This window comes from Streptomyces sp. JNUCC 63, from assembly GCF_054366325.1.
Genome location: NZ_CM135963.1, coordinates 3,647,166 through 3,704,836 on the forward strand (window position 1 = coordinate 3,647,166; position 57,671 = coordinate 3,704,836).

Below are 57,671 nucleotides of genomic sequence, written 5' to 3' on the forward strand. Positions count from 1 at the left end.
CTTCGAGCAGGGGGACCCCGGCTGTGTTGCCGAAACACCCCCGTGGCTCCTCCCCCAAGCTCTCGGCTCCGCTCGAGCAGGGGGACCCCCATGCCGCCGGACCCGCCCTTCGGGCGGACGACGGGAGTCCGACGACAGGTTCCGAAAAACGCGGGCCCGCCCCCGGGAGCCGGGGGCGGGCCCTTCTGCGTCCTCGCGGTGGCACCGCCATGCAGCACCGCGAGGCGTGTGGGGATCAGCCGAAGCGGCCCGAGATGTAGTCCTCGGTCGCCTGCACGGACGGGTTGGAGAAGATCCGCTCGGTGTCGTCGATCTCGACCAGCCGGCCCGGCTGGCCCACCCCGGCCAGGTTGAAGAACGCCGTACGGTCCGAGACGCGCGCCGCCTGCTGCATGTTGTGCGTCACGATGACGATCGTGAACTGTTCCTTCAGCTTGCCCATCAGGTCCTCGATGGCGAGGGTCGAGATCGGGTCCAGGGCGGAGCAGGGCTCGTCCATGAGCAGCACCTTCGGCTCGACCGCGATGGCGCGGGCGATGCACAACCGCTGCTGCTGACCGCCGGACAGGCCGGCGCCCGGCTTGTTCAGCCGGTCCTTGACCTCGGTCCAGAGGTTGGCGCCCCTGAGCGACTTCTCGACGATGTCGGCGAGCTCGCTCTTCCTGTAGTTGCCGTTCAGCCGCAGGCCCGCCGCCACGTTGTCGAAGATCGACATGGTGGGGAACGGGTTCGGCCGCTGGAAGACCATCCCCACCTCGCGGCGCACGGCCACCGGGTCCACCCCGACGCCGTACAGGTCCTCGGAGTCCAGCAGCACCTTGCCCTCGACCCGGCCGCCCGGGGTGACCTCGTGCATACGGTTGAGCGTGCGCAGGAATGTCGACTTGCCGCAGCCGGAGGGGCCGATGAACGCGGTCACCGAGCGCGGCTCGACCGTCATCGAGATGTCCTCGATCGCCTTGTGGGCGCCGTAGTAGGCGGTGAGCCCGCTCACGTCGATTCGCTTGGCCATGACTACTTCACTTCCAGTCTTCGGTCGCTGTTGGCCGCGGTCAGCGACCGGTCTTCGGGGCCTTCCAGCGGGCGATGCCGCGGGCTCCCAGGTTGAGGATCATCACGAAGGCGATCAGGGTGAGCGAGGCCGCCCACGCACGGTCGTACGCCGCACCGGAACCCACGCTGTTCGCGTACTGCTGGTAGATGTACAGCGGCAGCGAGGACTGCGCCCCCTCGAAGGGGTTCGTGTTGATGAAGGGGTTGCCGAACACCAGCAGCAGCACGGGGGCGGTCTCACCGGCGATACGGGCGACGGCCAGCACGATGCCGGTGGTGATGCCGCCGATCGAGGTCGGCAGGACCACCTTCAGGATCGTCCGCCACTTCGGCACGCCCAGGGCGAGGGACGCCTCCCGCAGCTCGTTCGGCACGAGCTTGAGCATCTCCTCCGTGGAGCGGACCACGACCGGCATCATCAGGATGGCCAGGGCCAGCGAACCGGCGAAGCCGAAGGGCTGCATCTTGAAGATCAGCATCAGGCTGAGGATGAACAGGCCCGCGACGATCGACGGGATACCGGTCATCACGTCGACGAAGAAGGTGACGGCCCGGGCCAGCTTGCCGCGCCCGTACTCCACCAGGTAGATCGCGGTGAGCACACCGATCGGCGCGCCGATCAGGGTGGCGAGGCCGACCTGCTCCAGGCTGCCGATGATGGCGTGGTAGATACCGCCGCCCGGCTCGGTGTCGGAGACCAAGCCCATCGAGTGGGTCAGGAAGTAGACGTCCAGGACCTTCACGCCGCGCTGGACGGTCGTCCAGACCAGGGAGACCAGCGGCACCAGGGCGAGCAGGAAGGCGACCCAGACGAGGCTGGTGGCGACCCGGTCCTTGGCCTGACGGCGGCCCTCCACGCGCGCGGAGACGCCGTACGTGCCGAGGATGAAGAGGACCGCCGCGATCAGCCCCCACTGGACGCGGCTGTGGAGACCGCCGAGCGTGCCGATGAGGATCGCCAGGACGAGCGCCCCGAGGGCGATGGCGTAGGGGGACCACTTGGGCAGGCTGGCGCCGCGCAGGCTGCTCGAGCGCTTTTCGGCGATGGCTGCGTGGCTCATGCGTTGGCCCCCGAGTACTCCTTGCGGCGGGCGATGATCATGCGAGCCGCGCCGTTGACCAGCAGGGTGATGACGAACAGGACCAGACCGGAGGCGATCAGCGCGTCACGGCCGAACTCCGACGCCTCGCTGAACTTGCTGGCGATGTTCTGGGCGAAGGTGCCGCCGCCCGGGTCGAGCAGACTGGCCTTGATGAGGAAGGTCGGGGAGAGCACGGTGGCGACGGCCATCGTCTCGCCGAGCGCGCGGCCGAGACCGAGCATCGAGGCGGAGATCACGCCGGAGCGGCCGAAGGGCAGCACCGACATGCGGATGACCTCCCAGCGCGTGGCGCCGAGGGCCAGGGCCGCCTCCTCGTGCATGCGCGGGACCTGACGGAAGACCTCGCGGCTGACGTTGGTGATGATCGGCAGGATCATCACCGCCAGCAGGATGCCGACGGTGAGCATCGAGCGGGCGGGGCCGCCCTCCCAGGAGAAGACGCCGGTCCAGCCGAGGTAGTCGTTGAGCCAGCCGAACAGGCCGTTCATGTGCGGAACGAGGATCAGCGCGCCCCACAGGCCGTACACGATGGACGGCACGGCGGCGAGCAGGTCGATCACATAGGCGATGGGACCGCTCAGCCGGCGCGGCGCGTAGTGCGTGAGGAAGAGCGCGATGGCGACCGCGACGGGGACCGCGATGACCATGGCGATGATCGAGGAGACCACCGTGCCGAAGGCCAGCACGGCGATGCCGAAGACCGGCGGCTGCTGGTTGGTGTTCCACTCGAAGGCGGTCAGGAAGTTGCCGTGGTCCTTGCTGATGGCCAGGGACGCGCGGTAGGTGAGGAAGACCGCGATCGCGGCCATGATCGCCAACAGCAGGATGCCCGACCCACGGGACAGACCGAGAAAGATCCGGTCTCCGGGGCGGGTGGCGCCGCGGGCCTCGCGCTTCTGCTGGGCCACGGTCGGCTGGGGGGTGTGAGGAGGCGCGTCTGCGCCTGTCTTATGTGTGGATATGTCCATCGGGATCTCCGGTCTGCGGAGACGCACTCGGCGTACGGCTCCTGGCGGCGGTGCACCGGACGGTGCGGCCCGGACCCCGGGTGGGGGCCGGGCCGCACTCGGATCAGCTCAGGTCGTCAATGGTGGTGCGGACCTTGCCGATGATCGCGTCGGGGATCGGCGCGTAGTCGTTCTCGGCGAGGATCTTCTGCCCCTCCTCGCTGGCGATGTAGCGCAGGAACGCCTTGGTGGCGGGCAGGGTGTCGGCCTTGTTGCCCTTGTCGCAGACGATCTCGTACGTGACCAGGACCATCGGGTAGGCGCCCTCGGCCTTGGTGTTGTAGTTCAGCTTCAGCGCCAGGTCCTTGCCGGTGCCGACGATCTTGGCGTCCGCGATGGCCTTGCTGGCGTTCTCGACGGTGGCCTTGACCGGGGCGGAGGCGCCCGTGTCGATGGCGACCGTGGACAGGTCCTTGGCGTACGACAGCTCGAAGTAGCCGATGGCGCCGTTGGTCTGCTTCACCTGCTGGGCCACACCGGAGGACTGCGGAGCGGCCTGGCCGCCCTGGGCCTGCCAGGCCTTGCCGCCCTCGTACTTCCAGTTGCTCGGCGCGGCGGCCTTCAGGTACTTGGTGAAGTTGTCCGTGGTGCCGGACTCGTCCGAGCGGTGGAAGGCCTGGATCTTGAGGTTGGGCAGCTTGGCGTCGGGGTTGAGCTTCTTGATCGCCGCGTCGTCCCAGTTCTTGATCTTGCTGTCGAAGATCTTGGCCAGGGTCGGGGCGTCCAGGACCAGGTCGTCGACTCCGGGGAGGTTGTAGCCGACCGCGATCGGGCCGCCGACCATCGGCAGGTCGATGCCCTGACCGCCGTCGGTGCAGATCTTCTTGGAAGCGTCGATCTCCTCGGGCTTCAGCGCGGAGTCGGAACCGGCGAAGGCGACCTGCCCCTGGGTGAACGCCGTGATACCGGCGCCGGAGCCGCCGCCCTTGTAGTTGATCTGCACGCCACAGGCCTGGCTGAACTGCTTCACCCAGGCGTCGATCGCGTTCTTCTGCGCCGAGGAGCCGTCCGCCAGCAGCTGGCCCTTGGCGTCATCGCACTTGACGGAGCTGTTGGAGGCGGTGGTGCTGCCGCCGCCGGCGTTGTTCTTGCCGCCGGTTTCGTCAGAACCGCACGCCGTGAGGGCCAGGGCGCCGGAGACGGCGAGAGCGCCGAGAGCGAGTGCCCGCCGGTTCTTGCGCTGAAGCTTCACTTGAGTTCCTTCCAGGAGCCGCCGTCCTGATCGGCGGCGTGCGAAGTGTGGGCGACGCCGATGCGTCGAGATGCGCATCAGCACCGGGTAAGGCCGAAATTAGGCAGAACAGGTGAAGCCGCTGATGGCCGTAAGTGAACGAGGGGTGAACCCCTGTCGAAAGTGCGGTGAGGTCACGGAATGCTCACGGGGAGAGCACGTGGAGGTTCCGGCAGCCGACTTTACGCCGCCGGGATCCCGGTTCCGCGCGGGACACCTGACCCCGTGGAACCCGGTCCCGTGGAACCCTCCGGGCCGGGTCGCCGTCTCGCTCCTCGGGAGACGACGGGAGAGGCCGGGAGGGGCGGGCATGGAACGGCGGACGTTCATCGGGGGCGGCGCGGCGGCGGTCGCGGCGGTCGCCACGGCCGGGTGCGTCGGCGGCAAGGACGGGGCCCCGGGCGGCACGGCCCGCACCACTGCCGCCGGGACCTCCGCGTCCTCCGCCCCGTCCGGTACGGCACTGAGAACCACCGGCGCCGCGGCCGCCGCCAACTGGGCAGCGCTCGCCCGGGCGTTGGACGGCACCCTGCTCCGCCCCGGCGACGCCTCCTGGACGACGGCCCGTCAGCTCTACAACACCCGCTTCGACGGCCTCAGACCCGCGGCGGTCGCGTACGTGGCCCACGCCGACGACATCCGTACGACCCTGTCCTACGCCCGCGCCCACCACCTCCGCGTCGCCATCCGCAACGGCGGCCACTCCTACGCCGGCTGGTCGTCCGGCGACGGCCGGCTCATCCTCGACGTCTCCGGACTCGACCGGGTACGGGCGAGCGGCACTTCGGCCGTGGTGGGCGCCGGGGCCAAGCTCATCGACGTCTACCGCGCGCTCACCGCGAAGGGCGTGACGATCCCCGCCGGCTCCTGCCCGACCGTCGGCGTCTCCGGCCTGGTGCTGGGCGGCGGTCACGGAGTCGTCTCCCGCGCCTACGGCCTGACCTGCGACAGCCTGACCCAGGCGACCCTCGTCACGGCGGACGGCAAGCAGCTGACCGCCAACGCCACCGAGAACAAGGACCTCTTCTGGGCCCTGCGCGGCGCCGGCAACGGCAACTTCGGCGTGGTGACCGAGCTCCGGTTCAGGACCCACCCCGCGCCCCAGGCCGTGTCGGCCTACCTGACCTGGCCGTGGGCGAGGGCGGCGGCGGTGGTGAGGGCCTGGCAGGAGTGGGGCCCCGGCCAGCCGGACGAGATCTGGTCCTCCCTGCACCTGTCGAACGCGGCGGGCGGCACACCGACCGTGTCCGTGGCCGCCTTCTCGCTGGGCACGTACGGCGAACTGCAGAACGCGGTGGACCGGCTGGCCGGAAAGACCGGCGCGCCGGCGTCCGGCGTGTCGCTCAAGCGCCACTCCTACGAGGGGGCCATGGAGGCCTACGCCGGCTGCTCGTCCTTCCCGGTGGACGCCCAGTGCCACCTCCCGGGCCCGACGCCCGGCCGCTCCCCGCGGGGCAGGCTCGGCCGCGAGACCTACGCGGCCCGCTCGGACTTCTTCGACCGCTCCCTCGGCGCGGCCGGCATCCAGACACTGCTGGCTCACATACGGTCGGTCCGGGGCGGCGCAGGCAGCGTCGCGCTCACCGCGCTCGGCGGGGCGGTCAACCGGGTCTCCCCGACGGCGACGGCCTTCGTCCACCGCCGCTCACGGATGCTGGCGCAGTACATCGTCTCCTGGCGCCCCGGCACGACAGGCTCGCCGGCCCAGTCCTGGCTGGCCTCGACCCACAGCGCGATGCGGCCGTACGCCTCCGGCGCGGCGTACCAGAACTACACCGACCCCACGCTCACGAACTGGCGCACGGCGTACTACGGCGACGCGGCGACACGCCTGACGAAGCTGAAGCAGCAGTACGATCCGGCGCGGTTCTTCACGTACCCACAGGGTCTGTAGACCCGCCGTGGCGTGGCTGCGGGCAGTCGTGCCTCCCCCGAGCTCTTCGAGCAGGGGGGACCCCCAGGGCGGCACGGGTGGGCACAGCGGCGCCCCGCCAAGCGCGGGCAAGCAGAGCCACGTGCCTCAGCCGCAGCCCACGGTCACCTGTCAAGCCGCCAGGTCCCGCTCCTCCGCCGCCGCCGACTCCTCGGCACCCTGGCGGCCGGACCCCGCCTCGTCCCGCCCCGCCCGGGAACCCCGCGCAGCCACCAGCCACCCACCCCACGCCGACCCCTCAACAGCCCTCAGCAGCGGCGTGAGCAGCGCCATGGCCAACGGAGACAGCAGCAGCGCGACAGCCGTACCCAGCGCGAACCCGCCCACGACGTCCGTCGGATAGTGCACGCCCATGTACACCCGGCAGAACCCCTCGAGCAGCGCCAGCCCAATGCCCACCAGCCCGAACCGCCGGTTGGCGACGAACAGCGCGACCCCCATCGCCATGGTGATCGTCGCGTGATCGCTCACGAACGAGTAGTCGGTCTTCCCGGACACCAGGACCTCCAGCCCCTGATGGTCCAGGAACGGCCGGGGCCGCTGCACAAACCCCCGTATCGGCACGTTCACCAGCACCGCGAGACCCGCCGCGAGCGGCACCCACACCAGCGCGGCGACGGCCGACGCCGCCTCGGCACCGCCCCGGCGCCGCACGGACCACCAGCACCACACCACGAGCAGCACCATGGCGAGCAGCAGCCCGTACTCACCGACGTACTCCATGACCTGGTCGAACCAGCGCGGCGCGTCCTTGGCCAGCCCGTTGATGTCATAGAGCAGGTTGACGTCGGGGTTCGACCCGGATTCGGCGAGTCCAGCCATGGCGCTGCGGCCCCTTCGTCGTGTCGTTCCGGACGCACCCGGTGTGCGCCGCCCCTGCCCACCCCCGTGGTCGTAGATCCGCTACCCCAACAGGAACGCACGACCCCGGCCGATACGTTCCGCACTCCACCGAATGATCACGCAGAAGTTATCGAAGAGAGATTCATCACCGCAGCTCAGGGGGCAGGTTCACAGGCGGTTCACACGGAGGTGGGGAGCGCTTTCGCGCCATCTTCGGTGACTCTGGTGGCTCCGAAGTAGTCCGGCGTGTCGATGGGGTCGAACCGGATCACCGCGCCCGGTTTCGGCGCGTCGATCATGTAACCGCCGCCGACGTAGATGCCCACGTGCCGGATGGCCCGCGAATTGGTCGGATCGTCGGAGAAGAACACCAGATCGCCCGGCAGCAACTCGTCCCGCTCGGGGTGCGGGCCGGCGTTGTACTGGTCGTTGGCGACCCGCGGCAGGGTGATCCCCACACTCTCGTACGCGGCCTTGGTCAGCCCCGAGCAGTCGAACCGTCCGCCCTGGTCGGCGGTGCCGTTCCCGCCCCACAGATAGGGCGTGCCGAGCTTGCTCTGCGCATAGGAGATGGCCGCGGCGGCCTGCTTGGAGGGATCGACGCGCCTGACGGGCGCGGCGAAGCTCTTCTCCAGGGTCGTGATGGTCTTCACGTAGTTCCGGGTCTCCGCGTACGGCGGCACACCCCCGTACTTGATGACGGCGTCCGGGCCCGCGTTGTAGGCCGCGAGCATGTTGTGGGTCGGGTTCCCCGGCGCGCTCTTGACGTACCGCGCGAGCTCGCAGTCGTAGGACGCGGCCGATGGAATCGCGTCATCCGGGTCCCAGACGTCGCGCTTGCCGTCGCCGTTGCCGTCGATGCCGTGCGTGGCCCAGGTGCCCGGGATGAACTGCGCTATGCCCTGCGCCGCGGCGGGGCTCTTGGCGTTCGGGTCGAACCCGCTCTCCTGGTACAGCTGGGCGGCCAGCAGCGCGGGGTTGATGGCGGAGCAGAGATTGCCCCACTTCTGCACGAGGGAGTGGTACGCGGCCGGCACCGAGCCCTTGGCGAGCCCCACGGATCCGCCGCCCACCCCGCCCGCGAGGTTCCCGGCGACGACGTACACGCCGACGACGAGCAGCACGACGAAGCCGAACGCGGTGCCGACGGCGGTGATCGCAACGATCCATGCCTTACGCACCGTCAACCGCCCCTCGCCGCCCGGGAGTCCGCCGTCGACAGTCTAGAGGCGCCCTCTGCGCTTTTGGAGTGATCACACACAGGGCGCAGGACAGCACGGCGGCCGTCCGCCGTGCGACCCCGACCCGGGCCGGGCGGGATCAGGGATCGGCGGCCGCGTCCTTGTACAGCTTCGCCGCCGCGGCCCCGAAGACCACGCTGTACGACGTGTCCGCCGTCGAGCCCCCCTGCTCGTACCCGCCGAGCACCCCGACGACCTGCCGGCCGCCGTTGATCCAGGGGCTGCCGCTGGTGCCGCCGGTGAACTCCGGGCAGTCGATGCGCTGCTGGCCGCTGCTGTGGGCGTGCGGCTTGTTGGTGCAGCTGACGGGCACCTCGCGCGTGTCCGGGTAGCCGGTGACGGTGACCGCGGCCGCCCCGGTCGCCGCCCCCGTGACGAAGCGGTTGGCGCCGACGACGTCCTCGATGCCCTTGCCGCTTCGCGGGGCGAGCACGGCGAAGGCCATGTCGCTGTCCTCGTCCTGGCCCTTGGACCAGCCGTCGGGCAGGAAACGCCTCTTGACCGTCCACACGCCGTACGGCGCCTGCCCGTCCCGGTAGCCCGGCACGAAGACCAGGGCGCCGCCGCTCAGACAGTGGGCGGCGGTCAGGATCAGGTTGCGGTTCGGGCTGTGCACCACGGAGGCCGTGCAGAAGTGGTTGCCCGTGAGATCGCCGGCCTTGTCCGCACCGGCCAGCACTCCGACCCGGGCGTTCTGCGGGGTCTTCGAGGTGACGGCCGTCACCCCGAGCGGGCCGGGCCCGTCGTCGGCGGCCGCGACGGAGGCCGAGGTGGCGGCCAGCAGCGCCAGGGCGGTGAACAAGGTGCGTTTCATCGGGCCCACCGTACTGGGCGCCACCGCCCCACGCCTGCCCACGCCGAGCAGACACCGGGACCGCGGCCTGCCGACGTGAGACCATCGGAACGGCCACACACCCGACTGGCCGTCAAAAACCATGGCGGGCAGCGAAAAACGTCAACGACGGGACCACACGACAGGTTCCGCTCGGACTTCATTGCCCGGCGTGACCTGCCGTGATACACAGAGTGACGATATATGCCAAACCCATAAGGCAATAGCGCCAAGTCGACATCGTCAGCGTGATTGTCGGCGAGAATGAGCCTGACCTCTGCGCGAGGACAGGGGACGTGGAACTACCCAACAGGGGCGGTGACTTACATGCTCTTTGCGGCCGACAAGGGAGACATCAACACCATCATCGGCGGGATCGCTCCGAACTGGGGCCCCTTCGGCAGCCTGGGCAACGAGGCCAAGGTGATGATCGAGGTGGTGATGGCCGTCGCCATCCTGCTCTGCCTCGGCATCGCCGTCTGGGGCGCCGCCAAGCAGCGCATCGGCGCCACGGCCCTGCGCGACACGTTCAGCGCCGAACAGGGCAAGGGACTGATCATCGCCGGCCTGACAGGGGTGTTCATCATCGGCTCGCTCGGCACGCTCTTCACCATCGTGTACGGCATGGCCGTGTAACCGGCGCACACCCGCGCATGCCGCGCACGGTGCTCCGTCCGCGCCGTGAGCCAGACCCCCCGGGCGCGCCCGGTGCCCCCGCTACCCCCACCCACCCACCGTGCCCACCGGCTGAGGTTGCGTTTCCCTGATGTCGAGTCACCACACCGCGTCCACACGGGAGCCAGCACGGCTACCGTCGTACTTCTACGCGTTCCGGTACGAGGTCGAGGGGGCGTACGGGGCATGAGTCACGGAGACGAGCACGGGTACGGCGACCTGGCGCGCGCCGACGACGGGCCGTACCGGGGCGGACAGACCCGCACCCGGCTCCCGGACCGGGCCGGCGACCCCTACGGCGGCGCTCGGCGCGGCAGCCGCTCGTCCTCGCGCAGCCTGATCACGGTGGTCGCCGTGGTCGTCCTCCTCGTCGCCGCGATCGCCTTCGCGAACCGCTCGGGCGGCGACGGGCCGCCCTCGGCGGACAGCGACGGCAACAAGCCGAAGGCGGCGGCGACCGCGGCGAGCGGCAAGCGGCCGGTGGAGACGAAGACGGGCGGCATCCCGTCGGGGTTCGCACACGACGAGCAGGGGGCGCAGAGCGCTGCCGCGAACTACGCCGTGACGCTCGGCTCCACCGGCATGCTCAAGAAGGACAGCCGGCGCGCCATCCTGGACCTCCTCTACACCCCCGACGCGGCAGCCGGACTCCAGGGGCCCATGGACCAGGCCTACTCGGCCGACTTCCTCGAGAAAATGGGCCTGGACGCCAACGGCAACCCGCCCGCCGGCAGCACGTTCGTCTCACGCGTGGTGCCCATCGGCACCACCGTGCAGCAGTACAGCGGCAGCAGCGCCAAGGTCGCGGTCTGGTACGTGGGACTCATCGGCATGTCCGCTCACACCTCGGCCGACCCGGTCACCTCGTCCTGGAAGACGTGGACGTTCGATCTCCAGTGGTCGGGAGACGACTGGAAGATCGTCTCCGACTCGCAGAAGAACGGCCCCACCCCGGTCCCCGGTGACGACAAGGCCGCCACCTCCGACGAGATCCGCAAGGCCACCGAAGAGTACGGAGGGTTCACGTATGCCCGGTAGCAAGCAGCGCCTGCTGGGGCTCACCGGAGTCGTGGCAGCCGTCCAGACGTCGGTCGTACTGCTGGCCACCCGCGCCGCCGCCGCGCCCACGCCCAGCCCGACGCCCACGCCGACGGAGAGCAAGAACAACTGCGACCTCATCCCCGGCGCCGCCAAGAAGTACTGCGAGCGCGGCAACGGCACCAGCAGCGGCGGCGGTTCCACGGCTCCCGACCCCACCTCCACCCTCGACCCCCTCTCCTCCCTCGCCAAAGGCTGTGCCGACGCCGCCTCCTGGACCGTCACCAAGCTCAGCAAGGCCGTGCAGGAGACGGCGAACGTCGACTTCACCAACCAGAAGTTCCTCCAGCAGTACGCCGTCGTGTTCGCCGCGTCGACGGTCCTCACGCTCCTGCTCTGGCTGCTGGCCGTGGCCAAGCGGGCCGTGCGCGGCGTACCGCTGACCACCGCGATCTCGGAGGCGGTCGGCTTCCTCTGGCTGACCGTGCTGGCCTCCGCCTTCACCCCGCTGATCCTCTACACGGTCGTATCGGCCACCGACGGCGTCTCCGACGTACTCGCGAAGGCGACCGGCAACCAGGCGGACACGTTCTTCGGCACGTTCTCCGCCGCACTCGGCAAGGGCGAGAACATCGGCGGCGGCCCGATCATGCTGATCGTCGTCTCCCTCGTCACCATCCTCGCCGCCGGCGTGCTCTGGCTGGAGCTGGTCATACGCGCCGCCCTGCTCTACGTCGGCGCGCTGCTCGGCACCGTCGTCTACGCCGGACTGGTCGACAAGAACCTGTGGGGACACGTACGCCGCTGGGCCGGAATCATGATCGCCGTGATCCTGGTCAAACCGGTCATCGTGATCGTGCTCGGACTCGCCGGCGCCCTGTCCTCCGGCGACGGCCCGGGCGCCTTCTCCGCCGTCGTCTCCGGCCTCGCCATCATCCTGCTCGCCATCTTCGCCAGCGCGATGATCTACCGCTTCGTCCCCGGCTTCGGCGACGAGATCGCGGCCGGCCGCAACAACCGCATCATGCGGAGCGCCGAGGGCAAGGCCGCGGCCGTCATCAGCTCCCCGGCCACCCTGGTCGCGCAGGGCATCAAGACCCACAGCACCCGGGCCGACAGCAACGGCGGCGGCCACTCCTCCGCCCCCCGCCCGGCCAACCCCGCCTCCGGCGGCGTCGCCGCACACAGCGCACGCGTCCCGGACAGCGGCGGCGGATCCGTCCCCTCCGCCGCACCCGCTCCCCGCGCACCCAGCCCGGTGACCACCCCACACGCAGGCAGGACCCGCAACAGCAGTACCAACCGCACGGGAGGTGAAGGGCGTTGACGACCGATTCCCACGTGTCCCACACGGTCACGCCCCGCCGTACGTATCTGATCGGCCGCGCCCGGCCGAACGCGATCGTCGGCCGCAACCGCGAGTCCGGCGAGATCGCCCTGATCATCGCCGGCGCGTTCCTCGGCATGATGTGCGGGCTCGTCGTCCCCGTGCTGTCCCTGCGCATCGTGCTGCTGACCGGCTTCCCGCTGCTGGCGCTCGCCGCGGTCTACGTGCCGTACCGGCACCGCACGTTCTACAAGTGGTTCGAGATCAACCGCTCCTACAAGCGCACGGTCAAGAACGGCGCCGCCTACCGCTCGGGCGCGATGGAGGCCGGCACGCGCCTGGACGGACGGGAGATCGAGATCGGGCCGCCGCCCGGCATCGGCCGCATCACCTGGCTCGCCGCGCCGTTCGGACCGGACGAGATCGCCGTACTGCTGCACGCCGACCGCAAGACGGTGACCGCCGCCATCGAGATCGAGGGCCCCGGCGTCGGCCTGCGCGACTCCGAGGACCAGGAAGCCCTCGTCGACCGCTTCGGCACCCTGCTCAAGCACGTGGCCAACGGCGACGGCTTCGTCACCCGCCTGCAGATGCTCGCCCGCACCCTGCCCGCCGACCCCGACGCCCACGCCAAGGACGTCGCCGTGCGCGGGAACGACCGGGCACCGGCCTGGCTGCAGCAGTCGTACGACCAACTGCAGTCCATGGTCTCCACCAGCAGCGAGCAGCACCGCGCCTACCTCGTCGCCTGCATGCACTACACCCGCGAACTCGCCGCCGAGGCCCAGGCCATGGCACGGGCCGCCCGGCCCCAGGCGGGCCGCAAGCTGGACCGGGACGCCGGACTCGCGGTCGTCATGGCCCGCGAGCTGACCGACATCTGCTCCCGCCTCCAGGAGGCCGACATCCGGGTGCGGCAGCCGCTCGGCCAGGGACGGCTGGCCTCGCTGATCCACTCCATGTACGACCCGGACCACCCGATCGACCACATCCAGGCGATGACCAGGCGCAACGCCTGGCCGGCCGAGCTGGACGCCAGGGAGCCGACGTACCTCCAGGCCAAGACCCGCGAGTCCGCAACCCGCGAGCCCTGGTGCCACGCCACCGCCTGGGTCAAGGAGTGGCCCATGACCCCGGTCGGCGTCAACTTCCTCGCGCCCCTGCTCGTCCACACCCCCGACGTCATCCGCACGGTCGCCGTCACGATGGACCTCGAACCCACCGAGGTCGCCATCGAGCGCATGCTGACCGAGAAGACCAACGACGCCGCCGAGGCCAGCCGCGCCGCCAAGATGAACCGCACCGTGGACCCGCGGGACGTACAGGCCCACCACCGCCTCGACCAGCGCGGCGAGGACCTCGCCAGCGGCGCCGCCGGCGTCAACCTCGTCGGCTGGATCACCGTCTCCTCCCGCTCCCCGGAGGCCCTGGCCCGCGACAAGCGGACCATCAGGGCCTCGGCCGGAAAGTCCTACCTGAAGCTGGAGTGGTGCGACCGCGAGCACCACCGCGCCTTCGTGAACACGCTCCCGTTCGCCACCGGAATCCGACGGTAGGGGCTGATGCTCTGATGCGGGACCCGCTGACCGCCCTCACGGACGCCTTCACTTCCTTCCTGTTCGGGAAGGTCGAGACGACCCGGCTGCCGGTGAGAACGTCCACGGGCCAGGCCCAGGCGGTCTACCTGCCCACCGCCGCACCCGGCCTCGGCGACTCGGGCGTCATCATCGGCCGCGAGGTGTACTCCGGGAAGGGCTACATCTACGACCCCTTCCAGCTGTACGGCCAGCAGCTCCCCGCCCCGCACTGGCTCGTCCTCGGCGAGTCCGGCAACGGCAAGTCGGCCCTGGAGAAGACCTACGTCCTGCGCCAGCTCCGCTTCCGCGACCGCCAGGTCGTCGTCCTGGACGCCCAGGGCGAGGACGGGGTCGGCGAGTGGAACCTGATCGCGGAGGAGCTGGGGATAACTCCCATCCGGCTCGACCCGATGGCGGCCCTGGACCACGGCATCCGCCTCAACCCCCTGGACCCGGCGATCACGACGACCGGGCAGCTCGCCCTGCTGAGGACCATCATCGAGGTCGCGATGGGCCACGGCCTGGACGAGCGCTCCGGCTTCGCCCTGAAGGTCGCGCACGCCTACGTCAACGAGACGATCGTCGAACGCCAGCCGGTGCTCTCCGACATCGTCGAGCAGCTACGGCACCCGGAGCCGGAGTCGGCCGAGGCGATGAACGTCGCCATAGACGACGTACGCGCCTGGGGCCTGGACGTGGCCCTGGTCCTGGACCGCCTGGTCGACGGCGACCTGCGCGGCATGTTCGACGGGCCGACGACCGTCGGCATCGACCTGGACGCCCCACTGATCGTCTTCGACCTGTCCCACATCGACCGCAACTCCATCGCCATGCCGATCCTCATGGCGATCGTCGGCGTATGGCTGGAGCACACCTGGATCCGCCCCGACCGGAAGAAGCGCATCTTCCTGGTCGAGGAGGCCTGGCACATCATCAACAGCCCGTTCGTGGCCCAGCTGTTCCAGCGGCTGCTGAAGTTCGGGCGCCGGCTGGGTCTGTCCTTCGTGGCGGTGGTGCACCACCTGTCGGACGTCGTCGACGGGGCGGCGGCCAAGGAGGCGGCCGCGATCCTGAAGATGGCGTCGACCAGGACGATCTACGCCCAGAAGGCCGACGAGGCACGGGCGACCGGCCGGGTGCTCGGCCTGCCCAGGTGGGCGGTCGAGATCATCCCGACCCTGACCCCCGGCATCGCGGTGTGGGACGTCAACGGCAATGTCCAGGTGGTCAAACACCTGGTCACCGAGACCGAACGCCCGCTGGTCTTCACCGACCGCGCCATGACCGAGTCCTCCAGCGACCTCGTCCCCGACGACGCCCTGCGCGCCGCCGAACGGGAGGCGGAGGAGCGGGCGGCGGCCTTCATGGAACAGCACATCGCCGACCTGGACGGCTCCTCCGAGTCGACGGTCGCCTAGGGAGACGTACGCGTGAGACCGGACGACCGCGACCACGGACAGGGCCGCCGGGACGGCCAGGGCGGCATTCCCGACGGCCTGCTGGTGGGCATCCTCGCCTTCCTGCTCGGCATGACCCTGCTGGTGTGGACGGCCACCGGACTCGCCGGCCTGTTCGCCCACGGCTCCTGGCCGTCCGGCGTCGCCTTCACCCGTACGCCGCTGGCGATGCGCCACCTCATGGGCGAGCCGCACGACATGCCCGGCGCCTGGCCGGACACGCCTGCGGGGCAGCTGTCGGGATACGGACTGTTCTGGGGGCTGTTCATCGGCCAGCTGATGGTGCTGTTCGTGCTGACCGTGTTCGTGATGGGCACGGCGGCCCGGTGGAGAGCCGTGCGGCTGCGCAGACGGGCGGAGGCAGCGGCGGTCCGGGAACGGGCGGCGGCACCGGAGCCGGAACCGGCACCTCGGGAGACACCGGCGCCAGTGCGGCATGAGGTCCCCGGCCAGCGGACGGCCACGGAACCCGAACAGCCGCTCGTGGACACGCGGCCGGTGGAGACGCCGTTGGCAGAGGCGCCTCTGGCAGTGGCGCCTCTGGTGAAGACCCAGGGCCCGGCGGAGCCCGAACAAACCGGCGGACAGGAGAAGATCCTCTTCGCCCCGAGGGAGAGCCGCCAGGCGACAGCCGCCCAGGTCATCCGGGACGCGGCAGGCCCGGCCCTCGTCATCACGTCCAACCCCGCCCTCTGGCAGGACACGAAGGACCCCCGGGCCAAACTGGGCCCGGTCCTCCTCTACGACCCCGCCCACCTGTGCGACACCCCGGCCCGCCTCCACTGGTCTCCCACCGCGGGCTGCGAGGACAAGGCAACGGCGGCGGCGAGAGCCACGGCGCTCCTCGCCCCGGTCCGCCCCACCGCCAAGATCGACCAGGCGACAGCCGACACCGCGGAAACCCTCCTGCGCAGCTTCCTCCACGCCGCCGCCGTGGACGGCCGCACCGTCCGCCACGTCCACCGCTGGTCCCAGGGGGCACAGGTCCAGGAGGCGGTGCGAGCCCTGCGCACGAACCCCAAGGCCGCCTCCGGATCGGCCGGCGAACTCGAGGCGGCACTCACCTCGCACCCCGAGCGCCGTGACATCGCCCAGGAGCTGACCAGCCGCGCACTGGCCTCACTGTTCACTGTGAACGTCCGCGACGCCTGCACTCCAAACCGAACTGATGCGCTCGCCTTGGATTCCTTTGCCGGCGAAGGGGGAACGCTTTACGTGGTGGGGGAATCCATCGAGGATCCCCGCACCAACCCGGGCGCGATGCCCCTTCTGACGGCACTCGCCTCAAGCGTGGTCGAGCGCGGCCGGCGCATGGCCGAACGGTCATCCTCCGGTCGGCTCGACCCACCACTCACACTCGTCCTGGACGACGTGGCCGCCGTCGCCCCGCTCCCCCAGCTCCCCGAGCTGCTGGCCGCGGGAGCCGACCGCGGGCTGCCGACACTGGCCCTGCTCCGATCCCGCGAACAGGCCCGCGCCCGCTGGCCGCACGACGAACTCCCCGCCTGATGTCCGCTGACGCTCAGGGACGCTCGAGCACGTACTCCAGCTCGGACTCCTCCGAGCCGGCCGACAGCGGCACAGTGACCCCGCTCGGCACGAAGCCGACCCTGCTGTAGAAGCGCAGGGCACGCCCGTTGGCCTCGTGCACGATCAGCCGCACCCGCTCCACACCGATCTCCCAGGCCCACTGGAGGGCCTCGTCGAACAGCACCTCGGTCAGCCCGCACCCACGGTGCTCGGGCCGGACGTACACGCCTACGACGTGCCCCTGCCGCCGCTCGACCGGAAAGCCGGCCCAGTCCGTGCTACCGGCCTCCTCCACGAGCACGGTGAGAGTCCCGACCCACTCCCCGCCCGGAGCCTCGACGATGAACTGCCGCCCGCCGGTCGCGCCCACCACAACGCCGGCCGTCCGCTCCTGCCAGAACGAATCCGGCTTGGCCATGGCGTCGTCGTACGTCTCCAGGAAGGCGAGGTGTGCCACGGGATCCTGGAGCGCGAGAAGCCGCAGCGCCTTCGCGCTCGGCCACTCCTCGGCACGTGGGGAACGGATGACGTACTGCTCGGTGCTGGGGCCAGTCATGGGGTCACCGTAATACGGCCAAAGAAAAAGGCCCACACCTTTTCGGTGTGGGCCTTTTACTCAATGTTTGTTCGGCGGTGTCCTACTCTCCCACAGGGTCCCCCCTGCAGTACCATCGGCGCTGTGAGGCTTAGCTTCCGGGTTCGGAATGTGACCGGGCGTTTCCCTCACGCTATGACCACCGAAACACTATGAAACCGTCAGCCGACCATGTGTGGCCACATGGGACCGTTCGTGGTTTCAGAACCGACACAGTGGACGCGAGCAACTGGGGACAAGCCCTCGGCCTATTAGTACCGGTCACCTCCACGCCTTGCGGCGCTTCCAGATCCGGCCTATCAACCCAGTCGTCTACTGGGAGCCTTACCCCATCAAGTGGGTGGGAGTCCTCATCTCGAAGCAGGCTTCCCGCTTAGATGCTTTCAGCGGTTATCCCTCCCGAACGTAGCCAACCAGCCATGCCCTTGGCAGAACAACTGGCACACCAGAGGTTCGTCCGTCCCGGTCCTCTCGTACTAGGGACAGCCCTTCTCAAGACTCCTGCGCGCACAGCGGATAGGGACCGAACTGTCTCACGACGTTCTAAACCCAGCTCGCGTACCGCTTTAATGGGCGAACAGCCCAACCCTTGGGACCGACTCCAGCCCCAGGATGCGACGAGCCGACATCGAGGTGCCAAACCATCCCGTCGATATGGACTCTTGGGGAAGATCAGCCTGTTATCCCCGGGGTACCTTTTATCCGTTGAGCGACGGCGCTTCCACAAGCCACCGCCGGATCACTAGTCCCGACTTTCGTCCCTGCTCGACCCGTCGGTCTCACAGTCAAGCTCCCTTGTGCACTTACACTCACCACCTGATTGCCAACCAGGCTGAGGGAACCTTTGGGCGCCTCCGTTACCCTTTAGGAGGCAACCGCCCCAGTTAAACTACCCATCAGACACTGTCCCTGATCCGGATCACGGACCCAGGTTAGACATCCAGCACGACCAGACTGGTATTTCAACGACGACTCCCACCGCACTGGCGTGCGGCTTTCACAGTCTCCCAGCTATCCTACACAAGCCGAACCGAACACCAATATCAAACTGTAGTAAAGGTCCCGGGGTCTTTCCGTCCTGCTGCGCGAAACGAGCATCTTTACTCGTAGTGCAATTTCACCGGGCCTATGGTTGAGACAGTCGAGAAGTCGTTACGCCATTCGTGCAGGTCGGAACTTACCCGACAAGGAATTTCGCTACCTTAGGATGGTTATAGTTACCACCGCCGTTTACTGGCGCTTAAGTTCTCAGCCTCGCCCACCCGAAGGTGAGCTAACCGGTCCCCTTAACGTTCCAGCACCGGGCAGGCGTCAGTCCGTATACCTCGCCTTACGGCTTCGCACGGACCTGTGTTTTTAGTAAACAGTCGCTTCTCGCTGGTCTCTGCGGCCACCCCCAGCTCGGAGTGCAAGACTCGTCACCGGGCGCGGCCCCCCTTCTCCCGAAGTTACGGGGGCATTTTGCCGAGTTCCTTAACCATAGTTCACCCGAACGCCTCGGTATTCTCTACCTGACCACCTGAGTCGGTTTAGGGTACGGGCCGCCATGAAACTCGCTAGAGGCTTTTCTCGACAGCATAGGATCATCCACTTCGCCGCAATCGGCTCGGCATCGGGTCTCACCCTGGTGAGTGGCGGATTTGCCTACCACTCGGGCTACACCCTTACCCCGGGACAACCACCGCCCGGGCTGGACTACCTTCCTGCGTCACCCCATCACTCACCTACTGACCGCTTGGTCCGGCGGCTCCACCACTCCCCTCAACTCCGAAGAGATCAGGGCGGCTTCACGGCCTTAGCATCACGATGCTCGATGTTTGACGCTTCACAGCGGGTACCGGAATATCAACCGGTTGTCCATCGACTACGCCTGTCGGCCTCGCCTTAGGTCCCGACTTACCCTGGGCAGATCAGCTTGACCCAGGAACCCTTGGTCAATCGGCGCACACGTTTCCCACGTGTGTATCGCTACTCATGCCTGCATTCTCACTCGTCAACCGTCCACGACTACCTTCCGGTGCCGCTTCACCCGGCAGACGACGCTCCCCTACCCAACCCAGCACCCGTTGGGGCTTGCCGCTGGATTGACACGACTTCGGCGGTACGCTTGAGCCCCGCTACATTGTCGGCGCGGAATCACTAGACCAGTGAGCTATTACGCACTCTTTCAAGGGTGGCTGCTTCTAAGCCAACCTCCTGGTTGTCTGAGCGACTCCACATCCTTTCCCACTTAGCGTACGCTTGGGGGCCTTAGTCGATGCTCTGGGCTGTTTCCCTCTCGACCATGGAGCTTATCCCCCACGGTCTCACTGCCGCGCTCTCACTTGCCGGCATTCGGAGTTTGGCTAAGGTCAGTAACCCGGTAGGGCCCATCGCCTATCCAGTGCTCTACCTCCGGCAAGAAACACACGACGCTGCACCTAAATGCATTTCGGGGAGAACCAGCTATCACGGAGTTTGATTGGCCTTTCACCCCTAACCACAGGTCATCCCCCAGGTTTTCAACCCTGGTGGGTTCGGTCCTCCACGAAGTCTTACCTCCGCTTCAACCTGCCCATGGCTAGATCACTCCGCTTCGGGTCTTGAGCGTGCTACTCAACCGCCCTGTTCGGACTCGCTTTCGCTACGGCTACCCCACCCGGGTTAACCTCGCAACACACCGCAAACTCGCAGGCTCATTCTTCAAAAGGCACGCAGTCACGAGAACGAGGCAAGCCCCGTTCCGACGCTCCCACGGCTTGTAGGCACACGGTTTCAGGTACTATTTCACTCCCCTCCCGGGGTACTTTTCACCATTCCCTCACGGTACTATCCGCTATCGGTCACCAGGGAATATTTAGGCTTGGCGGGTGGTCCCGCCGGATTCACACGGGATTTCTCGGGCCCCGTGCTACTTGGGTGTCTCTTCGACGAGCCGCTGACGTTTCGGCTACGGGGGTCTTACCCTCTGCGCCGGACCTTTCGCATGTCCTTCGCCTACGCCAACGGTTTCTGACTCGTCCTGTTGCCGGCAGACAACAGCAAAGAGATCCCACAACCCCGCATGCGCAACCCCTGCCGGGTCTCACACGCATACGGTTTGGCCTCATCCGGTTTCGCTCGCCACTACTCCCGGAATCACGGTTGTTTTCTCTTCCTGCGGGTACTGAGATGTTTCACTTCCCCGCGTTCCCTCCGCACTGCCTATGTGTTCAGCAGCGGGTGACAGCCCATGACGACTGCCGGGTTTCCCCATTCGGAAACCCCCGGATCACAGCCTGGTTGACGGCTCCCCGGGGACTATCGCGGCCTCCCGCGTCCTTCATCGGTTCCTGGTGCCAAGGCATCCACCGTGCGCCCTTAAAAACTTGGCCACAGATGCTCGCGTCCACTGTGCAGTTCTCAAACAACGACCAGCCACCCATCACCCCCGGACAACATCCGGAGTTCACTGGGGCCGGCGGCCGAGGAAAGGTCATTCCCTCAGACACCCAACAGCGTGCCCGGCCGGAACCCGTCCGGAGATCATGCGTTCCACGCTCCTGCGAGCAGTACTGGCAGCCTCCGGCCCGTGCATCCGGCCGAATAATCAACGTTCCACCCATGAGCAACCAGCACCGGGCACTCGCCGGTGTACTGGCCCCTGACCGGGCAAGCCCGGCAAGAAGTGCTCCTTAGAAAGGAGGTGATCCAGCCGCACCTTCCGGTACGGCTACCTTGTTACGACTTCGTCCCAATCGCCAGTCCCACCTTCGACGGCTCCCTCCCGCAAGGGGTTGGGCCACCGGCTTCGGGTGTTACCGACTTTCGTGACGTGACGGGCGGTGTGTACAAGGCCCGGGAACGTATTCACCGCAGCACTGCTGATCTGCGATTACTAGCAACTCCGACTTCATGGGGTCGAGTTGCAGACCCCAATCCGAACTGAGACAGGCTTTTTGAGATTCGCTCCGCCTCGCGGCATCGCAGCTCATTGTACCTGCCATTGTAGCACGTGTGCAGCCCAAGACATAAGGGGCATGATGACTTGACGTCGTCCCCACCTTCCTCCGAGTTGACCCCGGCGGTCTCCTGTGAGTCCCCAGCACCCCGAGGGGCCTGCTGGCAACACAGGACAAGGGTTGCGCTCGTTGCGGGACTTAACCCAACATCTCACGACACGAGCTGACGACAGCCATGCACCACCTGTACACCGACCACAAGGGGGACCCTGTCTCCAGGGTTTTCCGGCGTATGTCAAGCCTTGGTAAGGTTCTTCGCGTTGCGTCGAATTAAGCCACATGCTCCGCTGCTTGTGCGGGCCCCCGTCAATTCCTTTGAGTTTTAGCCTTGCGGCCGTACTCCCCAGGCGGGGAACTTAATGCGTTAGCTGCGGCACCGACGACGTGGAATGTCGCCAACACCTAGTTCCCACCGTTTACGGCGTGGACTACCAGGGTATCTAATCCTGTTCGCTCCCCACGCTTTCGCTCCTCAGCGTCAGTAATGGCCCAGAGATCCGCCTTCGCCACCGGTGTTCCTCCTGATATCTGCGCATTTCACCGCTACACCAGGAATTCCGATCTCCCCTACCACACTCTAGCCAGCCCGTATCGAATGCAGACCCGGGGTTAAGCCCCGGGCTTTCACACCCGACGTGACAAGCCGCCTACGAGCTCTTTACGCCCAATAATTCCGGACAACGCTCGCGCCCTACGTATTACCGCGGCTGCTGGCACGTAGTTAGCCGGCGCTTCTTCTGCAGGTACCGTCACTTGCGCTTCTTCCCTGCTGAAAGAGGTTTACAACCCGAAGGCCGTCATCCCTCACGCGGCGTCGCTGCATCAGGCTTGCGCCCATTGTGCAATATTCCCCACTGCTGCCTCCCGTAGGAGTCTGGGCCGTGTCTCAGTCCCAGTGTGGCCGGTCGCCCTCTCAGGCCGGCTACCCGTCGTCGCCTTGGTGAGCCGTTACCTCACCAACCAGCTGATAGGCCGCGGGCTCATCCTTCACCGCCGGAGCTTTCGACCCCCGCAGATGCCTGCGGGAGTGATATCCGGTATTAGACCCCGTTTCCAGGGCTTGTCCCGAAGTGAAGGGCAGATTGCCCACGTGTTACTCACCCGTTCGCCACTAATCCCCACCGAAGTGGTTCATCGTTCGACTTGCATGTGTTAAGCACGCCGCCAGCGTTCGTCCTGAGCCAGGATCAAACTCTCCGTGAATGTTTACCGGTAATCCGGTCGACACCACGAGAGCGGTGCGAGAGGAGGAATGATCCCCTCGCACACAGCGTCCTCGCTGTGTTTCTTCAAAGGAACCACGACCATCGGAGTGTTCCGACGGACGGGGTATCAACATATCTGGCGTTGATTTTTGGCACGCTGTTGAGTTCTCAAGGAACGGTCGCTTCCTTCGTACTCACCCTCGCGGGCTTTCCTCCGGGCGCTTCCCTTCGGTGTTTCCGACTCTATCAGACCTTTCCGATCCGATTTCCTCGGTGCTTTCCAGGTTCACGCTCTCGCGCTTTCCTTTCCGGCGGCCCCGACTCTATCAGATCCCTTTCGGCCTGATCCCCAGTCAGCGGGGTTCGCCATCACGGCCGTTGGGCCGTTCCGACGTCTCAAACCTTAGCGGATCCTCTCGGCGATTCCCAATCAGACCCTCGGGGTTCCGGTTCGGGATCGACGAGTCCCATGCGTGAATTGAATTTCGGGCGCGCCGAAAACAACCCGGCTGGGAGATCGTGCTTGTGGTTTGGGTGCCGCTTGTGCGGCGGGAGTGCTGCCGTAGGAACGTTACGTCTCTGTGGCAACCCGGAGAACGTTACGGATCCGGCGAGGGGCTGTCAAGCGTCCCGGCCAAGATTTTTTAGTCGAGGTCGCTGAGCCGTCCGCCGGCGTCCGGCTGGGCGTGCTCCACACGGCGGAGCAGCCTGATCAGGACCTCGCCGAGGGCCGTGCGCTCCGACGGGGAGAGGTCCTGCAGGAGGTCGCCCTCGAAGACCGTGGCCAGGCGCATGGCCTCGAGCCACTTCTCGCGGCCGGCGGGAGTCAGCTCCACGATGACACGGACGCGGTTGGACTCGTCGCGCTCCCGGGTGACCAGGCCCTCGGCGACCATCCGGTCGATGCGGTGGGTCATCGCGGCCGGGGTCAGGCCGAGGCGCTTGGCCAGGTCGCTCGGGCCCATGCGGTAGGGGGCTCCGGACAGGACAAGGGCCTTGAGGACCTCCCAGTCGGCGTTGGTGATGCCGAGCTCGGCGGTCTGCCGGCCGTAGGCGACGTTCATCCGGCGGTTGAGCCGGGACAGCGCGGAGACGATCTGCTCGACCTGGGGGTCGAGGTCCTGGAACTCGCGCTGGTAGGCGGCGATCTGCTCTTCGAGTGTCGGTTCAGTGCCGGTGGTGTCGCCCATGGGCGCAGTATGGCACGCCTCGGCTTGGTGTTGAAGTCCTTCGAGGTGTACTCTTCAGCGTCGAAATTTAGCTTCTAAGTCTTCAGTTCTAACTGCTGAGCACTTCAACCATCCGCCAAGAGAGACAAAGAGAGCAAGAGAGAGGTGAACGTGACCAGGGCGATGGGCGCAGCGATGCGCCGGATCCACGTGGGCAACGCACTCAGCGCGTTCGGGCTCGGCTTCACCGTCCCCTACCTGTACGTCTATGTGGCGCAGGTGCGGGGGCTGGGAGCCGTGACGGCGGGGCTCGTCCTCGCAGTCTTCGCCGTGGCCGCGCTGATCGTGCTGCCGTTCGCCGGCCGGGCGATCGTGCGGCGCGGCCCGCTGCCGGTCCTGCTCGCCGCCCTGGTCACGGCCGCGCTGGGCGCGCTGAGTCTGGGGCTGGTGGCGGGCGCCGGAGCCGTACTGCTGTCGGCGGCGGCGCTCGGCGCCGGACAGGCCGTGATGCAGCCGGCGCTGGCGACGATGATCGTGGACTGCTCGACAACGGAGACGCGGTCGCGGGCGTTCGCGATGCAGTTCTTCCTGCAGAACCTGGGGCTGGGTGTGGGTGGCCTCATCGGGGGTCATCTCGTCGACACCACTCGGGCCTTTTCCTTCACGCTGCTGTTCGCGATCGAGGCGGCGGTGTTCCTGCTGTTGGTCGTGCTGATGTCGACGGTGCGGATGCCGCACTCGCCGCGGATCGGGGACACGTCGGTGGGGGCCGGGCCGTCGGCGAAAGGCAGCTGGAAGCAGCTGCTCGGGAACCGTGCCATGGTGCAGCTGTGCGTGCTGGGCTTTGTGCTGTTCTTCGCCTGCTACGGGCAGTTCGAGTCGGGGCTGAGCGCATACGGCGTGGAGGCCGCCGGTATCTCGACGTCGACGCTGGGGACCGCGCTGGCCGCGAACACGTTGGTGATCGTGGTGGCGCAGTTCGCCGTGCTGAAGTTCGTCGAGCGGCGGAGGCGGTCGCGGGTGATCGCGGCGGTGGGGCTGATCTGGGCGCTCGCGTGGGCCGCGGCGGCGTACGCGGGGCTCGGGCACGGCAGCCATGTGATGGCCACGGCCGCGTTCGTGTCGACGTACGCGCTGTTCGGGCTCGGTGAGGCGATGCTGTCGCCGACGGTCGCGCCGCTGGTGGCGGATCTGGCGCCGGACGGGATGGCGGGGCAGTACAACTCGGCTTTCGCCCTGGTGAAGCAGTTGGCGTTGGCGCTGGGGCCGGCGGTGGGCGGGCCGCTGGGGGCCTCGCTGCCTGGGCCGTATGTGGTGACGTTTCTGCTGTTCTCGCTGTTGATCAGCGTGCTCGCGCTGCGGTTGGGGCGGGGGCTGACTCTGGTCCAGGACCATCCTTGGGCCGCGCGGAGCCGGGTGGTTGCGCGGGGCGGGGCGGTGACGGGGGTGGTGGCTGCGGAGGCGTGACCTCTGCCGTGCTTTGCCCACCTGCCCGCCCGTCTCGGTGGGGAGAGAGGTCCCCGGCCCTGGGGCTCCGCCCCAGACCCCGGCGGGGCCTTCGCCCCCTGCGCTCCCAGCGGGGCTCCGCCCCTCCTGCACCCCGGCGGCGGGACCCGGGCTCCGCGCTCTCCTCGGAGGGGCCCGGTGCTCCGCGCCCCTCCGGGGGAGTCCCGCTCAGACGCCCGTCACTGGCTTCCCGTTCCTCCCGCCCTCCCGCGGGAGCGTGAACTCGCACCAGACTGCCTTGCCGCCGCCTGGGGTTCTGCGGGAGCCCCAGCTGGTGGCGATCGTGGCGATGATGGCGATGCCGCGGCCGGACTCGTCGGCGGGGGTGGCGCGGCGGCGGCGGGGGAGGTGGTCGTCGCCGTCGGTGACCTCGATGATCAGGCGGCGGTCGGTGCGGCGCAGTCGCAGGCGCATGGGCGGGGTGCCGTGCTGGAGGGAGTTGGCGACCAGTTCGCTCGCGGCGAGGACTCCCAGGTCGTGCAGGTCGGGCGGGAAACGCCAGCTGGTGAGGACGCCGGAGGCGAACGCACGCGCGCGCGGGGCTGCTTCCACTCCGCCGAGCAGTTCGAGGGCCGCGTTGCGGAAGAGCTCGCTGTCCGGGCCGGTGCGGGCCGGGTGCTGGAGGACGAGGACGGCCACGTCGTCGTCGTGGTCGGCCTGGACGCCGGCCGAGCGGACCAGGCGGTCGCAGATCACCTGGGGGGTGCCGGTGGCGCCGGCGAGGGCGCGTTCCAGGGACGCGATGCCCTCGTCGAGGTCCTCGTCGCGTCGTTCCACCAGGCCGTCGGTGTAGAGGACCGCCGTGGAGCCGGGGCCCAGGGGGACCGAGCCGGAGGCGTGCACCCAGCCGCCGGTACCGAGCGGCGGGCCGGTGGGTTCGTCGGCACGCTGGACGGTGCCGTTCTCGTCGCGGACGAGGATCGGCAGGTGCCCGGCGGAGGCGTACACCAGCCGGCCCTCGTTGGGGTCGTGGACGGCGTAGACGCAGGTCGCGATCTGGTTGGCGTCGATCTCCGTGGCGAGGCCGTCGAGGAGCTGGAGCACCTCGTGCGGGGGGAGGTCCAGACGGGCGTAGGCCCGGACTGCGGTGCGGAGTTGCCCCATGACCGCGGCCGCCCGCACGCCGCGTCCCATCACGTCGCCGATGACCAGGGCCGTGCGGCCGCCGCCGAGGGTGATGACGTCGTACCAGTCGCCGCCGACCGCGGCTTCCGTGCCGCCCGGCTGGTAGGTGGCGGCGATGCGCAGGTCGTCGGGCTGTTCCAGGACCTGGGGGAGGAGTGAGCGCTGGAGGGTGACCGCGGTCTCGCGCTGCCGGCGCTCGCTGGCGCGCAGCCGTTCGGCGGCCTCGGCGTGGTCGGTGACGTCGGTGGCGAAGACCAGTACGCCGGTGCCCGCGGTGTGGTGGTCGCCGTCGGCGACCGGCGTGCAGGTGAACGTGTACGAGCGTCCGTCCGGAGCCTTGCGGGACTTCAGGGTGCGGGGCCTGCCGCTGCGCAGGACCTGTTCGAGGAGCGGGAGCAGGCCCAGTTCGCGCAGTTCGGGCAGGGCCTCGCGGGCGGGTGCGCCGAGGGGGCGTGTGCCGAAGGCCGCCGCGTAGGCGTCGTTGACGTAGGCGATGCGGTGGTCGGGGCCGTGGACGAGGGCGACGAGGGCCGGGACGCGGTCGAGGACCTCGCGCGCGGGGAGCTCGTCGACGGCGGGCACCGGTACCGGCTCGTCGGTCAGTTGTTCGGCGCGGGCCGCGGGTACGGAGCCGTCCGCCCGGCGGGCCGGGACGGCCGCGAGCTCGGTCCGCGCTGCGGCGCGGCGCTGCGTTCCGGGGATGCCGGGGAGCCGGGCGCTCCAGCGCGTGAAGTTCACGAATCCTTGCCTCGTGTCGTCGTCTCAGGCCGGCTCCGGGCCCGGCCGGGAATCTGGGGCCGCGCGGCGGTGCCGCACATTCTTACCGCCCCGGGGGTGCGTCACGGCGGGAATGCGTCATCCGTGGGACGCCGGGGCGTGCGGTGAAGTTCCTCGGTCCGGTCAGGACGACCCTTTCGGGTTGATGTTCGGGTCGAGAGGATGCTTTCCACCGGCAGCGAGTTCGAACTCCGCCCTGGGATGTTCGAGCGAACCCAGGGAGACGATCTCCCGCTTGAACAGTCCCGCGAGCGTCCATTCGGCGAGCACCCGGGCCTTGCGGTTGAAGGTGGGCACCCTGCTGAGGTGGTAGGCGCGGTGCATGAACCAGGCGGGGTAGCCCTTCAGTTTGCGCCCGTAGACCTGTGCGACGCCCTTGTGCAGTCCGAGCGAGGCGACCGATCCGGCGTATTTGTGCGCATACGTCTCAAGGGGCTCGCCGCGCAGGAAGTGGCCGATGTTGTCGGCCAGGAGCCTGGCCTGGCGGAGGGCGTGCTGGGCGTTGGGCGGGGTCAGGCTGCCCGGTTCGGCGGCGGTGACGTCGGGGACGGCGGCGGCGTCACCCGCGGCCCAGGCGTGTTCGACGCCGTCGACGGTCAGCCGGGCGGTGCACTTCAGCCGCCCGCGTCCATTGAGCGGCAGGTCGGTGGCGGCGAGGAGGGGGTGCGGTTTGACGCCGGCGGTCCACACGACCGTACGGGTCGGGAAGCGCTGCCCGTCGCTGAGGACGGCGACCCGGTCGGCGCAGGACTCCAGGCGGGTGCGGAGCAGGACCTGGATGTTGCGGCGGCGCAGTTCGGTGACGGTGTAGCGGCCCATCTCCTCGCCGACCTCGGGCAGGATCCGGTTCGAGGCCTCCACGAGGATCCACTTCATGTCCCCGGGCTTGACGTTGTGGTAGTAGCGCGTGGCGTAGCGGGCCATGTCCTCCAGTTCGCCGAGCGCTTCCACGCCCGCGTAGCCGCCGCCGACGAAGACGAAGGTGAGGGCGGCGTCGCGAACCTCGGGGTCGCGGGTGGAGGAGGCGATGTCCATCTGTTCGAGGACGTGGTTGCGCAGGCCGATGGCCTCCTCGACGGTCTTGAAACCGATGCCGTAGTCGACGAGGCCGGGGATGGGCAGGGTGCGCGAGACGGAGCCAGGGGCGAGGACGAGTTCGTCGTACGTCAGCTTCTCGGTGCCCCCGGTCTCCTCGGTGGCGAGGGTGGTGAGGGTCGCGGTGCGGTGCGCGTGGTCGATGGAGGTGGCCTCGCCGACGATGATGCGGCACTGGTCGAGGACGCGGCGCAGGGGTACGACGACGTGCCGGGGGGAGATCGCGCCGGCGGCGGCTTCGGGCAGGAACGGCTGATAGGTCATATAGGGGTCGGGCGTGACCACCGTGACCTCGACCTCGCCCCGCCTGAGCTCCTGTTTCATCGTCCGCTGCAGGCGCAGGGCCGTGTACATCCCGACGTAGCCGCCGCCGACAACGAGAATGCGCGCACGTTCCTTCACCATCCCATGACGCACCGGACGCAGTCGTTTGTCCACAGGCCCGGCGAATTGTGTGACCGCCGGCCGGAGTGGCGCGGGGTTGGCCGAAATATCGCTATAGAGGGAAGGGTGCAGGTCAGCGGGTGTGGGGTGACTGCGAGAGGGGGTGCAATCCGGACGTATGCGGCCCGTGCTCCGATCGGGGGGCGCTCCGTACGGAACCTGCCCCTTCTGAATTGACTCCCGCTCAACTATGTTCGTGTGTCGACGGGGTGTGGGGGATGTGGTCGAGCGAGCCCGCGGAGTACCACCGGATCTCGGGGGCGGGCCCGGTCGCGTGCGATCTCCGCTGTGCGCATCCCGGAATCAGGGATGGGGAGAGTCTCCGGGGGGAGACGTCACTATCGGGGGATCACTTATGCACATTCAGGACACTCATTGGTCCGCCGCGTCCACCGCGTCCACCGTCGCGCCGGCCGGCGGAGCGATGAGCACGGCGGCGGGCAACGGGCGCGGAGAGGAAGCCCGGCCCGGCCGGGCGACGCCGCTGCGCGTGGACGCGCAGCGCAATCTCGAGCATGTGCTGCGGGCGGCGCGCGAGGTCTTCGGCGAGCTGGGGTACGGCGCGCCGATGGAAGACGTGGCGCGGCGCGCGCGGGTCGGCGTCGGCACGGTGTACCGGCGCTTTCCGAGCAAGGACGTCCTGGTGCGGCGGATAGCCGAGGAGGAGACCTCCCGGCTGACCGACCAGGCACGGGCCGCGCTCGGCCAGGAGGACGAGCCGTGGTCGGCGCTCTCCCGCTTCCTGCGCACGTCGGTGGCGTCCGGCGCCGGGCGGCTGCTGCCGCCGCGGGTGCTGCGGGTCGGCGTCGCCGAGGACCGCTCCGGCGGTGCCGGCCAGGCGGCCGACGCGCGGCTGCCGCACCAGCGGACCCAGCCGGGCGGCGGGGAGCTCAGGCTCGTGCCCGACGGCGTGGCGGACGACGACGCCGGGGTGGCGGAGCTGCTCGAGGTCGTGGGGCGGCTCGTGGAGCGTGCGCGCGCGGCGGGCGAACTGCGGCCGGACGTGTCGGTGTCGGACGTGCTGCTGGTCATCGCCACGGCGGCACCCTCGCTGCCGGACGCGGCCCAGCAGGCCGCGGCGTCGGCACGGCTGCTGGACATCCTGCTGGAGGGTCTGCGCTCACGGCCGGCGTGAACCGGGTGCGGCTCCGGGGTCGGGCGCGCGGGTTTCCTCGTACGGGTGACGACCGGCCACCGGGGAACGGGAAGTCCCCGCGGGCGGGTGGAGAGCCCTTGCTGCCGGGGCCCGGCCGGCGGGCGGTGCGGCAGTCGCGGCCGACGCTCGCGCGGTCCCTCCCCGGCGCAGGGCGCTGTGCCCGTGCGGCGCGGGTGGTACGAGGACGGTGTGCCGGCCGCCTTTGATGGGGCTGCCGTCGTCCGGCGCCGGGCTGATCGGGCGGATGCGCGCGGTGACCGGGTACGGCGACTGCCCCGTGGTCGTCGGCCTCAACCGCGCGTGCTCCGCCTACGGCGCCGGGGTCGGCAGGGTGTCCCTCTCTGTGTGCGCCGGCGGGCGTGCCTGTGGGGCTCCGGGGCGAACGGCGGCGCCGGCCCTGCCGTTCCCGTCCCTGCGGACCTCGTCGGCCACCGAGCCGTATCCGCTCAGCCGCCGGAGGCCAGCGCGCTCCGCTGCGGGGCGATTCCCGCCGGTACCGCGCGGGCACGCGCGGGCGTGCCGGTCCAGCAGGTGCCGCGGCGGGAGAGGAGGCGGCGCAGCCACAGTTCCAGGGACACGAGGTCCGCGAGGCCGTCCAGCGGGAGGGGTTCGCCCTGGGCCGCCGCGCGCAGTGCCTTGCGGACCACGCGGGCCTCCACCAGGCCGGCCTCGGCGAGCAGGGGTGTGGCGAAGAGGTCCACCAGGTCGTTGACGGCCACGCGCAGGCCCGTGCGGGCGGCGGCGGCCGCCGAGGCGTGCGAGGGGGCGCCCCAGCCGGGCGGCAGATCGTCCACTCCGGCGCCCTGAAGAACCGTACGCAGGATCGCCGCCCGCGCGCCGGGCTGCACCCGCAGGGCCTCCGGCAGGGCGCGGCAGGCGCGGACGACCTGGTTGTCGAGGAACGGCATGTGCAGCCGCTGGGAGCGGATCTCGGCGGCCTGCTCCAGGACGCGCAGGTCCGCCGCCTGCCGGGCGAGGGCGGTACGCGCGCGATGGTCGCCCGGCCGCTGCCCCGGCCCCACCGCGGAACGGCTCGACGCCCCCTGCAGGCGAACCGATACTTCAGCCAGCGCCTCCCCGGTCAGCCACCGGGCCGCGGGCCCGGGTCTGGCCCAGGTGAGTGCGGCCAGCGACGCACCGACGGTGCCCGCGGGCTCGTCGAAGCGGCGGTGCAGCAGCCGTTCGGCGAGCAGGTCGAGTCCCGCGCGGTAGGGCGTCCGCGCCAGCCGGCGCGCCGCGCCGTACACGCGCGCGGGGACCATGACCGATCCGTCGGCCTTGGCGAGCGCGGCGACGGGCCGGACCAGATGGCGGCGCTTGCGGTCCATCAGCAGGTCGGCCAGGCGCGCGGGATGGGCGTCCAGGACCTGCCGGGCGCCGTGGCCGGTGAAGTGGTCGGCGCTGCCGGAGGCGAGCCGCGCGCGGTGCCGTGCCGCCGCGACCAGGGACGGGCCCGGCTCGTCGGTCAGGGGGCCGTCGAGGTCGGCGTAGGGCAGTACGTCCTCGCCGCCGGTCACCACCACGTGGTGCAGGCGCGGTCCCGCCGCGAGCGCTCCGGCGCGCTCGAGTTCGGCCTCGCGCCCGGCGGCCGTGAGGTCGTTGAAGGTGACGGCCAGCAGGCGCTCGCCGGCTCCGGTGCCGTGGCCCAGGAGGGTGCCCGGCATACCGGGGAGCCCGGCGGCCAGCAGGGCCAGCGTGCCCGAGGCCGGTCCCCCGGACAGGTCGGCGCCGATGCCGGGCACCGGCATCCCGCGGGCCGCGCGGCGCTCGGCGGGCCCCATGCCGGGCACCGGTCCGGGGTCGAGGTCGGGTACGTGCCGGGGCGCGGACAGGCGGGCGCGGACGGCCTCCACCAGCGCGTCGCGCACCGCGGCGACCGCGCTGTCCGGGTCGGCGGGGGGTGCCGCGACCGCGAGTGAGGCGACCGGCTCGTACCCGGCGACCTCACGCGCCCCCGCGCGCAGGATCAGCGCATGCCCCGGCGGAATGCGCCGTACGCCGTCGTACGGCGTGGAGTCGTGCAGCGCGGCCGGTACGTCGGGGGCGGCCAGCAGGGCGGCCAGGTGCCCGAAGTCGAGGTTGGCCTCGATGAGGTCGGCCAGCGGCAGCGCGGCCGTCGCATACGCCGTGCCGCCGGCCCAGGGGGTGTGGAACACCGGGCGGGCGCCGGCGAGATCGCCGCAGACGGTGACGCGGCGGCCCACCCGCACGACGGCGGTGTAGCTGCCGGGCCAGGCGGTCAGGTGCCGCAGCGCGCCGCCGCGCGCGGCGAGCAGGCCGACCCGCAGCTGTTCGTCGGAGGCTCCGCAGGTGCCGAGCACTGCGATGCTGGTCCGGTCGTCGGCCCGCACCACTCGGACCTCGTCCGGACGCCAGTCGCCGACCGCCCACAGCGGGTCGGGATCGCCCCACAGCATCTGGGAGCCCACCGGATGCACGGTCTGTCCGTCGTGTCCGGTGGCGCCCGCGGAGCCGGTCCCGGCGGTCCCCGCGGCGGTGCTGCTCCATCCCACCAACCACCGCATCGACGCCTCCACAGCCTGTGGACAACCAGTGCACCGCACGAACCGGGACACCATGCTGCCACGAAGGAGGCGCGCCGGAAGGGAGGCGGAGCCGCCTTCGGTGCACTGCGCGCGCCCTCGCACGCCTGCCCGGACGGTGGCGAACGCCCCTACCGTACAAGGCCGCTGCGACGCGAATGCGCCCTCTGATGCGCTCCTATCAATACCCTTCGCGCCGTCAAGTGCCATGGTAGGAGCCGCAATCATCGACGGGGGGCAGGGGCGATTTTCGGCCAATTCGGCATCGCGGGGACAGGCGTGCCGCACGCTCCGTACACACTGCGCGCCTCGCACGGACAACAGACAGTCCGGGAGGCGGAGTTCGCCCCCCGGACCGTTCCGCCGCCCGCGGGGATGGAGGCGGCGGTGTCCCCCAGCCCACTGGATCCAGTACAGCGGGCCGACCCACGCAGGACCATGGAACCGCTCCCCCGATGGCCGGAGAAGAGCGCACGGACGGGCGCACGGCCACACACCGGGAGCACGCCGCAACCCTGCGTGCAGGGCCCGTACTTCCGTGCGGGCCACAATCCCGCCATCCGGAAGAATGCCCCTTAACGCTTGGGATGCGGCGAACTACGCTGGGTTTACGAATGCCGCGTGGTTATGCCAGCGCGGCAGCCGTCTGTGTCGAGGGGTGGCGCATGTCCAGGGAGCAACGCGGGCCGAACGAAAAGCTCGGCGCCGTTCTCGCCCTCGCGGGAATCAGCAACGCAGGACTCGCGCGGCGCGTCAACGACCTCGGCGCCCAACGCGGGTTGACTCTTCGCTACGACAAGACCTCGGTGGCGCGCTGGGTTTCGAAGGGGATGGTGCCGCAGGGTGCGGCGCCACACCTCATCGCGGCCGCCATCGGCCAGAAGCTCGGCCGCCCGGTGCCGCTCCACGAGATCGGCCTGGCGGACGCGGATCCCGCACCCGAAGTGGGCCTCGCCTTCCCCAGGGACGTCGGCCAGGCGGTGAAGTCGGCGACGGAGCTGTACCGGCTCGACCTCGCCGGCCGCCGGGCCGGTTCCGGCGGCATCTGGCAGTCGCTCGCCGGATCGTTCGCAGTGAGCGCATACGCAACGCCCGCATCGCGGTGGCTGATAACCCCGGCCGACAGTTCGGTGGCACGCGAGGCCGGACCGGCGGAGGGTTCCGGCGCACCGATCAAAGTCGGCCACAGCGATGTGCGGAAACTGCGGGAGGCCGCCGAGGACGCCAGGCGCTGGGACTCCAAGTACGGAGGCGGCGACTGGCGTTCGTCGATGGTGCCGGAGTGCTTGCGCGTCGAGGCGGCGCCGCTGCTGCTCGGCTCCTACTCCGACGAGGTCGGCCGTGCCCTGTTCGGCGCCAGTGCCGAACTCACCCGTCTCGCCGGGTGGATGGCCTTCGACACCGGTCAACAGGAGGCCGCGCAGAGGTATTACATCCAGGCGCTGCGCCTCGCGCGCGCGGCGGCCGACGTGCCCCTCGGGGGCTACGTCCTGGCGTCGATGTCCCTGCAGGCGACCTACCGCGGCTTCGGCGACGAAGGGGTCGACCTCGCCCAGGCCGCCCTGGAGCGCAACCGGGGCCTGGCCACCGCCCGCACCATGAGCTTCTTCCGGCTCGTCGAGGCACGCGCACACGCGCGCGCGGGTGACGCCCAGGCGGCCGGCGCCGCCCTGAAGGCGGCCGAGGGCTGGCTGGAGCGCTCCCGCGACGGCGACAGCGATCCGTCCTGGCTCGGCTTCTACGGCTACGACCGGTTCGCCGCCGACGCCGCGGAGTGCTACCGCGATCTGAAGGCGCCCCGCCAGGTCCGCCGCTTCACCGAGCAGGCGCTGTCGCAGCCGACGGAGGAGTTCGTCCGCTCGCACGGACTGAGGCTGGTCGTCTCGGCGGTCGCCGAACTGGAGTCGGGCAACCTGGACGCGGCCTGCGAGCAGGGTGTGCGGGCGGTGGAGGTCGCCGGGCGTATCTCGTCGGCGCGCACCACGGAGTACGTCAAGGACCTCCTGCACCGGCTGGAGCCCTACGGCGACGAACCCCGCGTGGCGGAGCTGCGCGAGCGGGCGCGGCCCCTGTTGGCGGCACCGGCCTGAGCCGGACCGGATACCACGCCTCCCTCCGCGTCTCCCCCTCGGTTCACAGGCATTGTCAGTGGCACAGTGCACTATGGGTGCGGGAGGTGGAGCAGGTGCGGCCGGAGATCACTTACGACTGCGACGTGCTGGTGATCGGTGGTGGGATCGTCGGCCTGTCGACGGCGTACGCGATCACGCGCGCCGCGCCGGGCACGCGTGTGACCGTGCTGGAGAAGGAGCAGGGCCCGGCCCGGCACCAGACGGGACGCAACAGCGGGGTGATCCACAGCGGGATCTACTACCGGCCGGGCTCGCTGAAGGCGCGGTACGCGGTGCGGGGCGCCGCCGAGATGGTCAAGTTCTGCGCGGAGTACGACATCGCGCACGCCGTCACCGGCAAGCTGATCGTGGCGACCGGACGGGAGGAGCTGCCCCGGCTGCACGCGCTGGTGCAGCGCGGCCGGGAGAACGGCATTCCGGTGCGCGAGCTGGGCGGCGCGCAGATCGAGGAGTACGAGCCCGAGGTGCGCGGACTGGCCGCGATCCACGTCGGGACGACGGGGATCTGCGACTTCACGGCGGTGGCACGGCAGCTGGCGGACGCGTCGGGAGCGGAGATCCGGTACGGGTCGCGGGTCGTGCGGGTGGACCGGAGGCCGGCGCTGGGGGTGGCCGTACGGACCGAGCGCGGTGGTGTCGTGCGCGCGCGCGTGCTGGTCAACTGCGCGGGGCTGTACTGCGACGAGGTGGCGCGGCTGACCGGGGACGAGCCGGGCGTGCGGATCGTGCCGTTCCGCGGGGAGTACTACGAGCTGGCGCGGCCGGAGCTGGTGCGGGGACTGGTGTATCCGGTGCCGGACCCGGCGTTCCCGTTCCTCGGTGTGCATCTCACACGCGGGATCGACGGCGGTGTGCACATCGGGCCCAACGCGGTGCCGGCCCTCGCGCGCGAGGGGTACGACTGGGGGGTCGTACGGCCCCGGGAGCTGGTGGGGACGCTGAGCTGGCCCGGGTCGTGGCGGATCGCGCGGCGGCACTGGCGGTACGGGGCCGGAGAGCTGCGGCGGTCGATGTCGAAGGGGGCGTTCACTCAGGCGGTGCGCAGGCTGATGCCGGAGGTGCGGGAGGAGGACCTGGTGCCGGCGGCCGCGGGGGTGCGGGCGCAGGCGGTGCTGAGGGACGGGACGCTGGTGGACGACTTCCTGATCCGGGAGGGGGCTCGAGCCGTGCATGTGCTGAACGCGCCTTCGCCCGCGGCTACCGCTTCGCTGCCGATCGGTCGGGAGGTGGCGCGGCGGGCGCTGGCCGTGCTGAGGTCGGTGCGGTGACGGTCACGGCGGGGCGGGGCCGTGCCGCCGAAGCGGCGGTCCGCGCATGCGCCGGCCGCGCTGGTCCGTGCCTCTCTCCCCGTAAAATCGTTCCCACTGTGACTGACTCCCTGAACACCCCCCAGGCTCCCGCCCCCGGTGAGTGGCCCCGGCACACCCCCGGTGTGTCCGTCCGGTACACCAGGGGCAAGGGGGAGCCGCGCTTTCCCGACGGGCCCAAGGCCGATCCGGCCGGGTCGCACTTCGAGCGGCGCATCCGGAGTTTCCAGCCGCGTCGGAGCCGGGTGACCGCGGGGCAGGCGGACGCGTTGCAGCGGCTGTGGCCCAAGTGGGGACTGGACATCGACGGGCAGCGGGTGATCGACCTGGCCGAGCTGTTCGGGAACACCGGTCCCGTCGTGCTGGAGATCGGCTTCGGAATGGGCGAGGCCACCGCCCGGATGGCGGCCGCGGACCCGGACACCAACATCCTCGCCGTCGACGTGCACACCCCGGGCCAGGGCAATCTCCTGAACCTCGCCGACCGCGACGGCCTCACCAACGTCCGGGTCGCCAACGGCGACGCCGTCATCCTGCTGCGCGAGATGCTCGCCCCGGACTCCCTGGACGGGCTGCGCGTCTACTTCCCCGACCCCTGGCCGAAGAAGCGTCACCACAAGCGGCGGCTGATCCAGCCGGAGTTCCTGACGCTGGCCGCCGCCCGGCTCCGGCCCGGGGCGCTCGTGCACTGCGCGACGGACTGGGAGCCGTACGCCGAACAGATGCTCGACGTGCTGACCGCGCACCCCGACTTCGAGAACACCCGGCCCGACGGCGGTTTCGCGCCACGTCCCGGCTTCCGTCCGCTGACCCGTTTCGAGGAGCAGGGACTGGACAAGGGGCATGTGGTGAACGATCTGCTCTTCCGCCGCGTGGAGCACGAAGCCCCGCAACCGCAGTGACCTCGTTAGGGTCGATGCCGTGGCCGTCTTTCCCCCGTACCCGACGCGTCCCCCTGCCCATCCCTCTCACCCCTCCGGCGTCGTCCCGCGGCACGCGCACTGGTGGCAGCGGCGATGGGTCAAGTACGGCGCCCCGATCACCCTGCTCGCGCTCTCCGGGCTGGTCATCCTCGCCCTGGTGCGCCGGGAGACCGGCACCGAGGGGTTCCTCGTCGGGCTCGGGCTCGCGGTACTGCCCGTACCACTGCTGCTGGCCGCCTTCCGCTGGCTGGACCGGGTCGAGCCCGGCCCCTGGCGGAACATGCTCTTCGCCTTCGCCTGGGGCGCCTGCGCGGCGGCGCTCATAGCGATCGTCGCCAACAGCTTCGCCACCCACTGGATAGCCACGGCGACCGCCGACCCGTCCGGCGCGGACACCCTCGGCGCGACCGTGATAGCGCCGGTCGTGGAGGAGTCCGCGAAGGCCGCCGCCGTCCTGCTGCTCTTCCTCTTCCGCAGACGCGACTTCACCGGCCTCGTCGACGGGGTGGTCGTCGCCGGGGTGACCGCGACCGGCTTCGCGTTCACCGAGAACATCCTCTACCTCGGCAACGCCTTCGGCACCGACCAGCTCAACGGTGACGGGGGCATCGCCTCCGTCACCGCGGCGACCTTCTTCGTGCGCGTCATCATGTCGCCGTTCGCGCACCCGCTGTTCACCGTGCTCACCGGCATCGGCTTCGGCATCGCCGCGCTGTCCGGGGACCGCCGGCGGGTGCGGCGCGTGTTGCTGCCCCTGGCCGGGCTGCTCCTCGCCATGGGCATGCACGCGCTGTGGAACGGCTCGACGACCTTCGGCCCGTACGGCTTCCTCGCGGTCTACGCCGCCTTCATGGTGCCCGCGTTCGGGCTGCTGACCTGGCTGGTCATCTGGACCCGGCAGCGGGAGCTGCGGACCGTGCGCGAGGAGCTGCCCGCGTACGCCGCCGCCGGCTGGCTCACCCCGGCCGAACCGCTCGCCCTCGGATCCATGCGGGCTCGCCGGCTGGCCCGGGACCACGCCCGGCGCCACTCCGGCAGGCCCGCGGCGCGGACGGTCGCCGAGTACGAGGCGTACGCCACCTCGCTGGCGTTCCTGCGGCACCGGGGCCGCCGGGGACGGGCCGGTGCCGACTTCGCCGTACGGGAGCGGGAGCTGCTGCACGCGCTGTGGCACAGGCGGGAGGTGGCGCAGCCCGCGCTGAACCACGCGGCCAGGACGACGGTGCCGGTGGCCGCGCCGCCCTGGCCGGCGTACGGGGTGTACGGGGTGCCCGTGCAGCCCCCGGGGTACGGGCCGGCCGCACCGCATCCCTCGTACAACCCGTACCGGACACAGCCGTAGGAGGCCCGGGGCCGGAGTTACGCCGACGCCTGCGTCAGCTTGCCGATCTCCTCCTCCGTCAGCCGCAGCTCCGCGACTCCCAGCAGCGCCGGGAGCTGCTGCACCCTCCGCGCCGAGGCGATCGGGGCGGCCACCGTCGGCTGGGCCGCGAGCCAGGCCAGGGCCACCGTGGCGACCTCGGCGTCGTGGGCCCGGGCGACCTCGTCGAGGGCGGCGAGAACCTTCTGGCCGCGCTCGGTGTCCAGGTGCCTGGCGGCGCCCTGCGCCCGCGCGCTGTCCACCGTCGTACCGGGCCGGTACTTGCCGGTCAGGAACCCGGAGGCGAGCGCGTAGTACGGAACGGCGGCCAGACCGGCCCGCTCGGCCAGGTTCTGCAGCTCGCCCTCGTAGGTGTCGCGGGAGACCAGGTTGTAGTGCGGCTGGAGGGCCACGTAGCGGGCCAGGCCCTCGCGCTCGGAGAAGTCCAGGGAGGCCGTCAGCCGCTCGGCGGAGATGTTCGAGGCGGCGATGTGCCGCACCTTGCCCGCCTTCACCAGCTCGTCGAGCGCGCCGATGATCTCCTCGACGGGCACCTCCGGCTTGTCGAAGTGCGTGTAGTACAGGTCGATGTAGTCCGTGCCCAGGCGCTTGAGGGAGGCGTCGGCCGCGGCCTTGATGTTGGCGGCGCTCAGCCCCTGGAAGTCGAGGTGCTGGCTCACCTTGGTGGCGATGACGACGTCGGAGCGGTTGCCCCGTGCCTTCACCCACTTGCCGATGATCGTCTCGGACTCGCCGCCCTGGTTCCCCTCGATCCACGCCGAGTAGGAGTCGGCGGTGTCGACGAAGTTGCCTCCGGCGGCCGCGTAGGCGTCCAGGACGGCGAAGGACTGCTCCCGGTCGGCGGTCCAGCCGAAGACGTTGCCGCCCAGGGCGAGCGGGAAGACCTCGAGATCGGACGAGCCCAGTTTACGTAGAGAAGTCATGTCCAACATCAACAGCCGGGCCGGAGCGGATCATTCCGCATCCGGCCACAAGGCTGCGCAAACAGACATCAGGGGTTCGTCAGAGGTTGAGGCCCGTCAGGGGGTGAGACCCTTGCCGCGCAGCCACGTCATCGGGTCGATCCCGCCCGCCTGGCCGTCCGGGTGGACCTCGAAGTGCAGGTGGGGCCCGGTGACGTTGCCGGTGGCGCCCACGCGGCCGATGACGTCGCCCGTGCTGACCTTCTGCCCGACGTTGACGCTGATCGACGACTGGTGGCAGAACCACAGCTCGGTGCCGTCGTCGAGGGTGAGGATCGTGCGGTAGCCGTAGGAGCCGGCCCAGCCCGCCTCGGTGATGGTGCCGCTGTGGACCGCCTTGATCAGGGTGCCGGTGGGCGCGGCGAAGTCCAGGCCGGTGTGGTAGCCGGAGGACCACATGGCGCCGGCCTGCCCGAAGGACGAGGTGATCGTGTACGAGGAGGTCGGCAGCGTGTACTGCCTGGCCAGCTCGGCCAGCCGCGCCTCCTCGGCCTTCCTCGCGGCCTCCTCCTCCGCCTTCTTCTTCTCGGCGGCGGCCTTGGCCTCGGCCTCCTTCTGCGCCTTCGCGGCGGCCTCGTCGGCCTTCTTGGCGGCGGCGGCCTCGGCGTCCGCGAGGGTCTTGGCCTCGATCTGGGCCTGCTGCTGCTCGGCCTGCGCCATGATGCGGTTGCGCAGCACCTCACCGGCGTCGGAGGTGCCCTGCTCGGTGTCGGCCGTGGTCACACCGACGCCGCTGAGCGCGGTCGCCGAGCCCTCGGGGGTGTTGGGGGCGTCGGAGGCGTCGTCGAACAGAGAGCCCACGGAAGGCAGGTCGGGCAGCGAGATGGACACCGGCGGCTTGCTGGTGTTGGCGCTGGCCATGCCGCCCGCGCCGACGGCGGCGATCACGCCGACGCCGAGAACCGTGGAGCTGCGGGCGAGCCCGCCGCCGCGCTGCTTGGCGACGCGGTGCCGGCCGCGCGCGGGGCGGGTGGACTCCGCGGTGGGGTTCCACTCCTCCCAGGGGCCCTCGTCGGCACGCCGGCCGCCGTAGCCGAAGGTCTCGGTGTCGTGCCGGTCCGGCACGGACGGGGCTTCTGGGGCCAGCCGGTTGGACGCCACGAAGGCGCACTCCTTTCCTTCCGTCGCCTACCGGGTTAGCTGACGGGTTCGGAGGGGAAGGTCTCCTACGCGCGTCAACCAGCCGTGCTTCCACGGTGATTGAGCCCGATTCACCCCAAGTTGGTGGTTCCCCGGCTCCCTTGCGGGATTCGGCGCGTGCACACGGAGCCGCCTCTTGTGGCGGCTGGGACGACCGTGCTCTGCGTTATCGAACGTTAATAGACCCGGAGCCCGGATTCCAAGCCGTTCGGCTTGATCATTAAACCTTCTTGGCCAGAACTTACAGCCCATGACCGGCAAAAATGGGGCGAGTCATCCATCCGAGTCGACCGCGCGTCAGGAAACTCACGCCACCGCGGCCTGCGACGCGCCCGGGAAACACTCAGGGCCGGAATCCTTGATCGGATTCCGGCCCTGAGCCTTCAGTAGCGGGGACAGGATTTGAACCTGCGACCTCTGGGTTATGAGCCCAGCGAGCTACCGAGCTGCTCCACCCCGCGTCGGTGTGACACCAGTGTACGCCATGCGCGGGGCAGCTTGCGCACGTATTCCGCTCAGCCCAGCAGATGCCGGTTCGGCTCCTTGGCCGGCCCCTCGTACTCCGGCACCACGACGACCTCGGCACCCCCGGCCGTCAGCACCCCGGTCCCGTCGGCGCCCTCGACGAACGTGTCCGGTTCCCGCCAGGCCGTGACCACCCGCCGTACCCCCGCGTCCAGAATCAGCCGGGCGCACGGGCGCGGCCGGGAGGCGCGGCGGGCGCACGGCTCCAGACTGCTGTACACCGTGGCGCCGGCCAGCCGCGGATCCGCCGGGTCGACCTTGGCCAGCGCCGCCTCCTCCGCGTGCACGACCGGGTCGCCGGCCTCCCGCGAGTACCCGCGGGCGAGCTCGGTCCCGTCGGCGGCGACCACCACCGCGCCCACGCTGAACGCGGTCCGGGACGGCGGGCACTGCGCGGCCAGCTCGCACGCGAGCCGCAGCCAGTGCCGGTCCGCGGGTACGACGCGGTCCACCGGGCCGGGTGCGGTCGGCTCGTAGCGCATGAGGACGACGTCCTCGATGACCCGCGCCTCCACCAGCCGCAGCCGCCCGCCCTGATAGCCCCCGGGCCCGAACAGCCGAGGCGCCTCGGGGTCCCCCACGAACAGCGGGGCCAGCACGAGCTGCACCTCGTCCGCGAGCTGCAGCCGCAGCAACTGCGTGTGGACGGTCCCGCCGCCCTCCACCATGAGCCGGCGCACCCCGCGCACGTCGTGCAGGTGCTCGAGCAGCAGTCCCCAGTCGAGTACGGCGCCCAGCGGCACCACATCGGCGGCGATACCCGTCCGCCGCGCCCGCCGCGCCCCCTCGTCGGTCGTGTAGAGAACCTTCTCGCCGCCCGTGTGCCAGAAGCGCGCCTCGGGGTCCAGCTCCCCGGACGCGCTGACCGCGGCCTTCAGCGGATACTCCGCCCGCCCGGCGGCCACCCGGGCCGCCCGCCGCTCCGGCGAGTTCACCAGCAACCGCGGGTTGTCGGCACGGATCGTCCCGGCACCGACGAGAATCGCGTCGACGGACGCCCGCACCTCGTCGACCCGGTCGAAGTCGGCGGGACTGGACAGCAGCAGCCGCTCGGGGCCGGTGTCGTCCAGGTACCCGTCGAGGGAGACGGCGGCGGACAGCAGGACGTATGGGTGGGGCATCGACGCCCTCTCTCTCGGCTTGTTCGGACTTCAGGGGAACCGGCATGGGCGGCATGGCAACCCCGGCAGGAGGCCGGCACGCCGGACGTACTCCATCCTCTCGACCCGGACGGCGCCCTCGCCGCCCTGTCCGCGGCCGCGGTCGTGCTGCTCACCCCGGTCCGGCATCCGCTCGGCCGCTCCCCCGCCTCGAGGCGGGCCCGAGGTCAGGCGGTGACCTGGGGCTGTGCCGGGCCGAGGTGGTGCACGGCGGTCTGTTCGGCGTGCGGGGCGAGCAGGCCCTGCAGCTCGTCCGCCGCGACCTTGAGGAGGTCGCCGTCACGGGCGGCGTGGAGGGTTTCGAGGACGAAGGCGACGCGTGTGGAGTCCTCGGTGACGCGGGTGCGGTGGGCGTCGCGGTGGTTCCAGTGGCGGGTCAGGACGCCGGTGGTGTCCACGTAGACGACCTCGCCGGGCTTGGGGTGCTCGACGGTGCCGGGTTCGCCGAGCGGGGTGAAGGACTCGGTGCCGTCCGCGTGGCGGATGACGACGTCGCCGGTGACGTGGTCGAGGTCGAAGGCACCGGCGGGCAGGCCGTGACGGACGGAGACGGCGTTGTAGGAGTCGACGGCCGGGTTGATGCGCGGCAGGCTCCCCTTCTTGGCGAGTCGGCGGCCGAGCGCGTCGACGCTGGGGCGGATGCGGCGGGGGTTGGTGCCGAAGGAACGGTAGGCGGTGTGCCAGGCCTCGATGCGCGGGTCGGTCTCGTCGGCGGGGTGCCAGGTGCCGTCGGCGAGCTGTTGCTCCAGTTCCTCCAGGGCGGCGACGGTGTGTGGCCAGGATTCCCGGCCGCGCAGGCCCGTGGCGGTGACCAGGGCGATGAGGGTGTCGGGGAAGGCGTCCGCGACAGCGGGGGCGAGGCGGAAGGCGGGCATGGGCGGGTTCCGTTTCCTGCGTGCGTGCGAGGTGGTGGGGGTCAGGGCTTCCAGGGGCCGATGCGGTCCAGGCGGCGGCGCTGCTGCCGTGCGGTGGGGATGTCGAGGCCCTGGCCGCGTGCGGTGAGGTGGTCGGCGACGGCGGCGCGGTGCTCGACCGGCTTGTGATCGTCGTATTTGAACTTGGCCCGTACTTCGGTGACCTCCAGGCGCAGGCCGCGGATGCCGGACAGCATCCGGCCGTACGGCGGCTGGTCGACCGCGACCGGACCGTGGTCACCGTCGGGCTGGAAGTGGGCGAGCTGGTGGCGCAGCAACTCGGCCTTGGCCTCGGGATCGTCGACGATGCCGGCACGACAGGCGAACTGGACGGCCGTGTAGTAGCTGGTGGGCACGCCGTCGTGGGGCGAGGTGCCGGCCTGGGCGCGCCAGGGGCCGGGGATGAACGCGTAGTCGCCGATCACGGTGAGGACGACGTTCGGGTCGCGCTCGATCGCCTTCCAGACCGGGTTGGGCTTGGCGAGGTGGACCAGGAGGTGGTTTCCGTCGCAGGTGAAGTGGGTGGGGACCACGGTGGGCGGCCGGCCGGGCAGGCCGTTGACGGTCAGGAGTCCGAAGTCGTGTCCTTCGGCGATCCAGGTCTGCCATTCGGCTTCGTCCAGGCCGGCGTCCCAGGGGTGGACCAGCATCTTGTTCTCCTTGGCTCGGTGGTGCGGTGGGCTGCGGCGTGCTCAAGTCAGGGCGAGGAGGCTGACGGCGACGGCGGCGGTGCCGAGGCCGACGAGCTGGCAGCGGTGGATGCGTTCGGCGAGCACACAGCGGGCGAGCAGGACCGTGCCGGCCGGGTAGAGGGCGGTGACCACGGCGACGACGGTGAGGTCCCCGCTGCGGACGGCGAGCAGGAACAGCAGGTTCGCCACAGAGTCCAGTACGCCCGCGGCCGCCGACATGGCGTACGCGGGCCGCTCGGAGCCCAGCCTGCGATGCACCAGCGCCGCCGCGGTCAGGGTGACGGCCGAGGAGACCGCCCGGCCCACGATCAGCGGAGCCACCCCGCTGTCGGACGGCGCCTGGTGCAGAAAGACCAGCTGGAGGGCGATCGCGGTGCCCGCGCCGAAGGCCAGCAGCAGCGCCGTACGGGAAGGGCGCACCGAGCCCGCGCCGTGTCCGGCGCTGACCAGCACCACCGCCACCAGCGCGAGCGGCAGACCCACCAGTCCGGCGGCGGCCAGGTGCTCGCCCTGCAGCAGACCCACGACGACGGGCAGCGCGGCGGACACCAGCGCGGTCACGGGCGACAGCACGTTCATCGGGCCGATCGCCAGGGTGCGGTAGAGCAGGGCGAACGCGGCGGCCGAGGCGACGCCGGACGCGGCACCCCAGCCGAGGGCCGCGGGGCTGAACGAGGCGCCGAGCACCGGCCACAGCAACAGCTCGACCGCGAGGCTGGCCGGGGCCGCGACCATCACGGTACGCAGCACATGAGCCTTGCGTGCGCCGAGGCCGCCGAGGAAGTCGGCGCACCCGTACGCGAGTGAGCTGCCCAGGGCCAGCAGCAGAGCGATCACAGCGCATCCTTTACTACAATGGAACGACCAAACCGTACAACGGATCGACCGGCTTGTGTCAACCAAACGACCGCACGGTGCATTCCAGTGGTCCAGTTGCGAGGATGGAGATCAGATGGCCGAGACGGCCGCAGCCCTGCGGACGGTCGCGCACAACGTCCGGGCGGCCCGCACCCGCGCGGGCCTGTCCCTGGAGGAACTCAGCCGGCGCGCCCAGGTCAGCAAAGGCGCCCTGGTGGGACTGGAGAAAGCCCAGGGAAACCCCAACCTGGCCACCCTGGTCCGGCTGGCCGACACCCTCGGCATCTCGGTGTCCGCCCTGATGCAGGGAGCGCCCGAGGACCGCGTTCGTATCGTGGCCGCCGACGCCGTCGCCCCCCTGTGGACCGGGGAGCAGGGCAGCGAGGCCCGGCTCATGCTGACGACTTCAGGCCCGGCCCCTGTCGAGGTCTGGCGCTGGCGACTGGAACCGGACGAGGAGTACCCCAGCCACCCCCACCAGGCCGGAGTCGTGGAAACCGTCAGCGTCACCTCCGGCCGGATGACCCTGGTCGTCGACGGCGCCGAGCACACCGTCGAAGCCGGGCAGACCGCCACGTTCGACGGCGACGCCCCGCACACCTACCGCGGCTCGGGCACCGAAACCTGCCACCTGATCATGACGGTCCACCTGCCGCCCGGTGTCCTGTGAATTCGGACCGCGCCTGAATTCGGACCGCGCCGACGGGGATGGTCAGCAGGACCAGGCCCGGAGCGAGGACGGCCAGCCCGCACCAGGAGGCGGCCGGCAGGCGCTCACCGAGGACGGTTACGCCCAGGACCGCTGCCACGGCGGGCTCCGCCAGGGTCAGCGAGGTGGCCACCGATGCCGGAGTGCGGCGCAGTCCGTGCCCGAAGAGCCGGTAGGCCAGGTAGACGGTGAACAGGGCGAGGTACACAGCCACCGCCGCGCCGCGGGTGGTGGCGAGCCAGCGCGTGTCGACGAACAGGACGAGCGGCAGGACGAGCAGCCCGGCCGCGCCGAACAGCACGCCCATCACCGCGTCCGACGGGTGTCCGCGGGTGATGAGCCTGCCGCCGATCAGTGAGTAGGCGGCGTACGACAGTCCGGCGCATGCGGCGAGCGCGACGCCTGTCAGGTCCGTCGTAGTGGCCTGTCCGGTGAGTCGGGGGCCCAGCACCAGAAGGGTGCAGCCCAGCACGGCGGCTGCGGTGGCGGCGGTCCAGCGTGCGGTCGGCCGGGCCTGTCCGGTGATCCAGGACAGCAGTCCGGCGAAGACCGGCGCGCTGCCCAGCGCGATCACGGTGACCACGGCCACGCCGGTCCGGGCCACCGCCGGGTAGAAGGTGACCGGATAGCCGGCCACCGCCAGTGCACCGAGGGCGAGCAGCCACCGCTCGGGGCGCGTGCAGGCGGCGGGCAGTGAGCGGGCGCCGCGGGAAGTGACGAACAGCAGGATGCCGCCGAGGGTGAGACCGGCGCAGCCGATGGCCGCCGCCGGTGCGCCTGCCGGTGCCAGAGAACTGGCGGTCCCGGTCGTGCCCCACAGCACGGCTGAGGTCAGGATGGGTGCGGGACCGCCGAGGAGACCGGTGCGAGAAGGACGCGGGCCGGCGGCGGCCGGGCGCGCGGGAGTCAGAGGGGTGGTGCTGTTCGGCACAGTCGTGATCTTCCGTCGTCGAATTCGTCCGGGACTGGATCCGAAACGGGCGCACGACAAGAGCCCCTGACCGCCCTGCGGGCCGGTTGGAGCCGGGGATCAAACCGTCAGTGTCTGCGCCCGGTCAGGCGCAGAGCGGCGGGAGAACGACGTGCCAGTAGGTGTTCACCCCGTGATGGTATCTGCCGAAGAGCCCCGGCCGGTCAAAGCCGGCCGGGGCTCTTCTTCGCGGGTCAGGGAGAGCTTCCCCTCCCCTGTCTTCGTAGGCCCTGTGGGACTCGAACCCACAACCAATGGATTAAAAGTCCACTGCTCTGCCAATTGAGCTAAGGGCCCAGGCGATGTTGCCTACCCGAGCATAGCCGGAGCAGGCCCCGTCTCCGATCGGGTATCCGGGGAGGCCGGCCGGAAGTTTCACGTGATCGCCCATGGCCAGGATGGGTTCCGGTCAGAAGATCCCCTTGTATCCCTTCCAGCCGGTCGCGATCTTCGTGCGGCCGCCGAACGAGCCCTTCCCGTTGCCGTTGTTGCGGTAGAGGTTGCCCTTGGTGTCCCGCGCGACCAGGTCGTTCCTGCCGTCGCCGGTGATGTCGCCGACGCCGACGATCGCGTTGTACGAGGCGCCCCACTTCGTGAAGACCTTGACCCGGTTCTTCAGCAGCCCCTTCCCGTTGCCGTCGTAGCGGTACAGCGTGCCCGCCCTGTCGAGAGCCAGCACGTCGCCGATGCCGTCGCCGTTCAGGTCACCGGCGCCGATGATCTTCTTGTAGCCCTTCCACGCCGACCGGATCTTCTTGCCGGCCGCGAGCGTCCCGTTGCTCTTCGTCGCGAAGAGGTAGATGTCCCCGGTCGACGCCTTGCGCGCCAGCAGGTCGGTGCGGCCGTCGCCGGTCAGGTCACCCGGTGCGGTGAGGACGTCGTAGGCCTTCCAGCCCTTGCCGAGGGAGGTGTGGCTGCTGCCGGGCTTGTACGACATGCCGCAGTGGCCCTTGTACTTGCGCAGCTCACCGTTCGGCATCCGCATCAGCATCTCGGCGCACCGGTCGCTGCCCATGTCCCCGAAGGGGATGGCGACGGTGCCCGCGGGCCAGCCGGAGGCCGACTGCTTGAAGTCGAACTTGCCCTTGCCGTTGGTGAAGTGCAGCGTGAGAGTGCCGGAGGAGTTGAGGGTGACCAGTTCGCCGTAGCTGTAGCCGCCCTGGTCGTGGTGGCCCTGGAGGCCCCCGGTGAGCCCGAGCGAACCGCCGGCCGTGTACGTGCCGCCGCCTTCGGGCGCCGTGGCGCTCAGGGTCCAGGTGTACCGCCCGTTGTACGGGTACGCCCCGGTGTCCGTCCGCCCGGTCCAGCCTGCCTGGGCCGAGGCACCGCCGCCCGTCTCGGTGTGCACGGTGCGCCCGCGGGCGTCCTTCACGGTGAAGGTCCAGGCGGCCTGCCGGTTGAACTGCCAGGTGCTGTTCCAGTGCAGGTCCACGGCGTCCACGGCGCCGTCTGCGAGATCGGACTCGATCGCCGTCAGCGGCTGCGCGGGGACCCCGCTGCGCACGATGTGCACGGCCTTGTCCGCGTCCACGTACGCGATGTTCCCGCCGAACTTGTCGACCGTCCACGTGAGCCGCCGCTGGTCGGCCGTGTTCCCGGCCGGGAGATCGGCGACCGGGCGGACGGGGGCGGCCGTGCCGGAGTGGAAGTCCGTCAGCATCAGCTTGCCGGCGCTCCGGTCGTGCCGGACGAGGTAGCCGTCGCCCACGAGCGCGGGTCCGGAAGGGACCTTGACGGTCTTCCTCGCCGTACGGTCGTAGACGCCCGCGGCGCCGGACGGGCCGCAGTTCCAGTAGATCCAGCGGCCGACCACCTGCAGTTCCTCGACCGTGCAGGGCGCCCCCGTCGCCACGGTCCGGACCGTCTTCTTCGCCTCCAGGTCGTAGCCGGTGACGGCTCCCTCACCCGAACCGGGCGTCCACAGGATCGAACCCCACACGGAGGCGGCGGTGACGGACCGGGTCCGCCGCACGCCCTGGCTCCGGTACTCCTGCACGGCGTCGACGTACTGCTTGCCGGTGGAGGCCGCGTCGTAGATGTAGTAGCGGCCGGTGACGTCCACGAACCGGCCGCCGGTCACCGTCGGTTCGGTCCACGCGTGGTAGCTGTCGGGGGACAGCCAGATCCGGGCGTGCTCCTTGCCGCCGTCGTCGACGAGGAAGTAGCCGACGTGCCGGTCGCCGGTGGAGCGCAGCGGTACGCACTCCCCGGCGTCGCACGGCACCCGCTGGATGTGCGCGCCGTTCGCGTAGACGCCGGCGTAACCCCAGTTGGACTGCTCGAGGACCGTGGAACCGTCGGGCGAGATCTGGCGGCCGACCACGTACTGGTCGCGGTTCGGGCCGCGTTCCACGGTGGTCAGGAAGCCGCCCGCGTAGTCGATGCCCCACACGCCGTCCGTCCGGACGGGCGTCGGTGCGGTGTCCGCGGCCGCCGGACCGGCGGTGGTCAGCGAACCGGCGCCCAGGGCGGCCAGGGTCACGAGAGCGGCGGTCGTCCGGCCGTACCGGGCCGCGGCGGAGCGTGTGCGCACACGCCGAGTCAAGGTCCCTCCCCAGGGATGTGAGAACGGCACGGTCACGACGGCTCCCCCGGCCGCGCCCCTCCTCCGTGCCAAGAGCCGGGATGGTAGCAACCACCCGTTGGCCAACGGTAGTTAAAAGGAAAGGGCCCGTACGACAGCGGTCGTACGGGCCCTTCACAGGTCACCTCACCCGGCGTCAGCCGTTGCGCTTCCAGCGCGGCTTGTCCTCGCGGCGGCCGAAGGAACCGCCGCCACGGTGGTCGTCACGGCGGCCGTACGGGCGCTCGTGGCCGCCGGAGCGGAAGCCGGGGCGGTCGCCCTGGCGGTCGCGGTTGAACGGACGGTCGCTGCCACGGTGCCCGCCGCGCTCGTCCCGGTGGAAGCCGCCACGGTCGTCACGGCGGTCGAAGGAGCGGGGGGCGCGGTCGCGGTCGCGGTCCCGGTTGAAGCCGCCCCGGTCGTCGCGCCGCTCGTAGGAACGGCCACCACGGTCACGGTCGAAGGAACGGTCCCGGTCGTCACGGCGGAAGCCACGGTCACGGTCACGGTCACGGTCACGGTCGAACGTACGGCCGCCGCGGTCGCCCCGGTCGTCCCGGCGGAAGCCGCCGCGGTCGCCCCGGTCGCGGTCCCGGTCCCGGTCCCGGTTGAAGCCGCCCCGGTCGTCGCGCCGCTCGTAGGAACGGCCACCACGGTCACGGTCGAAGGAACGGTCCCGGTCGAACGTACGCCCGCCCCGCTCCTCACGGCGCTCACGACGGTCGTACGACGACGGCGCCGCCGTACGCTCCTCGCGCTCGCCCCGCTCGGCGCGGTCCACGTCCTGCGCCCCCGGCTGCTCCGGCACCGACACCTCGGCCATCGCCTGCGCCTCGGCCACCGCCGCCTCGGGGTCCACGCCCCGCTCGCGGGCGACCCTGGCGACCAGCCGGTCGGCCTCCTCGCGCAGCTCGGCCGCGCGCCGCTGGGCGCGCTCGAGCTGCTTGGTGAGGTGGGCGACCTCACGCTCGGCCTGCTGGGCGGCGTTGCCCGCGGACTCGGCCTGCACCTCGGTCATCGACCGGGCGCCGGTGATCTCCGCGACCTCCGGGTCGAAGGCCGCGCCGCCCTGGATGATGTGGCGCGTGGCGTCCACGCCCGCGTCCTCCATGAGGCGGAAGATCTGGCGCCGCTGGTGCGGGAGCGACAGGGAGACCACCGTGCCGGTGCGGCCGGCGCGGGCCGTGCGGCCGGCGCGGTGCAGGTAGTCCTTGTGGTCGCCGGCCGGGTCGACGTTCAGCACCAGGTCGATGCCGTCGACGTGGATGCCGCGGGCGGCGACGTCGGTGGCGACCAGAACGTTGACGTACCCGTCCTTGAAGTCGGCCAGGGTGCGGGTGCGGGCGCCCTGGGTCATGCCACCGTGCAGCGCCTCGGCCTTCGCACCGGCCTCGCGCAGCTGCTCGGCCACGCGGTCGGCGCCCAGCTGGGTGCGCACGAAGATGATGGTGCGGCCCTTGCGGGAGGCGATGGCCGCGGTGACCGGCGCCTTGTCCTTGGGCTTCACGATCAGGATGTGGTGGGACATGGTCGTCACCGCGCCCTGCGCCGCGTCCACCTCGTGGGAGACGGGGTCGGTCAGGTAGCGGTCGACGAGGGTCTTGATCTCGTTCTCCATCGTCGCGGAGAACAGCATCCGCTGGCCGCCCGCCGGGACCTGGTCGAGCAGCTCGGTGACCTCGGGCAGGAAGCCCAGGTCGGACATCTGGTCGGCCTCGTCCAGGACCGTGATCCGCACGTCCTCGAGCGAGCAGGCGCCGCGGTTGATGATGTCGCGCAGGCGGCCCGGGGTGGCGACCAGGATGTCGACGCCCTTCTCCAGGGCGTAGATCTGGTTGCCCATCGAGGTGCCGCCGCAGACGACCTTCATCCTCAGTCCGAGGACGTCGCCGTAGGGCTGCAGGGCGTCCGCCACCTGCATGGCGAGCTCGCGGGTGGGGGTCAGGATGACCGCCCGCGGGCGCTTCCGCTCGGTGCGGCCGCCGGCCAGCGTGGCCAGCGTCGGCAGACCGAAGGACAGGGTCTTGCCCGAGCCGGTGCGACCCCGGCCCAGGACGTCCTTGCCGGCCAGGGCGTCCGGGATGGTCGCGGCCTGGATCGGGAAGGGGGTGGTCACACCGTTCTGCTCGAGCTTGCGCACGACGCCCTCGGGGAGACCGAGATCCGCGAACGTGATCTCGGACACCTCACGGTTCTCAGGGGCGTCGTCGGCGCTCTCGGGCACGACGACGTGGTCAGCAGTAATGGACATGCGAATGCGAAACCTTCCGGAGTCTCGTCGGCACGCGCCCGTCAACTCCGTGATTCGCACCACGACCGCCTCGATGCGGTCCGCCACGGCAAAGGAGAGTACGCGCCACACGGCGCGCTCTGCGTGGGCGCCGGGCAAATGGGATCAAACGATCTGCCACCTTACGCACCTACCGCCCTCGAAAGCAAACCGGGCCCGTGGGCGCCGGTCAGGACCTGGCCCGTCGCAGCCGGCCCGGCTCCGGCGCGGGTTCCCGCTGCTCCAGCTGCGGCCCCGTACCCTCGTGCGCCGACGACGACGGCTCGGCGGCCGTCGGATCCGGCGAGGCCGGCGGAGGGGAAGGGGAAGCCGGCGGCGGCTCCGGCGCGGCGGACGTCTGCGGAGGCACCGGCGCGGTGTCCGTCGGCGTCGGCTCACCCGGCTTCGGCGGCACCCCGCGCTTGCCCGGGGCCGACGCGGACGCGCTGCCCGAGGCCGACGGCGAGGCCGACGCGGACGGCGACTCGCCGTCCTTCCCCTTCTCTCCGTGCCCGTGCTCGCCGTCCCCGGCGCCACCGGCACGGCCCGCGCCACCACCGGACACCGCCCCTCCTCCGCCCGGGGCCTCACCGCCCCGCTGCCCCGCGGAGCGCGACGGCCGGGCCTCGCCACCGGCGTCCTCCCCCACGCTCACGCAGCCGGTGACAACGGCCAGGGCGGCGACCGCGGTGGCGAGACGGACCGACACGTACAAGGGGCGCACGGGAAGCCACCTCCGGGATGAAAGACGTCACCGTGCTCAACGCCCTTCACCCGCAAGAGGACACGCGACCGGCCCGGACCAGCCTCAGCCGTAACCCAGGGAGTGCAGACGCGCGTCGTCGATCCCGAAGTGGTGGGCGATCTCATGCACCACGGTGACCTCGGTCTCCACGACCACGTCCTCCCGTGTCTCGCACATCCGCAGCGTCGGCCCGCGGTAGATCGTGATCCGATCGGGCAGCACGCCCGCGTACCACTCACCGCGCTCCGTCAGCGGGGTCCCTTCGTACAGCCCGAGCAGCTCGGGATCGTCGGCGGGCGGCTCGTCCTCGACGAACACCGCGACGTTGTCCATCAGCCGCGTCAACTCCGGCGGAATCCGGTCGAGGGCCTCGGCGACCAGTTCCTCGAACTCCTCGCGCGTCATCTCCAGCACAGGGCCATTGTCCGGTACGGCCCCCGCCGCCACCGCGTACCCGCGCATACCCGATCGCGGACCTGGGCATACGCGCCCAATGGCCCGCGCCCCCCTCGCCGACCTGAACCGCCCGTACCGCCCGCACGGCATACGAAGGGCGGTACGTGCCCTCACCGACCGCCTGCACCGCTCACCCCGCCCCCGCCCGGCCCTCTCCCTGACGTACGGGCCCCGCCCCTGGGCGCGCGCCATGGGCCTGGTCGCCGTCGTCCTCGTCGGCGCCTGGCTGGGCCTGCTGGTCGTCGGCAACGTACGGGCCCCGGTCGGCCCCATGAACACCACCATGGCCCTGCGCCCGTCCCTCAGCGGCGGCACGAAGATCAATGTCTCCCCGCTCGGTGCCCTGGAACTCGACAGCCACAGCGCCCCCGTCCGTCTCGACGTCAACGTCGACCAGCTCGACCCCGACCGCTCCCAGGCCCTGGTCGACCACCCGGAACGCCTCTCCGGCCTCCAGGACGAGATCGTGCACGACGTCGAACACGGCACCCTCGACCTGGCCGTACGGTCCTGCGTCGCCGTGGTCTCCGGCGCCACCGCCCTCGGCCTGGCCGTCTACCGCCGCCCCCGCCGCGCCCTGGCCGCCGGTGGCCTCGCCCTGACCCTGCTCGCCGTGTCCGGGGCGAGCGCGTACGCCACCTGGAACCCGAAGTCCGTCCTGGAGCCCAAGTTCTCCGGCCTGCTGTCCTCCGCGCCCTCCGTGGTCGGCAACGCGCGCAGCATCGTCACCGAGTTCGACGTCTACCAGAAGGAACTGGCACGCCTGGTCACGAACGTGACCAGGCTCTACGACGTCACCTCCACGCTCCCCGCCTACTCCCCGGACCCGTCGACCATCCGCGTCCTGCACGTCTCCGACATCCATCTCAACCCGGCGAGCTGGAAGATCATCGCCTCGCTGGTGGAGCAGTACAAGGTGGACGTGATCGTCGACTCCGGCGACACCATGGACCACGGCACCGCCGCGGAGAACGGCTTCCTGGACCCGATCGAGGACCTCGGCGCCCCCTACGTCTGGGTCCGCGGCAACCACGACTCCATGGTCACCCAGCGCTATCTGGAGCGCATGAAGAACGTGCACGTCCTGGACGACGGCCGGGCCGAGACCATCGCGGGCCTGCGCTTCGGCGGCATCGGCGACCCCCAGTTCACCCCCGACCGCTCCGTCACCCCGGGCAGCGACGCCTCCGAACAGCTGGCGGGCGCCCGGCTGGCCTCGGCGCTGCGCGACCAGCAGGCCAAGGGCACGCCGGTCGACATCGCCGTCGCCCACGAGCCGGCGGCGGCCCGCGAGACGGACGGCACCGTGCCACTGGTCCTGTGCGGGCACCTCCACCACCAGGGCACGAAGGTCCTGAAGTACGGCACCCGGCTGCGCATGGAGGGCTCGACGGGCGGCAGCGGCCTGCGGGCGGTCGAGGGGAAGCACCCCGACCCGATCGAGGCGTCGATCCTCTACTTCGACCGCGACAGCCGCCGCCTCCAGGCCTGGGACTCGATCAAACTGGGCGGCCTGGGCCAGACGACAGCCGAGGTCAGCCGCCACCTCCCGAAGGGCTGAATCGATCAGCGGCTCCGCCGCGGTCGACCGGGCGCCACACCGTCCCCGCCCGCGACGTCTCCCTCCGACTCATAAACGGTTTTGGCGATAGCCCGCACAATCCCCTATGCTTTCCACGTCCCCGACGCGCTGAGAAGCGCCCAGGCGGGCCGATAGCCCTCATCGTCTAGCGGCCTAGGACGCCGCCCTTTCAAGGCGGTAGCACGGGTTCGAATCCCGTTGGGGGCACGCAGTAACGTGTGCGACACTTACCTTCGTCGGTTCGCATGCGATCCTGGTCCTGTGGAGCAGTTTGGAGTGCTCGCCACCCTGTCAAGGTGGAGGCCGCGGGTTCAAATCCCGTCAGGACCGCTGAGGTTTCACGTGAAACCTTGCGGCTGGGTAGCTCAGTTGGTACGAGCGTCCGCCTGAAAAGCGGAAGGTCGCCGGTTCGACCCCGGCCCCAGCCACCCCCCGAAGGCCCCGTCCAGCAGGACGGGGCCTTCGCCGTACGGCGTGCCACACCGCCACGGTCCGCTTCCGCCACGGTCAAATGGTTCGCGCGCAATTTCCCCGAGGTGAGATCCTGGATCCCGTATGTCTACGCATCCCGCCCCCGCCCTCGGCGCCCTTGCCCCCCGCCTGAACGAGTTGTCGCTGCGTGACGCGCACCGGCTCGGTCGCAGGCTCGAAGGTGCGCGCAAGATCCGTAAGCCCGAGGCGCGTGCCGCCGTTCTCGCAGAGGTCGAGGGGGAGGTCGGGAAGGCCGAGGAGCGCATGAGCGCCCGGCGGTCCCGGGTGCCGGCGGTTCGCTATCCGGAGCAGTTGCCGGTCAGCCAGAAGAAGGACGAGATCGCGGAGGCCATCCGTGATCACCAGGTCGTCATCGTCGCCGGTGAGACCGGGTCCGGGAAGACCACGCAGATCCCGAAGATCTGCCTGGAGCTCGGGCGCGGTGTGCGGGGCATGATCGGGCACACCCAGCCCCGCCGTATCGCCGCCCGTACGGTCGCCGAGCGCGTGGCGGAGGAGCTGGAGACGCCGCTGGGCGAGGCCGTCGGCTGGAAGGTGCGGTTCACCGATCAGGTGGATCCGGACGCCACGTTCATCAAACTGATGACGGACGGCATCCTGCTCGCCGAGGTCCAGACCGACCGCGAGCTGCGTGCCTACGACACGATCATCATCGACGAGGCCCACGAGCGGTCGCTCAACATCGACTTCCTGCTCGGGTATCTGGCGCAGCTGCTGCCGAAGCGTCCTGACCTCAAGGTCGTCATCACCTCGGCCACCATCGATCCCGAGCGTTTCTCCCGGCACTTCGGCGATGCGCCGATCATCGAGGTCAGCGGGCGGACGTATCCCGTGGAGGTGCGCTATCGGCCGCTCCTTGAGGAGGACTCCGACGACGCCGACCGGGACCAGATCACCGCGATCACCGATGCCGTCGAGGAGCTGATGGCCGAGGGGCCCGGGGACATCCTCGTCTTCCTCTCCGGGGAGCGGGAGATCCGCGACACTGCCGACGCGCTCAACAAGAAGCAGTACCGGTTCACGGAAGTGCTGCCGCTGTACGCCCGGCTCTCGCACGCCGAGCAGCACCGTGTCTTCCAGCCGCACACCGGCCGGAGGGTCGTTCTGGCGACCAACGTCGCCGAGACCTCCCTCACCGTGCCCGGCATCAAGTACGTCATCGATCCCGGCTTCGCCCGGATCTCCCGCTACAGCCACCGCACCAAGGTGCAGCGGCTGCCGATCGAACCGATCTCGCAGGCCAGCTCCAATCAGCGCAAGGGCCGCTGCGGCCGTACGTCCGACGGCATCTGTATCCGGCTGTACTCCGAGGACGACTTCCTCGTCCGGCCGGAGTTCACGGACGCGGAGATCCTGCGCACCAACCTCGCCTCCGTCATCCTGCAGATGACCGCGGCCGGCCTCGGCGACATCGAGAAGTTCCCGTTCATCGACCCGCCGGACCACCGCAACATCCGCGACGGCGTGCAGCTGCTGCAGGAGCTCGGCGCGCTGGACCCGGCGCAGAAGGACCCCCGCAAGCGGCTCACGCAGCTGGGCCGCAGGCTGGCCCAGCTGCCGGTCGACCCGCGGCTGGCCCGTATGGTCCTGGAGGCCGACCGGAACGGCTGTGCCCGCGAGGTCATGGTGATCGCCTCCGCGCTGTCCATCCAGGACCCGCGCGAGCGTCCCGCCGACAAGCAGGCCCAGGCCGACCAGCAGCACGCCCGCTTCCGGGACGAGACCAGCGACTTCCTCGCCTTCCTCAATCTCTGGCGCTACATCCGCGAACAGCAGAAGGAGCGGGGCTCGTCGTCGTTCCGGCGCATGTGCAAGCAGGAGTTCCTCAACTTCCTGCGCATCCGTGAATGGCAGGACATCTACTCCCAGCTGCGCACGGTCGCCAAGCAGATGGGCATCCACCTCAACGACCAGGACGCCCCGGCCGACCGCATCCACGTCTCCCTGCTGGCCGGGCTCCTCTCGCACATCGGCATGAAGGACGTGAAGGAGTCCAAGGACTCGGGGCCGGGCGGCCGCAAGGACGGCGGGCGGGGCGAGTACCTGGGCGCCCGCAACGCCAAGTTCGCGATCTTCCCGGGTTCGGCGCTGTTCAAGAAGCCGCCGCGGTTCGTGATGTCGGCGGAGCTGGTGGAGACGAGTCGTCTCTGGGCCCGGGTCAACGCGAGGATCGAGCCGGAGTGGGTCGAGCCCCTGGCCGACCATCTCCTCAAGCGGACGTACAGCGAACCGCACTGGGAGAAGGACCAGGCGGCGGTGATGGCGTACGAGAAGGTGACGCTGTACGGCGTGCCGATCGTCGCCCAGCGGAAGGTGAACTACGGGCGGATCGACCCGGAGGTCAGCCGGGAGCTGTTCATCCGCAACGCGCTGGTCGAGGGCGACTGGCGCACGCACCACAAGTTCTTCGCCGACAACCGCAAACTGCTCAGCGAGGTCGAGGAGCTGGAGCACCGGGCCCGGCGCCGGGACATCGTGGTCGACGACGAGACGCTGTTCGACTTCTACGACCAGCGGGTGCCCGAACACGTCGTCTCCGGCGCCCACTTCGACTCCTGGTGGAAGCGGAAGCGGCAGGAGCAGCCGGACTTCCTGGACTTCGAGCGGGAGATGCTGATCCGGGAGTCGGCGGAGGCGGTCACCAAGGCCGACTATCCGGACTCCTGGCGGCAGGGGAATCTGAAGTTCCGGGTGACGTACCAGTTCGAGCCTGGCGCGGACGCGGACGGTGTGACCGTCCACATTCCGCTGCAGGTGCTGAACCAGGTCACCGACGAGGGCTTCGACTGGCAGATCCCGGGCCTGCGCGAGGAGGTCGTCACCGAGCTGATCCGTTCGCTGCCGAAGCCGATCCGCCGGAACTACGTGCCCGCGCCGAACTACGCGAAGGCGTTCCTGGAGAAGGCGGTGCCTCTGCAGGAGCCGCTGACGACGACCATGGCGCGCGAGCTGAAGCGGATGGTCGGTGTGCCCTTCGAGGCCGAGGACTTCGACTGGTCCAAGGTCCCCGACCATCTGAAGATCACCTTCCGGATCGTCGACGAGCGGCACCGGAAGCTGGCCGAGGACAAGGACCTGGAAGCGCTGAAGCTGAAGCTGAAGCCGAAGGCGCGCAAGGCCCTCTCCCAGGCCGCCGCGGCGACCGCCTCGCGCACCGGTGGCGAGTCGCTGGAGCGCAAGGGTCTGACCGACTGGACGATCGGCACGCTCAGCCGGGTCTTCGAGACCCGTCGGGCCGGTCAGCCGGTGAAGGCGTACCCCGCGCTGGTCGACGACGGCGACACCGTGTCCGTACGGCTCTTCGACACCGAGGCCGAGCAGGCCGAGGCCATGTGGAAGGGGACGCGCCGGCTGATCCTGCGCACCATTCCGGTCAACCCGGCGAAGTTCGCGTCCGAGAAGCTGACGAACCAGCAGAAGCTCGCCCTGTCGGCGAACCCGCACGGTTC

39 protein-coding genes, 5 tRNA genes, 3 rRNA genes and 1 riboswitch (1 of these 48 only partly in view) are annotated in these 57,671 nt (G+C 70.2%); of the genes, 19 read left to right on the plus strand and 28 right to left on the minus strand.

Annotated features, from left to right (window positions below):
• Nucleotides 1-235: 235 nt before the first annotated feature.
• The 4 genes from pstB to pstS form a co-directional block, all read right to left on the minus strand.
• On the minus strand, nucleotides 236-1,012 hold the full coding sequence (gene pstB / locus ACX25U_RS16665; RefSeq protein WP_454392912.1) for a phosphate ABC transporter ATP-binding protein PstB: 777 nt from the start codon (nucleotides 1,010-1,012) through the stop codon (nucleotides 236-238).
• Between the two features lie 40 nt (nucleotides 1,013-1,052).
• On the minus strand, nucleotides 1,053-2,114 hold the full coding sequence (pstA, locus tag ACX25U_RS16670; RefSeq protein ID WP_454392914.1) for a phosphate ABC transporter permease PstA: 1,062 nt from the start codon (nucleotides 2,112-2,114) through the stop codon (nucleotides 1,053-1,055).
• Nucleotides 2,111-3,124, minus strand: coding sequence for a phosphate ABC transporter permease subunit PstC (pstC, locus tag ACX25U_RS16675; protein ID WP_454394318.1), 1,014 nt, complete (start codon nucleotides 3,122-3,124; stop codon nucleotides 2,111-2,113). The genes pstA and pstC overlap by 4 nt, the downstream gene beginning before the upstream one ends.
• Before the next feature lie 103 nt (nucleotides 3,125-3,227).
• Nucleotides 3,228-4,355, minus strand: coding sequence for a phosphate ABC transporter substrate-binding protein PstS (pstS, locus tag ACX25U_RS16680; protein WP_454392916.1), 1,128 nt, complete (start codon nucleotides 4,353-4,355; stop codon nucleotides 3,228-3,230).
• A gap of 349 nt (nucleotides 4,356-4,704) precedes the next feature.
• On the opposite strand from pstS, the gene ACX25U_RS16685 reads away from it, so the two are divergent.
• Nucleotides 4,705-6,288: an FAD-dependent oxidoreductase gene (locus ACX25U_RS16685; RefSeq protein WP_454392918.1), complete on the plus strand. Its 1,584-nt coding sequence runs from the start codon at nucleotides 4,705-4,707 to the stop codon at nucleotides 6,286-6,288.
• A 150-nt stretch (nucleotides 6,289-6,438) separates the two neighbouring features.
• On the opposite strand, the gene ACX25U_RS16690 is transcribed toward ACX25U_RS16685, so the two are convergent.
• The 3 genes from ACX25U_RS16690 to ACX25U_RS16700 all read right to left on the minus strand — a co-directional run bounded on the left by ACX25U_RS16690 (nucleotide 6,439) and on the right by ACX25U_RS16700 (nucleotide 9,225).
• Nucleotides 6,439-7,149: a phosphatase PAP2 family protein gene (locus ACX25U_RS16690; protein ID WP_454392920.1), complete on the minus strand. Its 711-nt coding sequence runs from the start codon at nucleotides 7,147-7,149 to the stop codon at nucleotides 6,439-6,441.
• Nucleotides 7,150-7,349: 200 nt separating this feature from the next.
• Entirely contained in the window at nucleotides 7,350-8,351 is a 1,002-nt protein-coding gene (locus ACX25U_RS16695) for a C40 family peptidase (RefSeq protein ID WP_454392922.1), read from the minus strand.
• A gap of 139 nt (nucleotides 8,352-8,490) precedes the next feature.
• The gene (locus ACX25U_RS16700; RefSeq protein ID WP_454392924.1) at nucleotides 8,491-9,225 is read right to left on the minus strand and encodes a trypsin-like serine peptidase; all 735 of its coding nucleotides are present in this window, start codon (nucleotides 9,223-9,225) and stop codon (nucleotides 8,491-8,493) included.
• A 345-nt stretch (nucleotides 9,226-9,570) separates the two neighbouring features.
• Between ACX25U_RS16700 and ACX25U_RS16705 the strand changes: the two genes are divergently transcribed.
• The 6 genes from ACX25U_RS16705 (at nucleotide 9,571) to ACX25U_RS16730 (ending at nucleotide 16,826) form a co-directional block, all read left to right on the plus strand.
• Complete coding sequence (locus tag ACX25U_RS16705; RefSeq protein ID WP_009189392.1) at nucleotides 9,571-9,879, plus strand: hypothetical protein; 309 nt, start codon at nucleotides 9,571-9,573, stop codon at nucleotides 9,877-9,879.
• Between the two features lie 225 nt (nucleotides 9,880-10,104).
• Nucleotides 10,105-10,956 (plus strand): hypothetical protein, encoded by an 852-nt coding sequence (locus ACX25U_RS16710; protein WP_454392926.1) that lies wholly within the window; start codon nucleotides 10,105-10,107, stop codon nucleotides 10,954-10,956.
• Nucleotides 10,946-12,283 carry a hypothetical protein gene (locus ACX25U_RS16715; RefSeq protein WP_454392928.1) on the plus strand — a complete coding sequence of 446 codons (1,338 nt, stop codon included), beginning with the start codon at nucleotides 10,946-10,948 and terminating at the stop codon, nucleotides 12,281-12,283. Before ACX25U_RS16710 ends, ACX25U_RS16715 begins: the two co-directional genes overlap by 11 nt.
• Nucleotides 12,280-13,839, plus strand: a complete 1,560-nt coding sequence (locus ACX25U_RS16720) for an SCO6880 family protein (protein ID WP_454392929.1) — start codon at nucleotides 12,280-12,282, stop codon at nucleotides 13,837-13,839. The genes ACX25U_RS16715 and ACX25U_RS16720 overlap by 4 nt, the downstream gene beginning before the upstream one ends.
• A gap of 14 nt (nucleotides 13,840-13,853) precedes the next feature.
• A complete protein-coding gene (locus tag ACX25U_RS16725; protein ID WP_454392931.1) occupies nucleotides 13,854-15,278 on the plus strand; it encodes an ATP-binding protein in 1,425 nt (474 codons plus the stop codon).
• Between the two features lie 12 nt (nucleotides 15,279-15,290).
• The gene (locus ACX25U_RS16730; RefSeq protein WP_454392933.1) at nucleotides 15,291-16,826 is read left to right on the plus strand and encodes a type IV secretory system conjugative DNA transfer family protein; all 1,536 of its coding nucleotides are present in this window, start codon (nucleotides 15,291-15,293) and stop codon (nucleotides 16,824-16,826) included.
• A 13-nt stretch (nucleotides 16,827-16,839) separates the two neighbouring features.
• On the opposite strand, the gene ACX25U_RS16735 is transcribed toward ACX25U_RS16730, so the two are convergent.
• The 5 genes from ACX25U_RS16735 to ACX25U_RS16755 all read right to left on the minus strand — a co-directional run bounded on the left by ACX25U_RS16735 (nucleotide 16,840) and on the right by ACX25U_RS16755 (nucleotide 23,817).
• Nucleotides 16,840-17,403: a GNAT family N-acetyltransferase gene (locus ACX25U_RS16735; protein ID WP_454392935.1), complete on the minus strand. Its 564-nt coding sequence runs from the start codon at nucleotides 17,401-17,403 to the stop codon at nucleotides 16,840-16,842.
• A 69-nt stretch (nucleotides 17,404-17,472) separates the two neighbouring features.
• A 5S ribosomal RNA gene (gene rrf / locus ACX25U_RS16740) occupies nucleotides 17,473-17,589 on the minus strand.
• An 84-nt stretch (nucleotides 17,590-17,673) separates the two neighbouring features.
• Nucleotides 17,674-20,795: ribosomal RNA gene (locus ACX25U_RS16745) — 23S ribosomal RNA — on the minus strand.
• Between the two features lie 304 nt (nucleotides 20,796-21,099).
• Nucleotides 21,100-22,625 (minus strand): 16S ribosomal RNA (locus tag ACX25U_RS16750).
• The 16S, 23S and 5S rRNA genes sit together here, the layout of an rRNA operon.
• A gap of 646 nt (nucleotides 22,626-23,271) precedes the next feature.
• Nucleotides 23,272-23,817 (minus strand): MarR family winged helix-turn-helix transcriptional regulator, encoded by a 546-nt coding sequence (locus ACX25U_RS16755; RefSeq protein ID WP_454392937.1) that lies wholly within the window; start codon nucleotides 23,815-23,817, stop codon nucleotides 23,272-23,274.
• Between the two features lie 174 nt (nucleotides 23,818-23,991).
• Between ACX25U_RS16755 and ACX25U_RS16760 the strand changes: the two genes are divergently transcribed.
• Nucleotides 23,992-25,263 carry an MFS transporter gene (locus ACX25U_RS16760; RefSeq protein ID WP_454394320.1) on the plus strand — a complete coding sequence of 424 codons (1,272 nt, stop codon included), beginning with the start codon at nucleotides 23,992-23,994 and terminating at the stop codon, nucleotides 25,261-25,263.
• A gap of 207 nt (nucleotides 25,264-25,470) precedes the next feature.
• On the opposite strand, the gene ACX25U_RS16765 is transcribed toward ACX25U_RS16760, so the two are convergent.
• Nucleotides 25,471-27,165, minus strand: coding sequence for an ATP-binding SpoIIE family protein phosphatase (locus ACX25U_RS16765; RefSeq protein WP_454392939.1), 1,695 nt, complete (start codon nucleotides 27,163-27,165; stop codon nucleotides 25,471-25,473).
• A gap of 162 nt (nucleotides 27,166-27,327) precedes the next feature.
• Complete coding sequence (locus ACX25U_RS16770) at nucleotides 27,328-28,704, minus strand: NAD(P)/FAD-dependent oxidoreductase (RefSeq protein ID WP_454392940.1); 1,377 nt, start codon at nucleotides 28,702-28,704, stop codon at nucleotides 27,328-27,330.
• Nucleotides 28,705-29,098: 394 nt separating this feature from the next.
• Between ACX25U_RS16770 and ACX25U_RS16775 the strand changes: the two genes are divergently transcribed.
• Nucleotides 29,099-29,878, plus strand: a complete 780-nt coding sequence (locus ACX25U_RS16775) for a TetR/AcrR family transcriptional regulator (protein ID WP_454392941.1) — start codon at nucleotides 29,099-29,101, stop codon at nucleotides 29,876-29,878.
• A gap of 467 nt (nucleotides 29,879-30,345) precedes the next feature.
• Here ACX25U_RS16775 and ACX25U_RS16780 read toward each other — a convergent pair whose 3' ends face one another.
• A complete protein-coding gene (locus ACX25U_RS16780; RefSeq protein WP_454392943.1) occupies nucleotides 30,346-32,424 on the minus strand; it encodes an asparagine synthase-related protein in 2,079 nt (692 codons plus the stop codon).
• A 683-nt stretch (nucleotides 32,425-33,107) separates the two neighbouring features.
• Between ACX25U_RS16780 and ACX25U_RS16785 the strand changes: the two genes are divergently transcribed.
• From ACX25U_RS16785 to ACX25U_RS16800, 4 genes are all read left to right on the plus strand, one after another.
• Complete coding sequence (locus ACX25U_RS16785) at nucleotides 33,108-34,532, plus strand: MFS transporter (RefSeq protein WP_454392944.1); 1,425 nt, start codon at nucleotides 33,108-33,110, stop codon at nucleotides 34,530-34,532.
• Nucleotides 34,533-34,618: 86 nt separating this feature from the next.
• Complete coding sequence (gene lhgO / locus ACX25U_RS16790) at nucleotides 34,619-35,842, plus strand: L-2-hydroxyglutarate oxidase (protein WP_454394322.1); 1,224 nt, start codon at nucleotides 34,619-34,621, stop codon at nucleotides 35,840-35,842.
• A 98-nt stretch (nucleotides 35,843-35,940) separates the two neighbouring features.
• Nucleotides 35,941-36,783: a tRNA (guanosine(46)-N7)-methyltransferase TrmB gene (gene trmB / locus ACX25U_RS16795; protein WP_454392946.1), complete on the plus strand. Its 843-nt coding sequence runs from the start codon at nucleotides 35,941-35,943 to the stop codon at nucleotides 36,781-36,783.
• A gap of 19 nt (nucleotides 36,784-36,802) precedes the next feature.
• Nucleotides 36,803-38,146, plus strand: a complete 1,344-nt coding sequence (locus tag ACX25U_RS16800; protein ID WP_454392948.1) for a PrsW family intramembrane metalloprotease — start codon at nucleotides 36,803-36,805, stop codon at nucleotides 38,144-38,146.
• A gap of 17 nt (nucleotides 38,147-38,163) precedes the next feature.
• Here ACX25U_RS16800 and ACX25U_RS16805 read toward each other — a convergent pair whose 3' ends face one another.
• The 7 genes from ACX25U_RS16805 to ACX25U_RS16835 form a co-directional block, all read right to left on the minus strand.
• Nucleotides 38,164-39,108: an aldo/keto reductase gene (locus ACX25U_RS16805; protein WP_454392950.1), complete on the minus strand. Its 945-nt coding sequence runs from the start codon at nucleotides 39,106-39,108 to the stop codon at nucleotides 38,164-38,166.
• A gap of 96 nt (nucleotides 39,109-39,204) precedes the next feature.
• The gene (locus ACX25U_RS16810; RefSeq protein ID WP_454392952.1) at nucleotides 39,205-40,248 is read right to left on the minus strand and encodes a M23 family metallopeptidase; all 1,044 of its coding nucleotides are present in this window, start codon (nucleotides 40,246-40,248) and stop codon (nucleotides 39,205-39,207) included.
• Between the two features lie 9 nt (nucleotides 40,249-40,257).
• Nucleotides 40,258-40,413: riboswitch (cyclic di-AMP (ydaO/yuaA leader) on the minus strand.
• Nucleotides 40,414-40,674: 261 nt separating this feature from the next.
• A tRNA-Met gene (locus ACX25U_RS16815) sits at nucleotides 40,675-40,748 on the minus strand.
• Between the two features lie 54 nt (nucleotides 40,749-40,802).
• The gene (locus ACX25U_RS16820) at nucleotides 40,803-41,933 is read right to left on the minus strand and encodes a dihydrofolate reductase family protein (protein ID WP_454392954.1); all 1,131 of its coding nucleotides are present in this window, start codon (nucleotides 41,931-41,933) and stop codon (nucleotides 40,803-40,805) included.
• Between the two features lie 206 nt (nucleotides 41,934-42,139).
• Nucleotides 42,140-42,847 (minus strand): B3/B4 domain-containing protein, encoded by a 708-nt coding sequence (locus ACX25U_RS16825; protein WP_454392956.1) that lies wholly within the window; start codon nucleotides 42,845-42,847, stop codon nucleotides 42,140-42,142.
• Nucleotides 42,848-42,888: 41 nt separating this feature from the next.
• Nucleotides 42,889-43,536 carry an FMN-binding negative transcriptional regulator gene (locus ACX25U_RS16830; protein ID WP_454392958.1) on the minus strand — a complete coding sequence of 216 codons (648 nt, stop codon included), beginning with the start codon at nucleotides 43,534-43,536 and terminating at the stop codon, nucleotides 42,889-42,891.
• Between the two features lie 42 nt (nucleotides 43,537-43,578).
• Nucleotides 43,579-44,415, minus strand: a complete 837-nt coding sequence (locus ACX25U_RS16835; protein ID WP_454392959.1) for an EamA family transporter — start codon at nucleotides 44,413-44,415, stop codon at nucleotides 43,579-43,581.
• A gap of 115 nt (nucleotides 44,416-44,530) precedes the next feature.
• Between ACX25U_RS16835 and ACX25U_RS16840 the strand changes: the two genes are divergently transcribed.
• A complete protein-coding gene (locus tag ACX25U_RS16840) occupies nucleotides 44,531-45,106 on the plus strand; it encodes a helix-turn-helix domain-containing protein (RefSeq protein ID WP_454392961.1) in 576 nt (191 codons plus the stop codon).
• Here ACX25U_RS16840 and ACX25U_RS16845 read toward each other — a convergent pair.
• The 6 genes from ACX25U_RS16845 to ACX25U_RS16870 form a co-directional block, all read right to left on the minus strand.
• Nucleotides 45,072-46,076 carry a DMT family transporter gene (locus ACX25U_RS16845; RefSeq protein WP_454392962.1) on the minus strand — a complete coding sequence of 335 codons (1,005 nt, stop codon included), beginning with the start codon at nucleotides 46,074-46,076 and terminating at the stop codon, nucleotides 45,072-45,074. The two genes, ACX25U_RS16840 and ACX25U_RS16845, sit on opposite strands and share 35 nt — an antisense overlap.
• A 263-nt stretch (nucleotides 46,077-46,339) precedes the next feature.
• Nucleotides 46,340-46,412, minus strand: a tRNA-Lys gene (locus tag ACX25U_RS16850).
• A gap of 112 nt (nucleotides 46,413-46,524) precedes the next feature.
• Entirely contained in the window at nucleotides 46,525-48,648 is a 2,124-nt protein-coding gene (locus tag ACX25U_RS16855; RefSeq protein WP_454392964.1) for an FG-GAP-like repeat-containing protein, read from the minus strand.
• 187 nt (nucleotides 48,649-48,835) lie between these two features.
• Nucleotides 48,836-50,929, minus strand: coding sequence for a DEAD/DEAH box helicase (locus ACX25U_RS16860; RefSeq protein WP_454392966.1), 2,094 nt, complete (start codon nucleotides 50,927-50,929; stop codon nucleotides 48,836-48,838).
• Nucleotides 50,930-51,137: 208 nt separating this feature from the next.
• On the minus strand, nucleotides 51,138-51,671 hold the full coding sequence (locus ACX25U_RS16865) for a hypothetical protein (RefSeq protein ID WP_454392968.1): 534 nt from the start codon (nucleotides 51,669-51,671) through the stop codon (nucleotides 51,138-51,140).
• Nucleotides 51,672-51,755: 84 nt separating this feature from the next.
• Nucleotides 51,756-52,106 (minus strand): metallopeptidase family protein, encoded by a 351-nt coding sequence (locus tag ACX25U_RS16870; protein ID WP_454392970.1) that lies wholly within the window; start codon nucleotides 52,104-52,106, stop codon nucleotides 51,756-51,758.
• A 79-nt stretch (nucleotides 52,107-52,185) separates the two neighbouring features.
• Between ACX25U_RS16870 and ACX25U_RS16875 the strand changes: the two genes are divergently transcribed.
• The 5 genes from ACX25U_RS16875 to hrpA all read left to right on the plus strand — a co-directional run.
• Nucleotides 52,186-53,709 (plus strand): metallophosphoesterase family protein, encoded by a 1,524-nt coding sequence (locus ACX25U_RS16875; protein WP_454392972.1) that lies wholly within the window; start codon nucleotides 52,186-52,188, stop codon nucleotides 53,707-53,709.
• A 155-nt stretch (nucleotides 53,710-53,864) separates the two neighbouring features.
• A tRNA-Glu gene (locus ACX25U_RS16880) sits at nucleotides 53,865-53,937 on the plus strand.
• A gap of 48 nt (nucleotides 53,938-53,985) precedes the next feature.
• Nucleotides 53,986-54,060 (plus strand) — tRNA-Asp (locus ACX25U_RS16885).
• Between the two features lie 24 nt (nucleotides 54,061-54,084).
• Nucleotides 54,085-54,158, plus strand: a tRNA-Phe gene (locus ACX25U_RS16890).
• A gap of 127 nt (nucleotides 54,159-54,285) precedes the next feature.
• On the plus strand, nucleotides 54,286-57,671 hold the 5' portion of the coding sequence (gene hrpA / locus ACX25U_RS16895; RefSeq protein WP_454392974.1) for an ATP-dependent RNA helicase HrpA. 592 nt of this gene lie beyond the right edge of the window; only the first 3,386 of its 3,978 coding nucleotides appear in the window; its start codon is at nucleotides 54,286-54,288; its stop codon lies off the right edge, out of view.

Excerpts from the sequence above, each read along its gene's own strand:
- pstB (WP_454392912.1), bottom strand. The coding sequence starts at position 1,012 with ATGGCCAAGCGAATCGACGTGAGCGGGCTCACCGCCTACTACGGCGCC.
- pstA (WP_454392914.1), bottom strand. The coding sequence starts at position 2,114 with ATGAGCCACGCAGCCATCGCCGAAAAGCGCTCGAGCAGCCTGCGCGGC.
- pstC (WP_454394318.1), bottom strand. The coding sequence starts at position 3,124 with ATGGACATATCCACACATAAGACAGGCGCAGACGCGCCTCCTCACACC.
- ACX25U_RS16685 (WP_454392918.1), top strand. The coding sequence starts at position 4,705 with ATGGAACGGCGGACGTTCATCGGGGGCGGCGCGGCGGCGGTCGCGGCG.
- ACX25U_RS16690 (WP_454392920.1), bottom strand. The coding sequence starts at position 7,149 with ATGGCTGGACTCGCCGAATCCGGGTCGAACCCCGACGTCAACCTGCTC.
- ACX25U_RS16700 (WP_454392924.1), bottom strand. The coding sequence starts at position 9,225 with ATGAAACGCACCTTGTTCACCGCCCTGGCGCTGCTGGCCGCCACCTCG.
- ACX25U_RS16705 (WP_009189392.1), top strand. The coding sequence starts at position 9,571 with ATGCTCTTTGCGGCCGACAAGGGAGACATCAACACCATCATCGGCGGG.
- ACX25U_RS16710 (WP_454392926.1), top strand. The coding sequence starts at position 10,105 with ATGAGTCACGGAGACGAGCACGGGTACGGCGACCTGGCGCGCGCCGAC.
- ACX25U_RS16715 (WP_454392928.1), top strand. The coding sequence starts at position 10,946 with ATGCCCGGTAGCAAGCAGCGCCTGCTGGGGCTCACCGGAGTCGTGGCA.
- ACX25U_RS16725 (WP_454392931.1), top strand. The coding sequence starts at position 13,854 with ATGCGGGACCCGCTGACCGCCCTCACGGACGCCTTCACTTCCTTCCTG.
- ACX25U_RS16735 (WP_454392935.1), bottom strand. The coding sequence starts at position 17,403 with ATGACTGGCCCCAGCACCGAGCAGTACGTCATCCGTTCCCCACGTGCC.
- ACX25U_RS16755 (WP_454392937.1), bottom strand. The coding sequence starts at position 23,817 with ATGGGCGACACCACCGGCACTGAACCGACACTCGAAGAGCAGATCGCC.
- ACX25U_RS16760 (WP_454394320.1), top strand. The coding sequence starts at position 23,992 with ATGCGCCGGATCCACGTGGGCAACGCACTCAGCGCGTTCGGGCTCGGC.
- ACX25U_RS16770 (WP_454392940.1), bottom strand. The coding sequence starts at position 28,704 with ATGGTGAAGGAACGTGCGCGCATTCTCGTTGTCGGCGGCGGCTACGTC.
- ACX25U_RS16775 (WP_454392941.1), top strand. The coding sequence starts at position 29,099 with ATGCACATTCAGGACACTCATTGGTCCGCCGCGTCCACCGCGTCCACC.
- ACX25U_RS16780 (WP_454392943.1), bottom strand. The coding sequence starts at position 32,424 with ATGCGGTGGTTGGTGGGATGGAGCAGCACCGCCGCGGGGACCGCCGGG.
- ACX25U_RS16785 (WP_454392944.1), top strand. The coding sequence starts at position 33,108 with ATGTCCAGGGAGCAACGCGGGCCGAACGAAAAGCTCGGCGCCGTTCTC.
- ACX25U_RS16805 (WP_454392950.1), bottom strand. The coding sequence starts at position 39,108 with ATGACTTCTCTACGTAAACTGGGCTCGTCCGATCTCGAGGTCTTCCCG.
- ACX25U_RS16820 (WP_454392954.1), bottom strand. The coding sequence starts at position 41,933 with ATGCCCCACCCATACGTCCTGCTGTCCGCCGCCGTCTCCCTCGACGGG.
- ACX25U_RS16825 (WP_454392956.1), bottom strand. The coding sequence starts at position 42,847 with ATGCCCGCCTTCCGCCTCGCCCCCGCTGTCGCGGACGCCTTCCCCGAC.
- ACX25U_RS16830 (WP_454392958.1), bottom strand. The coding sequence starts at position 43,536 with ATGCTGGTCCACCCCTGGGACGCCGGCCTGGACGAAGCCGAATGGCAG.
- ACX25U_RS16840 (WP_454392961.1), top strand. The coding sequence starts at position 44,531 with ATGGCCGAGACGGCCGCAGCCCTGCGGACGGTCGCGCACAACGTCCGG.
- ACX25U_RS16860 (WP_454392966.1), bottom strand. The coding sequence starts at position 50,929 with ATGTCCATTACTGCTGACCACGTCGTCGTGCCCGAGAGCGCCGACGAC.
- ACX25U_RS16875 (WP_454392972.1), top strand. The coding sequence starts at position 52,186 with ATGGCCCGCGCCCCCCTCGCCGACCTGAACCGCCCGTACCGCCCGCAC.